Origin of the sequence: Zhongshania aliphaticivorans, assembly GCF_001586255.1 — a bacterium.
GTDB classification, from domain to species: Bacteria; Pseudomonadota; Gammaproteobacteria; order Pseudomonadales; family Spongiibacteraceae; genus Spongiibacter; species Spongiibacter aliphaticivorans.
Genome location: NZ_CP014544.1, coordinates 3,029,017 through 3,086,687, shown reverse-complemented (window position 1 = coordinate 3,086,687; position 57,671 = coordinate 3,029,017). Strand labels below are relative to the sequence as shown.

Sequence of the window (57,671 nt, the reverse complement as noted above, 5' to 3'; positions counted from 1 at the left end):
GGCAGATCACTATAACCAGCTAGTTCGTTACCACAAACAGTTACAGGTTTCTGCGAAGTAAATTTTTACCCACCCTTTAGGTCTTTTTTGGGCGTATTGCTGTAATGGCGGTACGCCTTTTTTATGTCTGCGAGAAACCCTTGTTCAGGGTTTAATGACTTGCCGGGCTGCGCAAAAAATCTGCAGCGTAATTTATTACATGAAATATCAAGCTCTGCTCGTTACTGCCACTAACAAGCGCGGCGCCTGGGCCACGGGCGTAAATGGCCACATCTTCGCCAGAGTGGGTTTCGGCAGAAAGGGGGATTAGGGCTTCTTGGTGAAAGCCGCTGGTTTCGGTGTCGATATCCTCTAGGTTGTGGCGGCCAGCCTGTATTTCTTGTTGGTATGCGGTATCAGCATTGTTGTCGGTGCCTAGGTTTTGAAATCCCCGGCCATTGCTATAGCTCAATGTGGTGTAGGGCATGCCATCGGCGGCCAGCGTCGGAGTATCACTGCCAACGCCTACCACTTTCCCTAAAATAGGGTTGCCACGCTTGGGGTAACCACTAAAGCTGAAGACGTGACCGTGGTCTGCGGTCACTATAATTAAAGTGTCGTCGGAATTGCTAAATGTCATGGCAGTCGCGACGGCATCTGCGAAGGCAATGGTTTCATTTAAGGCGTTATAGGCATTGCCAGCGTGGTGGGCATGATCGATGCGACCGCCCTCGACCATAAGAAAATACCCGCTGGGGTTCTGGCTTAGTCGCGTTATTGCGGCGGCGGTCATTGCTTGTAGCGAGGGTTCACCGCCGTTGCTGGTGTCGCGGTTTGACTCATACTGCATATGCGTTGGATTAAACAAACCCAAAATCTTGCCTGTTGCGTTTGGTTTAATTGCCTGTAAATCAGCTGCATTTTGGAGGTAGTTGCCATCGCGGTACTGCCGTTGCCACTCCTGGATTAAATTGCGGCCATCCTGCCGATGACCTTCGCCACTGGCGTCGGTTTTATCGATAAACGCACGTCGACCACCGCCCATTACCACCTCAATGCCGTCGACGTCGGCGCCGGGAATACGGGCTTCTAGATTTTTTTCAAAATCGATTAATTGGCTGGCGATATCTTTACAGCCCGCCGCTTTTGCGGCGTCAGGTAGGTCACTGTCGGCCTCCCAGTCGCGATCAGCTGTTTTGGCATAGGTTGCGGCGGGGGTGGCGTGGGTAATTCTGGCGGTGGAGATAATACCCGTCGCTTTACCGGCTAGCTCAGCTAACTCCAAGGCGCTGATCACTTCATTTCCCGCAAGGCTTTGGCAGTTGCCGGGAATGACGTTTTCATCGACACCGAGCACCCCGGCATCGGTTTTTAGGCCCGATACAATGGCGGTCATGGTGCCAGCGGAATCGGGGGTCTGTGAATCGACATTGTAGGTTTTAGCTAAACCGGTGTAGGGGAACGACTCAAAACTCAGCGCGTATTCCTCGCCGCTTTGACCTAAGCGCTGTCCGGCGAGAATTCGCGCGGCGGTGATCGTGGCGATACTCATACCGTCGCCTAAAAATAAAATAATATTACGCGCCTTGCCGCGCTCAGCTTCGCCTAGGGGTTTGCTGGCAACGGTGCTTGCGGCGTCAAGATACCATTGGTTTTGTAGAGTATTGGCAATTAATGGCGCGCTGCTTTGGTGTGTGAGCAGCGCTGTACTTTGGGCTTTACTTGGTGTGACGGACGGCGATATTTTGCCGTCGCTGCAAGCTGCTAGCATGAGTGTGGCTACGCTCGCTGCTAGCGCTATTGTTAATGTGTTGTATTTGCGCGTCATTGTTGCCCCTGAGTTCTGTGCAGTCATTGGCCACTATCTAATTATTTTGTACTTAACGGAAGCGCTGTGTTCTTTATTTTTTCCTCGTTTGTCCATTGCAAGCGAATGTCCCACTGCACGGCTTTATCTCCTGGAAGTACTGGCGTCGTTTCGGGATCAATTTCCTTATGCACATTTGTTACCGGCTTTAAATTGGCGTCACGACCATGAATAAAATCTTGGTCGGCAACAATGCTCATATAAGCCTTATTCAAATCTAGCGCGCGGCGTAGCGACGGCGTAATAAGCTGGTACACATCCAGTCCCTGTACCGCTGTAGTATTAAGGCTGCCATCAGCATTAAAAAAGCGTTGGCGAATTTCATTGTTTTCTCTAAATTCATTACCGCCGCCGACGGTACGCAAATAATGGGCAATTTCGCCTTCATTCGCATTTGGGGTGTCTACATTTGGGGCGTCGGGCATGCCGACTAAGTCGATATAGGACCAACCCTCGGCGCCAGTCACCTTGCGAGCAAAGGCAAAGGTTTGATCGATAGTCGAGCCGATAGTGGTATGGCAGCCCATACAAAACAATTGCTCCTCATCGCTTTGTTTGCGCAGCTGACCTTGTTGGTTTTCAATAAATCCCAATAACATCCAGCCAAAACTATTATCGGTGCCTTGGTCGCCACGATGAATAAATTGCGGTAGCAGGCCTTCGACTTTCTCTTGATATTCGTTGCCGTATTTGGACACCAAGTGATTTGGATTGTAGTAGTCATATTTGCGCATATAGCGCAGTTCTTTCATGCGCGGGGGTAGGCCAATGGCGCCGCTCTTATCGATGCCGACGTACCGCACCGAGTGTAAAAATTCGGTGCCAAGAGGGTAGAGCATGGGGCTAAGGACTTCGTCAGCGGCACCGCCAATATAGTGGCTTGGGCGGTGCAACGTTTGGATGATACCTAATTTTCCGTCGGCATTTAGGTCCTGACACACTGCGTTTTCATCAATATCGGGTAGCGAAATTTGATCGAGATCTTTAATCGCCATTTCTAAAATCGAGAGATTGGCCAGATAGGCGTCTCGGGATTCTGGGCTGTTTTGACAGGACGATTGCCGGAATTTAGCCGGTAGGCGAATCATCACATCGTCGGTAGAACCATTGGTGGGCCAAAAAGTACTGGGTAGTGGTTTGTAATTAAAGGCAACCCAGTGACTGCCGTCTTTGGCGATGCCGTGGTGGTCGAAGGCCGCCGCGCCTAGGTGCAAATTTTTAATCTCGGGAATGGGGCCCTGCCAATCCGTCGTGTTTTTTAGTTGATCAATTAATGGGCTGTAATTGTCGGTGTAAAGATAATCGATAACCTGTTGGTCGCTGATCTCAGCCATTGTTTGCCGACGATCTTCAAATAAATTTTGCCAATGGTTGCTTAGGCCCAAATCAGAAAAGGCATACACGCTTTGCAAATTGCTGTCGTTCATAGTGTTGGGGCGGCTGCGGTAGGGGTAGCTCTGGTGGCAGGTCATGCAGGGGTTGTATTGCCCTTCGTGCTTGGTATAGCACTGGGGGGGAATCACTGCCTCGGCATTGTAGAGGGTGTCGCTCGGTGGTAGGCGTAATATCCCCTGACTACCGGCCGCAATTGTTCGGGGAAATTTGAGCTGTGTTAGCACGCTAGCATCTGTTGCCACTGGTTCGTGCTGTACTGCATTTAGCTTGTCTTTAGGCGATGCGTCACAGGCGGCTAAAATGAAAAGAAAAATAAGAATGAGCGCTTTCATGGATTCCTTACCAATAAAAAAAGAGGGCGGATAAATCCGCCCTCTAAACTGCTGTAACACGCGGGTTTTACAGAGCGGGGTCTTCAAACAACCAAATAATATTGTTTTGGTGATTACCGGTGTCTTCACCGATTAATACTCGGCCATCGTCGAGAACCACCAGATTATCGGGGTTGGATATGTTATTTATGTTACAGCGGTTGGTGCTGCGGCTGCCGTCGTAGGGGCCGCCAACAATCGCCGGTGAGAGGGTCTTGATATCGACTAAGCCTGCACTGTTTTTGACCAGTTTCATTCGGTAAACCGCGCCACATTTGCCGTGAGTGCCGTCTAGCTGAATTGCGCCGCTGCTATCTGACATGGTGCTCGTGGTGTCGGACATGGCCATATACATATAGGCTTGTTTGCCATCGGCGGCGCCGTTATTCCACCAACTATCGGCAAGACCGAAGTTGATATTAACGCCTTCCATTTTATTGAACTCGGCAGTTGCACCCATTGCTGCGGCTGCTTTGCGGCTCTCAAGAAAACCAATACGGTCGTCAGTAAACGGATTGCTGGCCACCGTGCCGCTAGTGTCGAGGTCGGCGTTCAATTTTGACTCGGCGTAGTCATTGATTTGCTGTGTGGTAATTTGCTTGGCATCGGCTAAAGTGCCGTTAAAGCTAGCGATAGCCGCTTCGATGGTGGCTTCATTACCCGTGGCGATATTAATCCACTCAATGGCGAAAGCGGCTTCAGCAGGGTCCTTAACACCGGCAGATTGCGTAGCTTTAGCTGCGTAGAGTGAACCTGAGCTCATGTCGCTGGGGTTGTCTGCTACAAACTTAAACAATACGGTGCCGCTGCCGTCATCGCTTAAGAACACAGTGCGTAAATCTGGCATGACTACCGCGTTCTCGTGGGAGAAGCGGCCCATGAGTTCTAGCTTGTTCATGGTGACATTGGCCACGTCAGCAGCGGCAACAGTGCCGCCGGTGCCAATTTCTACGATATAACCGTAGTCGTAGGGATTGCCCCAGTTACCACTGCCGTCGGTTGGGAAACCGCGATATTCGGCAATGGATTTGGCTTCGTTGTTGGTGGCGCTATACCAGTTGGCGGTGTTGTCAAAATACAGCTCTTCAGATGTTAATGGCGTGCCCCAGGGGCTCAATGTGCCAAAGCAGTTAACCCACGTGCCTTTAACAGACGAGAAATCTAACATTCCCTCCTGAGTAACCGCATAGGTACTGCTCAGTTTGATGCGGCTCATGCCGCCGGGTCGATCTTCCCAGTTGGAATACAGAAAGTAACCGGTGCCGCCATCAGAAACCGCCGCGTTAAAGTCGGGGTCGTTAGAGCTTTTTAATACCGTGCTGCCATCTGCCGCAACGATGTCGCCCATTTGTTTGCCGCTGGCGAGGTCATCGTTTTGCTGCGCCAGTACCATGTAGGTACCGGCGGCGCTGAGTACTCGCTCTTTATCGGCGGTGGTAATAGGGAAGTCCATGGCGGCGACATTGCCGAGATTATTTACATCGACATTCATAAATGCGCCGATGGTGCCCTTATCAATAGTCTTGCCGTCGACATCCATGGTGGTGTTGGAGCCGCTTGGGTGCTGGATGTTGCTGAACAACACGCCGTCGCTATTAACGAACAAGCCGGTAAACTCCGCACCCAATGGCGCTGAGGCAAAACGCTTTAGGGCTGCACCTTCTAGGCCGTCCTTGCCATCATTTCCATTTGCGCCGGGTGCACCAGCTGATCCTGGCGCGCCAGCCGAACCTGGGTTGCCAGCGGCGCCGTCTACACCGGCGGGGCCGCGGTCACCATCGTCACCGCCACAAGCGCTCAGGCCCGCTGCGAGAATGCTCGCTATAGAGAGTTGTAATAATGCCCTTTTCATAATTATTCCCGTCGTTGGTGGGTAGGAGATATTTAAAACCGCATCAGTGTAGGTGGGGGCTGTTACAGAATAGGGACGATAAAATGTCAGTATTAGTGCGTTTTTATGACAAGGCGCTCAGCCAAAACATGAGCGACTCAATATGGTGCGTCCATCCTTATTTGGTGCACTAATTTGCACTTATTGGATGCCTTATTTGCCTTTAAATTACCGTTAATGTATTAATAATGGGCCATTACGGTGTTTGGCATGTAATGTGTATAGTGTTTTGTGTCCGCACTCTTGGTGGCATTGGACACGACACAAAAAATGGAAAGCTAGGGTTCCGGTTGCGACTATTTCTATAGGTAAAGCAACGACTGGTCCGAGAGCTTTCGACCTTCAGAGTACGTGGCTAGGCTGCAAGAAGGTTACACGGCGGGACAAAAGCCCGGGAGACGAACGGCGATATGCGCCAGGAGTGCTCTATGAAACCGTGTGAAACCTCTGGAGGTTCAACGATGAAGCGACTTTCCGCTTTACTGCTTACACTCACATTTTCTTCGTTTTCTGCTGCAGCTACCGATAGCTTTAAGGTGTGTTGGTCAATTTATGTGGGTTGGATGCCTTGGGGCTATGCCGCCGAGCAGAAGATCATGGATAAGTGGGCTAAAAAGTACGACCTCGATATCGAAGTGGTACAAATCAACGATTACATCGAATCCATTAACCAATACACCACGGGCGAATTTGCCGCCTGCGCCATGACCAATATGGATGCCCTCACCATTCCTGCTGCTGGCGGCGTCGATAGCACGGCCCTGATTGTTGGCGACTTCTCTAACGGCAATGACGGTGTGGTCTTAAAAGGCTCCGACAAACTCAAAGACATTAAAGGTCAGCGCGTAAATTTGGTTGAGCTGAGCGTTTCTCACTACCTGCTCGCTCGCGGTTTAGAGAGCGTGGGCATGAGCGAGTCAGACGTTACCGTGGTAAACACCTCCGACGCTGATATGGTCGCGGTATTCCCCACCGACGGGGTTACGTCGGTGGCAACGTGGAATCCACTGCTTAGCGAAATTACCAGCATGCCAGGAGCGAATAAGGTTTTTGATTCCTCGCAAATTCCAGGTGAAATAATCGACTTAATGGTTATTAACACCGAGGTCTTGAAAGCCAATCCGAAATTGGGCAAAGCATTGACCGGCGCATGGTATGAAATCATGGCCACCATGAGCGCCAAGGATAAAACCGGAATTGCAGCGCGCACTACCATGGGTGTGGCATCGGGCACCGATTTAGCCGGTTACGAAGCCCAGTTGGCGAGTACCCAAATGTTTTACACGCCCGCAGAAGCAGTTGCCTTTACCAAGAGTGCGGCCTTAAAAACCACCATGAAGAATGTGGCGGAATTTTCCTTTGCCCACGGCTTGCTAGGTGACGGTGCACCCGACGCTGGCTTTATCGGCATTGAAACCCCATCTGGTGTTTATGGTAACAAAGCCAATATCAAACTCCGTTTTGACCCCAGCTATATGCAAATGGCGGCAGACGGCAAACTGTAAATCTCGCGTTTGACGAGATCACCCTCCAACAACAGGGAGGGAGACTAAGCCTGTAGATTACGGGTAACAACAATCAGGCGCAGGGATGCGCCTACCTTCAACCACCTTTCGCTTTGCCAACAGCGTATGCACTCGGGTTTAGCAAATTTATGAAACGACTGATCAATGTACGACCCAGTCGAGTATGGCGGATTGGTCTAGCCCTACTGCCTTTTGCAGTGATTTTACTGCTGTATATCTCGGCATCTGACGCGCGGCTTGCTGAAAACCCCCAAGACAAATTACTGCCGAGCTTCACCCAAATGGGCGATGCTATTAATCGCTTGGCCTTTGAGCCGAGCAAGCGCAGTGGCGACTATTTATTTTGGCAAGACACCCTAAGCAGTTTGCGTCGTTTGGGCATTGGTATGGCGATAGCCGCGTCTCTGGGTATGTTATTCGGTTTGCTGACCGGCGCCTTGCCGGTCGTCAATGCCAGCTTTGCGCCGCTGCTTACCGTGGTGTCGCTGGTGCCGCCAATGGCCTTGTTGCCAGTATTGTTTATTGTGTTCGGCTTGGGCGAGGTGTCTAAAGTTGCCTTGATCGCCATTGGTATTACCCCGTTTATCGCCCGCGATATTCAAAAGCGCAGTTTAGAAATTCCTCGCGAGCAACTCGTCAAAGCCCAAACCTTGGGTGCCAATAGCTGGCAAATTATTGTGCGGGTGTTAATTCCGCAATTGCTGCCGCGCTTGATAGATGCAGTGCGCTTGTCCTTGGGCTCGGCGTGGTTATTCCTAATTGCTGCTGAGGCCATCGCTTCGACTGACGGCTTGGGCTACCGCGTGTTTTTAGTTCGGCGCTATTTGTCTATGGATGTGATCCTGCCCTATGTGGCGTGGATCGCCCTGCTGGCCTTTATTATCGATTACGCCCTCGCCAAACTCAGCGCCGTTGCCTTCCCTTGGCATGCCCAGCAGGAGGGCAAGTCATGATTGAAATTCGCAATGTTTGGAAACGCTTCGACGACAACATTATTTTGGAAAATATTTCGGCCACGGTAAAAGAAGGTGAGTTCGTTACCCTGGTTGGTGCCTCTGGCTGCGGTAAAAGCACTTTCTTGCGAATGCTACTGGGCACTGATTCGCCGTCGCAAGGTAGTATTTTGCTGGACGGCAAAGCAATACCGAACGAACCCGATTCGGGTCGCGGTGTGGTATTTCAGCAGTACTCGGTTTTTCCGCACTTAACAGTATTAGAAAACGTGGCGATTGCCCGCGCTTTTGAACGCAGTAAATTAGGTTTTTTATGGGGCGCAGGGAAGAAAGCCGCGCGGGAAGAGGCGGCAGACTTACTCAATATTGTTGGCTTAAGTCACATGTTGCATCGCTACCCAGATGAACTGTCTGGGGGCATGCGTCAGCGCTTGGCGATTGCTCAAGCCCTTATTTTAAAACCGCGCATTTTATTATTAGACGAACCCTTTGGTGCCCTCGACCCCGGTATTCGCGCCGATATGCACGAGCTGGTTTTAAATTTGTGGCGCAAACACAAACTCACCGTGTTTATGGTCACCCACGATCTAAAAGAAGGCTTTCACCTTGGCACCCGTCTGTGGGTATTCGACAAACTGCGGGTCGACCCACAGGCCCCCAATGCCTATGGCGCAGGTATTACCTACGACCTGCCGGTCGGCGCCTGCGAACCAGAATTACTTGAAGAAATAGACGGGAGTCTGTCTGCCAATAAGCAGGCGGAGGAAATATAGCAATGCAAAATTACACAACAGAATTAGCGCCAGGTGGCCACTGGTCACTGGAGCTGCGGCGGGGTACGCAACTGACCCTGCGGGATTTAAGCGGTGCTAGCAATGTCGGAATGTTGTTTTACAACCCCCGCAATTTACTGGAGCGCTATAACGCACCCGACACACTCAAGTGCCAGCACACCTTTAAATTAACTCAGGGCCATTGCCTGTACTCGGATATGGGCCGAATTTTTGCATCAATTACCTCAGACAGTTTTGGCTGGCACGACACGGTATGTGGCAATAGCCACGCCAGTCATATTGCCGAGAAATGGGGCGCGCGGGACTACCAAACTGACCGCAACGACTGGCACCAAAATGGCTACGATGCCTTTCTGGTCGAGCTGGCCAAATACGGTTTAGGCGCGGCAGACATGGCGGCTAATCTCAATTGGTTTAGCAAAGTGATGACCGACGCCGAGGGCAATATGGCCTTGGCGCCGTCGGGCAGCAATATTGGCGACACGGTCACGCTGCGCTTTGAAATGGATACCTTGGTCCTACTGCATAGCTGCCCCCATCCCTATAGCAAGGCAGAGACATATCCAAAACACCGCATTGGTATCGAGCTTGATTTGGCCGCCGCCGTTGCCGAGGATGACGAATGCCTAAACCACTGCCCAGAAAATGCGCGGGGTTTTGCCAATAACGCCCTGTATTACTTGGGCGCCTAAGGCGGAGGATTGAAGATGATTAAAGCAAGTCAATTACAGGCCGACACCGCCGTGTTTTCGATGACCGTCGGCGCGGGCGATTATTACCTCGGCAAAGTTGATGCGGGGCAAACCTTTCGGATTTTAGATTTAGAAGGTAACCAAGCTGCAGACACCTTGTTTTATAGCGCGGCGAATCCCAGTGAGCGCTATAGCGCGACCGATACCATTCGCGAACAGGGCAATGTCTACCTCACTGCCGGTTCCATTTTGCGCAGCAATGAAAATCGCGCCATGCTCGAAATTGTCGCCGACACCTGCGGGCGCCACGACACCTTGGGCGGCGCCTGCGCCACCGAGAGCAATACCGTGCGCTACGATTTAGAAAAGCGCTGCATGCACGCCTGCCGTGACAGCTGGATGCTCGCCATTGCCGAAAAGCCCGAGTACGGTCTGAGCAAACGCGACATCAGTCATAACATTAATTTCTTTATGAATGTGCCGGTAACCGAAGCGGGCGGCCTGAGTTTTGCCGACGGTATTTCTGCGCCAGGTAAATACGTGGAGCTAAAAGCACTGATGGATATCTATGTGCTGATCTCCAACTGCCCGCAATTAAACAACCCCTGCAACGCCTATAACCCAACGCCAATTGAATACCTCGTTTGGAATACTTAAGCACAAGGTCCGACGCCCGACGTACGACATCTGACTTTTTAAATCACTTCAGTGGACGGCCACTGTCGTAAAGTGCCACGGGACGGCCCGTAAAGGATTGCTATGTTCACTAAAGTCTTGATTGCCAATCGCGGCGCGATTGCCACACGGATTATTCGCAGCCTTAAAGAGCTCGATGTTATTGCGGTGGCGGTGTATGCCGAAGCCGATGCGCGCAGCATGCATGTGCGCAATGCCGATGAAGCCTATAGCCTTGGCGAGGGTGGCGCCGCCGAAACGTATCTCGATGCCGCTAAAATTTTAGCCATTGCCAAAGCCTGTGGCGCCGAGGCTATTCATCCTGGCTACGGATTTCTCAGCGAAAACGCCGGTTTTGTCGCGGCCTGCGAAGCTGCCAATATCGCCTTTATTGGCCCAACTGCCGAGCAAATGCAAAGCTTTGGCCTAAAGCACCGCGCGCGGGATATTGCCGAAGGCGTGGGTGTACCACTACCGCCAGGCACCGGCTTATTGGCCGATCTTGAAACGGCAGTTAGCGAAGCGGCGGCCATTGGCTACCCCATTATTCTTAAGAGCACCGCAGGCGGCGGCGGTATTGGTATGCAGATCTGCCATAGCGAAGCCGAGCTGCGCGGCAGTTTTGATAAAGTAAAAAAACTCGGCAGCAATAATTTTGCCGACGACAGTGTGTTTCTAGAGAAATTTATTGCCCGCGCGCGGCATATCGAAGTGCAGGTTTTTGGCGACGGCGAAGGTCAGGTGGTGGCCATCGGCGAGCGGGATTGCTCTGCCCAGCGCCGCAACCAAAAAGTGGTAGAAGAATGCCCCGCGCCGAATTTACCCGACAGCGTGCGTCAGCGCCTGTATTCACTTTCCGAAAAATTATTGGCCGCGGTGAACTACCGCAATGCGGGCACCGTAGAATTTATTTACGACCCCGACACCGAGCAATTTTATTTTTTAGAAGTGAATACCCGCCTGCAAGTAGAGCACGGGGTGACCGAAGCGGTGTGGGGCGTAGACTTAGTTAAGTGGATGCTGATGCAAGCCAGCGGCGATTTACCCGAGTTAGATCAGCTGCGGAGCGGCTTATCTGCCAAGGGCCACGCCGTGCAAGTGCGGGTGTATGCAGAAGACCCTTACAAGCAGTTTCAACCTTGCGCAGGGCTGCTGAGCAAAGTCGCGTTTCCGGTGGCTGACGGTTTGCGTATTGACCATTGGCTAGACAGCGGCTTAGAGGTGTCGCCGTATTTTGACCCCATGCTGGCTAAAGTTATTTTCCATGGCGACAACCGCGAAGCGGCGCTTGCGGGCTTGCGCACCGCGCTGGCCGACACCGAACTCTACGGCATTGTCACTAACCGCGATTATTTGCGCGCCTTGCTCAACGACAGCGTGCTAATCAGCGGCCAGCTCACTACTCGCTATTTAAATGATTTTAGCTGGCAGCCACGGCGTATAGATGTGGTGCAAGCGGGCACCCAAACCACCGTGCAGGACTACCCCGCAAGGCTGGGCTACTGGAATGTGGGTGTGCCGCCGTCTGGCCCCTTCGACAGCTATTCCTTCCGTATGGCCAATTGTGTCTTGGGCAATGATCCTCGCGCAGCGGGTTTGGAAATCACCCTGCAGGGCCCAAGCTTATTATTTAGTGTGGATACTCAGGTGGTGATTGGCGGCGCCGAAATTCCGGTAACAATTGATGGTCAGCCCCTTAGCTGCCAGCATTTTTGTGCAGATACCCACGTCATAGATCCTAAGGGCGAATCAGCCTCGGCGCTGTGGCAAGTTATTAATATTAAAGCGGGGCAAACCTTGGCCTTGGGTCGCATTGTGGCCGGTGCGCGCGCCTATTTGGCGGTGGCGGGGGGAATTCAATGCCCCGAGTATTTGGGCTCGCGGTCTACCTTCACCTTGGGTCAGTTTGGTGGTCACAGTGGTCGCGCACTGCGGGTTGGCGATGTGTTATCGCTGTGTGAAGCGGCGCCAAACAATAGCGTTGCGCCGCGGCCATTGCCAAATGTTCTTAAACCAGCGATTGGTAACGACTGGGAATTGCGGGTGATTTACGGCCCCCACGGCGCGCCAGACTTTTTTACCGATGGCGATATTAGCGAATTTTTTGCGGCGAGCTGGGAAGTGCACTACAACTCGAGTCGCACCGGCGTGCGTTTGATCGGCCCCAAGCCAAGCTGGGCGCGGAGCAGTGGCGGCGAAGCCGGTATGCACCCATCGAATATTCACGACAATGCCTATGCCTTTGGCACCGTCGATTTTACCGGCGATATGCCGGTTATTCTCGGCCCCGACGGCCCCTCACTGGGGGGCTTTGTTTGCCCCGCCACGGTAATTACTGCCGATCTCTGGAAGCTCGGCCAGCTCCGCGCTGGTGACAAAATCCGTTTTGTGGCGGTGAGTGTGAACGACGCGGTGGCCGCCGAGAAGTTTCAACGCCTGACCTTAAGCGATATGTCGCCACCTGGCCCCGAGGCCTACCCCTTGACGACCTTGCCATCGCCTATAGTGCGGCAGCTAAGTGCCGACGAGGTCGGCGATGATGTGGTTTATCGCGTTGCTGGTGATCATTTCTTGCTGGTGGAATACGGCGCCCAAGAACTGGATGTTCGCCTGCGCTTTCGCGCCCACGCCTTAATGCAGTATTTGCAGCAAAACCCGATTGCCGGCGTAATCGAACTCACACCTGGCATACGCTCGCTGCAACTGCACTACGATTCCATGAAAATTAGCTTGGCCGCCGTGCTAGATAAATTAGTGGCGGCAGAAGCGTATTTGTCTAAGCAACTGGAACACCTCAATGTGCCGTCGCGCACCGTGTATTTACCGCTGAGCTGGGACGATGCCGCCTGCCAATTGGCCATTGAAAAATACCAGCAATCGGTGCGTGAAAATGCACCGTGGTGCCCAAGCAATTTAGAGTTTATTCGTCGCATAAATGGCCTCGACGATATCGCAGCGGTGAAGGATATTGTCTTTAACGCGGCGTATTTGGTGATGGGCTTGGGCGATGTGTATTTAGGCGCGCCAGTGGCAACACCGGTTGATCCGCGCCATCGTCTGGTTACCACCAAATACAATCCAGCGCGCACCTGGACCGCCGAAAACTCGGTGGGTATCGGCGGTTCTTATCTCTGTGTATACGGTATGGAAGGTCCTGGCGGCTACCAATTTATTGGCCGTACCCTGCAAATGTGGAATCGCTACCGGCGCACCGCCGAATTTACCGAACCGTATTTGCTGCGCTTCTTTGATCAAATTCGTTTTTACGAGGTTGAGCAAGACGAGCTGCTGCAAATCCGTAATGACTTCCCGCTGGGTAAATACCCCCTGCGGATTGAAGAGGGTGAATTCTCGCTTGCTGACTATCAAACCATGTTGCAAGAAAATGGCGATGAGATTGCCAGTCACAACGCGAAGCGCGAGCAGGCCTTTGCCGAGGAGTTAGCGCGCTGGCATGCCGATGGCGAATTTCATTACCAAGCGCCGGAGATTGTCGACAATGTTGATATTGTCACTTTGGCCGAGGGCGAAATTCCCGTCGACAGCTCAGTGGCGGGCAGTGTCTGGCAGCTGTTGGTAGCAGAGGGCGATATTGTTAAAGAAGGGCAGCCGCTGCTGCTCTTGGAATCCATGAAAATGGAAATTGCGATACTTGCTCCCGAGGCCGGTCGTGTTAAAAAACAATTATTGCGTGAAGGTGCCCGCGTAAGTGCTGGCCAATCTCTGCTGATTTTGGAGGCATTATCATGAGTATCACTTGTTCTTTAAGTTTGACGGATCTCCGCGCGCAATATTTGAGCGGCAGTCTGACGCCGCGCGAGGTATTTGCGACCATTGGCGAGCGCATCGAACAGTATCGCGAACACAATATTTGGATTCACGCCCTAACGGCGGCAGAGTTAGAAGCTTATTTTTTAAGGCTGGAACAAGCGGATATACACGCGCTGCCGCTATACGGAATTCCCTTTGCCATTAAAGATAATATCGATTTGGCGGGGGTGCCGACGACGGCAGCCTGCCCAGAATTTAGCTATATACCAGAACGCTCCGCCTTTGTGGTGCAGCGCTTAATTGACGCTGGCGCAATTCCGGTGGGCAAAAGTAACCTCGATCAATTTGCGACTGGCTTGGTTGGCGTGCGCTCGCCTTACGGCGCATGTAAAAACAGCTTTGATCCGAGCATGGTCAGCGGTGGCTCCAGTGCCGGTTCGGCGGTTTCGGTTGCCTTGGGCATGGCCAGTTTTTCATTGGGCACAGATACCGCTGGCTCAGGTCGAGTGCCCGCCTGCTTCAATAATTTAGTTGGCGTCAAACCCAGTATTGGTTTGCTGTCGGCCAGCGGCATGTTGCCCGCTTGCCGCTCCTTGGACTGCATCACCATTTTTGCGCTGCACTGCGACGATGCCAATACACTGTTGGCGGTTGCCGAGGGCGAAGACGCCAGCGATGCCTATAGCCGCGTAAATCCTTTTGCCAACCAGGCGCGGCATTACGGCGCGTGGCAGGGGATGCTGCGAATCGGCGTATTGCCAGAGAATCAGCTCGCCTTTTTTGGCCACAGCGATTATCAAGCTAGCTACGAGGAAACGATCACCGCCTTAAAAGAACAAGGTGTAGAAATTATCGAAGTGGATTTTGCGCCCTTTATAGAAGCGGCGCGGCTACTCTACGAAGGGCCGTGGGTCGCAGAGCGCTATATTGCGACCACGCCGCTGATTCAAGATAATCCTCAGGCCATGCTGCCAGTTATTCAAACCATTATCGGCGGCGGCGCTAAGAGTTCGGCGGTAGACGCCTTCCAAGCCCAGTACCGTTTAAAAGCCCTGCGCAAAGCCGCGACCTCAGTGTTAGCGTCGGTAGATTGTTTATTAAGCCCAACCGCAGGTCGGCCCTATAGCATCGACGCCGTAAACGCCGACCCCATTAAGTTAAATAGCAATCTTGGCTACTACACCAATTACATGAACCTCTTCGATCTGGCGGGGGTGGCAGTGCCGACCGGTTTCACAGCGAGTGCCTTCCCCTTTGGCGTGACCTTAATTGGTGAGGCCTTTACCGATCGCCGCCTGCTGTCGATCGCCAATCGCATGCAACAGTATTTCCAATTGCCGCTGGGCAAAGATCAAGGCGCCTTCCAGCCGACTGCGGCGAGCCCTGTTGCTAACCAGCAGCGCATAGCCGTGGCAGTGTGCGGCGCTCACTTACAAGGTCAGCCACTAAATTGGCAGCTCACCGAGCGCGGAGGCTACCTGCTTGAAAAAACCACATCGGCGCCAAATTACAAACTCTATGCGCTGGCTGGTGGCCCGCCATTTAGGCCAGGTATGGTGATTGCGCCAGCGGGAGAAGGCCAAGCAATTGAAGTAGAAGTGTGGTCGCTACCCGCCAGCGAATTCGGCAGCTTTGTCGCGGGCATTCCTGCGCCTTTGGGAATCGGTAAAGTCACGCTGGCAGATGGCAGCCAGGTGAGTGGCTTTATCTGCGAAGCCTCCGGTTTGGCGGGAGCAGAAGACATTAGCCATTTCGGCGGGTGGCGGGGGTATCTCGGGAAAGGAAGTTAACTCAATTATTTTCAGGTTTGAAATATGGATCGCTATTAAGTCTGTAGATCGCTTAATAGCCGATTCCGGACTATGCAAATTGTGCCTCCCTCGTTATTAAATTCATATTACCCATGCTAGTACGGAAATCAGTAGCTACTCACCATGTTTTATCAGTGTTAGTTTTCGATGAGATAAATCTTGTGAGGCACCCATGGTGTTTCACGCATTTACTGATAATACGTATGTTTGCTGAATGTAATTTTAATTAAACATTTTTAGTAGACACGAGAACTAGTTTCAAGGAGGCGTTATTTTCCTGGATACAAATAATAAATATGTAGGGTCTATAATAATGTTGATAATAAGAAGGCGTAGCTTGCTCGTAGGATTTATTGGTCTTTTTGGGTTTTTAGTACGTCGAATTGGTTACCGCGATGCTGAAACACATCGACATTATTAATTTCTGACAACAACTTTACGCTGTCAGCAGCGATTGCGGCGATTTATAAGGACCAATGGAAAGTGGAGTAGTTCTTAAAGGCGATCAAGCAAATCCTTAAGATTAAAGTCTTTGTCGGCAGCTCAAAGAATACAGTTTTAACGCAGATATGGATTGCTCTGGCTGCGTGTACTTACTGGTGGCATTTGGACGTTCCAGTGCGAAAAAAGGGTGGACCGTTCAACGCATGCTGAGAGCGTTACAACTGGATCTGTTTGAGAGGAAAGCGCTGGTAGAGATATTTAATCCAGGTCCGCCGCCGCTCATAAGACCAACCTCAAATGAGGGTGGTCTTATGACTGTCAAACTGTGGGGCAGCAGTGGCCTAGCGCGCCTTTTTTAAGGCTCAAAATCCTTATGCCATTTGCACGCTAAGCAATTGCAAACGTTTGCGCTGCATTTTTAATGCGTATTCCAGTTCTTTCAGGCGCGTACGCAGGGTTGCGTGCTCCCACGCGTGGTTGAAGTTGAGTTGCAGTTGCTCTTTCTTGCCGACGAAATTTTCTTGTAAGGCTTCTTTTTGAGCGCTGATGAGCCCGCGTTTAGCTTCCATCCAAGATTGGCTTACCGTACTCCAGTCATTGAGATATTCGCAAAACTGTTGGTATTCCTGCTCAAGAAACGCGCCAAAGTGTTTAGCATCGGCACCCTTGCTCTGGCGTAATGCGCTTTCTGCCTTTTTAAACTGCATGGTGAGTATGGCGCGCTGAATTTTGAAATCGGGTACTTTGCGTAAGTCCCAAGTGAGGCCAAGCCATGAGGCGGCTTTAATGAGCCATTTGGTGGGGTCGTATTGCCACCAGCGAATACCATTGCGGTAGTCATTTTGGAAAATATGGTGGTAGTTGTGATAGCCCTCGCCGTAGGTGAGTAGCGCAAGAAAATCATTGTCGCGGGCAGTGTTTTCGTCGGTGTAAGGACGGCGGCCCCAGTAGTGAGCGAGAGAATTAATAAAAAAGGTGGTGTGGTGGCTAACTACCAGACGCAGAACCCCCGCAAGCAGGATGTTTTCCAGCATATTGCCGGTGATAAAGCCGAGGATTACCGCAGGTGCAATATTCATAATAAGCACCAAGGCGAGATAGTTGTTGTGTTGCCACATAACTATTTTATCGCGTTGTAGGTCGCGGGCATTACTGAAGTCGTCGCTGCTCGCTTCGTAATCTCTTAGCATCCAGCCAATATGGGAATACCACAGGCCTTTCTTTGCTGAATAGGGGTCGTTATCAATATCGTCGACATGACGGTGGTGGCGGCGGTGGCCCGAAGCCCAGATTAAAATACTGTTTTGGGTCGCTGCAGCTCCCCAAAGGGCGAACATGATTTTCAGTAGAGGGTGTGCTTTATAGCTATTGTGGGCCCACAAGCGGTGGTAACCGGCAGTGATTGACATACCGTTGGCGCCAAGTATGACAATAAAAGCGAGCCAGCCGCCCCAGGTGAAGCCTTGGCTGAATCCATACCATGGCACGCCAATGGCTGCGATGAGGAGAGTGCTAGAAAATAAAATGCTCTGCATCCACAGCAGTGGCGGCTTTTGCTCTGACACAGGACAATCGGGCTGTTGCGCTTCAGACATTGGAGGGGGGCCTCGTCGATAAATAAATGTATATATTGGTTCATTTTATAGAAAGCAATCCGTCTTTGACAGTTACGACTTGATGACAATGTGCGTTTGTGACGTAGACGGACTTGTTATGCGAGTAAAAGCGTAAATTACCGGTTAGTTGGATGCCATCGGGAATTGTCCGGATGTGTAAAAGCCGCAGGTTTGAAGCCTCGCTGGTGGCAAGCTTATGGTATTGTTGGCGGCATATACGCAGGTGCCGCAGTGGCAATGCATTTTTGGGGAGTGAACCGCGTAGCATGTTAACAATGACCACAAATCGGGGCCGCACCCTAGGGACGAGAAGTGCCCGCGATAACATAGGTTCGCGTCGGCAAAAGTTACTAGTCTTGCTTTTTGTGTCGACGCTTTATAGCAATGCTAGCTTTGCGAGCGGTCAGTTGCGTTTAGAGGAGGTGCTGGTTAGTGCGCGCAAGAAAGTAGAGTCTCTACAGGACACCCCAATATCACTGACGGTGTTTAGCGAAGAGCGCCTGCAGATTGAAGGTGTTAGCGGCTTAGCAGATATTGCCAGTAAAGTGCCCGGTTTGACGATAGAGCCATTTCCGATCAATGGCGCTAGCCTGCGCATTTATATTCGCGGCATTGGTTTGGGTGATGTGCAAGTGACCCAAGACACACCTGTGGCCTTGTATTTGGACGGTGTTTATATTGCACGCTCCAGTGGCACGGCCATGGATGTGGCTGAATTAACCCGAATGGAAATATTGCGGGGCCCGCAGGGGACTTTATATGGCCGCAATACCACCGGTGGCGCAATTAACTTGCTAACCCGGCGGCCGCACTCAGAAAAGCTGGAATTCAATCAGACAATTGGTGTCGGTGACCGGGCGCTATTTCGTAGTAAATCAAGCGTAAACCTACCGATAACGGATTCCCTCGCCGTTAAACTGGCCTATTTAACGGAACGCCGTGATGGTTTTATAGAAAATACCGGGCCTGGGGGCGATTTTGGTGACCGGGAGGTGCAGGGTGCACGTTTTGATCTGAGCTGGGATATAAACACTGATTTGCGCCTGGATTACAGTTATGACCGTTCGGATATGGAGTCTTATAACTATATGTTTCAGGCTATCAATCCCCCAGCGGAGGACGGCAATAAAGGCCAGGCGGATGCCATTAAACGCAGTGCACAGGCGCGCAGTAAATTTGGCCAACATCGCTTTAGCAGCATGGCAACCACCGCGCCGTTGGAGTCGTCAGTTAGCGAGATCGAAGGCCACGCCTTGATTGTTAGCGCGAGTACAGATGTGGGGGAGTTTAAATATATTGGGGCCTATCGCGAGTTATTTGACTCCGCTTATACTGATTTGGGGGGTGGTCTCGGCTCCCCTGATTACCGTCTTGATTCTCATCGCTACGACGGGCCAGCTGCGGAATCGGCCAATGGTGGACCAACGCCGCTAGTTAAGCCGACAATCACCCAGAGCCAGCAATCCCACGAATTTCAATATACCGGCGAATTTAAGGATATTGGCCTTGAATACTTGCTGGGGGCATACTATTTCACTGAAACGGCGGTAGAAGACAATAGCCCGTTACACCTGCAACTCTATTCGCTGGTGGATGGCGCCGACGATGTATATATCGTGAATTTTGTTAGCCAGAAATACGACGTTGATAATACGGCGGCGGCGGTCTTTGGTCAGTTGCGATGGACGCCACCCATTCTTGGTGATGCTCTGCATATTACAGTAGGTGCTCGCCACTCTCGGGATCGCCGCGAAGCACTGAAAAACCAGCGCGACGAAGTTTACTTTGAGTACACGCCTGATGCAGGGAATCCCCAAGTGTTTTCCTTAACCACATTTGCCGAAAATGCGGTGCTCGGCCCTTTGATTACGCCTATTTTGAATCGGGGTGGTTTGCCCGCGGATCGGCGTTTTGACAATGTGTTTGGACAGCGTCGATTTAAAGACGACTCCTTTAGCGCGATGGTGGAGTATGAGTTACAAGAAAATATTAATCTCTATGCCAAAGGCGTTGAAGCCTATAAAAGCGGCGGTTTTAATACCCGTGACCCGCAGTTGGACGGCAATCAAGGCGCCGCGTCTGACAGTATTGATTATGGCGTTGGCTTTGCGGATGGCTTTGGCGAAGAGAAGGCATTTAGCACGGAGCTGGGTGTGAAAAGTGAGTGGTTGCAGGGGCGTTTGCGCCTTAATGCCAACGTATTTCAGACCCATTTTGACGACATGCAAATGAACTTTTTACTCAATGGCACGGTAGCGGATACCAAGGTGTTGAACGCCGGAAGTGCAAGTATGCAGGGCTTTGAGTTTGATGTGAGTGCGTTACTGAGCGGCGCCTTAGTGATGAGCATGGAATACGCCTATCTCGATGCTGAAATCACCGAGGTGAGGGACAGCTTTGGTAACGATGTGACTCAGCGTTATGCATTTTCCGCCGCGCCAGAAAATAGCTATACTGCGAGTCTTGACTGGCATGTTTGGCAGGGCGCAAGTGCCAAATTACATTTGAATGTAAATACCAGTTTTATGGATACTCGGCTAGGTGGGGGCGATGTTCAAAATGCGCTCACTATTATGCCGTCTTATCAATTATGGAATGCGCGCTTAAGCCTTCAGCAGATAGCGTTTGCCCACGGCGAATTGGGTATAGCGCTGTGGGGTAAGAATCTCCTCGATAAAGAGTATGAAATATACGCTATAGATAATTTGCCCCAAGCAGACCGAGCGGTAGTGTGGGGTGAACCTCGTAGTTATGGCTTGGAATTGAGCTACCATTATTAATGGCAGCGGTGTTTTTATTGCAAATAAATTAAATAATAACGTGCAAAAATGAGGCTTAGATGGCATTGCGCATAGGTATAGTTGGGGCGGGTAGCATTGGCTGCTATATTGGCGCGGCTCTGCAAATGGGGGGTGCGGAGGTCTGTTTGTTGGGGCGTCCGCGTATGGCAGACGAACTCGCCGAACACGGCTTACATATCAGTGATCTTCGTGGTCTCAAGTATTCGGTCGATGCGCAAAAGGTGCGTTTTTATACTGAACTTAGTGCTTTGCCCGAGCAAGATGTCGTTATTGTTACGGTTAAATCGGGTGACACTGCCGCGGTAGCTGAACAAATGGCGCCGGTGATGGGGCGGAATACCACCATTATTAGTCTGCAAAATGGCGTCGCTAATGCGGCGATACTGCGTCAAGCCATGCCAAATTCCAAGGTGTTGGCCGGCATGATTGCGTTTAATGTACTGCAGATGGGCAAGGGGTGTTTTCACGCGGGCACCGATGGCGCCGTGATGGTAGAAGCCGCTGCTGAAGTGACCGAGCTTGGCGCCGCATTGGCCGTTAGTGGAACGCCCTTTGAAGCCCAAACTGATATGCGTTCGGTACTGTGGTCAAAGTTATTATTAAATCTCAATAATCCCATCAATGCCCTGTCGGGTTTGCCGCTAAAAGCTGAGTTGTCGCAACGGGCGTATCGGCGCTGTCTCGGCTTATTGCAACGCGAGGCCTTAGCCGCAATTACCGCAGCAGAGATACCCTTACAACGCTTAACTGCTGTTCCCGCGTCGGTGCTACCCTTTATTCTTGCGCTACCTGATTTTTTGTTTACGCGGCTAGCTCAGCCTATGTTAGCAATAGATCCAATGGCGCGGTCATCTATGTGGGAAGATCTGGAGCGGGGTCGTAAGACGGAAGTTGAATGGCTTAACGGCGAAGTCTTAAGTTTGGCGCTGAATCACGGTCTTACCGCACCAGCCAATGCGCGTTTGAAGGCCTTGATACACAGCGCCGAAGAGGGCGGGCGGCGCGATTTTAGCGGCCCAGAATTGTGGGCGCTAATAAGCCAAGCATGAGTTGCGTTTACTCCGCTAAGTTGGCTACGCGACGCTTACCGCTGGGGTAGCTGACTACTAAGCGTCCACCCATTAGGCGGTAGTTAAAATGCAATTGCCAGTCCTCACCGGCGGCAGTATAAATCTTACCATCGACCGCCTTCCAGCGTTGTGATGCTGGTTGCGAACAGGGATCTTGGTGGTTTTTTTGCGTGCGCGTGTCGACGAGATAAAGGGATTCACAGAGTTCGCCATTGGCACCAAAACGAATAGCCCACTCCTCGCCAAGATAAGGATTGCTGGCGCTGGCGCCGGGCTCGGCAACGGAATACCACGTACCCAGAATAGCGGTATCAATTGGGTTCTTGTGATTGTCTGCGCTCATTGTAATTTTGCTGAAATTTTCTCCAAGGGCATTGCTTAAGCTAAGCTCTACTTGGTTTTTATCTAGGCGACGTAATTCAAAGCGCAGTTCCTCAGACGAGTGGCTAATACCTATAGGCTTTTGGTAACTGCCTGTAATACGGTCACCACGAATATTGCCTATTAATAAATAGCGCTCTCGGGTATTGCCCATCTGCAATTTTGCGGTAACTCGGTGTTGAAAGGTATGGCTGGAATCAATGTGTAGGGCCCAGGTGCTGCCGTCGACTTCGGCAAAATAGCGGTCTTGAAAATCATCAATATTCGCAAAGCCACTAAGCGGCGTGATACAAGCCCAGCAACTCAACAGCCAGAAAAAATATCTGGTGGCATTTATTCGGATCATTATTATTCCCCTGTTTTTGAGACCTTGGGGTGGTTTTTCCGTGTTAGCGCCACATCATAGTATATTTTTCCGGCAATATCGAAGTTAAGCCCCTGGGGCTAAAGTGGTATGCGGCCGAGCAAAAGGTCTTTTGCCAATACCCAGTCGCCAATAAAACTGTAAAGCGGGTGTTTAAAAGTGGCGGGCTTATTTTTTTCAAAGAAAAAATGGCCGACCCACGCAAAGCCATAGCCGATAACAGGGAGCAGCCACAGCAAGCCCCACTGTTGATTAAATAGCGCAGTGCATAGTACCGACAGTACCAGTAGGCTGCCGATAAGGTGCAGGCGGCGGCAGGTTTTGTTGCTGTGCTCGGCCAAATAGTAGGGATAAAATTCAGCAAAGCTGGTGAAAACTTTTAAGTCGTTTGTGTCAGTAGGCATGAGGTGCTCCTGTTGTTGCGTTTATTATTCGGCATAGCCGGGATTTTGGCGGTCAATTTTACGCAAAAGTCCTGGCCAGGCGAGTCCGCCGAATAAACCGCCAGTGACAATTTTGGCCGCTTCCTTAACACCGTCGACAATGGCCGGATCGATAGGAATTAAATCGCGATTACCCGCCAATGCCTTTACCTGAATCATGCAAGTGGCTTCAAAAATATACATCGATAGGAATGCATCAGCAGGATTGGCGCCGACGGTAAGTAAGCCATGATTACGTAACATTAAAAAGGTGTTGTCAGCTAAATTGGCAACCAACCTCGGCTTTTCCTCTTCGTTGAGGGCAATGCCCTCATAGTCATGATAGCCAAGACTCGCCAATACCAAAGTAGCTTGCTGCGACAGAGGCAAAATTCCTTCGCGCTGGGCGGATATCGCCACGCCGTTTAATGAATGGGTGTGCATAACACACTGGGCGTCTTCCCGGGCTTGGTGAATGGCACTGTGAATGGTGAAGCCAGCGGGATTTACAGGGTAGGGAGAGTCGGCTACCTTTTCGCCATTGAGGTCAATTTTTACCAGCGACGACGCGGTGATCTCCTCGAACATCATGCCGTAGGGGTTGATCAAAAAGTGGTGTTCCGGGCCGGGAATACGCGCAGAGATGTGAGTGAACACTAGGTCGTCCCAACCGAACATGGCCACAAGGCGATAGGCGGCGGCAAGATCGACTCGCAATTGCCATTCTGCTTCGGAAACCTGATCCTTTAGTGATATTGTCATAGTTATTTATCCTCGGCTCTTATTAAGGCTTGTTTAAGCTATAGCGCATTTTGACGCTGTTTGACGGGGTAAATCTGTCAACTAGGCGACAGTGTTGATGTATTTAAGTTAATCGGGGTTTATTGGTGAGGGAATATGTAGGTGATTGATAAACGGCAAATACTCAGAGCCAACCCGTTGCTGTCGGGTTTGCCAGCCGATGTTGTTGAGCAGCTAATGGTGGTGAGCACGGTGCGAACGCTTGCCGACGGCGAGTGCCTGTATAGTCAGGGCGATGAAGGGGATGGCTTATTTGGCGTAATTCAGGGACGAGTGCGCTTGAGTAATACCAGTAAGGACGGCAAGGAATTACTGGTTATGTTAGTTGAGCCGGGTGATTGGATTGGCGAAATTTCTCTGCTAGATGGCCTGCCGCGCAGTCACGATGCATTCGCTGTGGGGGAAGGCGCGGTACTATTTTTGCCCCGCGCCAAATTCGATTCGCTGCTGACAGCACGCCCTGAACTGTATCAACATTTTATTCCCATGCTCTGCCGCAAACTGCGGTTGGCATTAAGCTACGTGGAAGGCGCTGCGCTATTTTCCCTAACCGAGCGTTTGGCTCAGCGAATTTTAGAATTGCTGACTTTTTATGGCGTTGACGATGGCGGCATTGGTCGCCTAATTGACGTGCATTTGCCTCAGGAGGATCTAGCAAAAATGCTGGGCGTGTCTCGTCAGGCCATAAGCCGAGAGTTAAAGCGTCTCGAAACGGAGGGCGTTATAGAATTGAGTTACGGGAAGTTGCGGGTACTCGATAAGGCGGCGTTGGAGCGGGAACGTGCATAACAGCGTGAATAGCGCGGCGCCGCCGCGCTATAGAACTTAGAAGTTATAGACCAGAGTGACCGCTGTTTCACGATCCATGTGCACAGTGCCGGTAGGCACGGTTTCGTTGTAGGTCAGGGTGTAGCTGAGTTTGAGGCCCAGTCCGCCGACGATTTTTGTCTTTAACGAGGTTACGGATTTGGTGACGGTATTCTCGTCGCCCGCTTCTGCACTCAGTTTTTGTACAAAGGTGGCGGTTTCCGATACGGCGGCTTTAAATTCGGTGGACAGGTGTAAAATGGCTTCAGATACCTGCCCGTCACCCGCTGCACTGCCATTTTCAAATTCACTTACCCTGAAACCAGGACCGATTTCTGCGTCCCACGTCATTTTAGGGGTTTTTAACAGTCGTCTACCGTAACCACCGGCGATGGTTGCCTGATACACATAGCCGCTAAAGCGATCTTTGGTGGCCGACGCATAGCCAAAACTGTAATTAAACTCACTGAAGTCATAGGCCAGCCGGTTGCTCAGTGCATATTTTTCTGCTGAACGCACGCCAGCGGCTTCGCTATTTTGTGCCTCGGCAGCAATATCGTAGGTCCACTGGCCATTGACTCGCTTGGCGTCGGTCTTAGCGATAACGCTCGACTCTTCACTATTACCCTCGAGCTGGAAGTAGCCGAATTCGACATCGCCGTTCCAGAAGTCTGTTTGGTTGGTTTGAGCAAATGCTGTACTGGTGCCTAGCAAGGCAGCCAGTGCGGCCACCTTACTTGTCTTTATATTGGTCATTGTTGTCCTTACTTGAAATGTAAAATTAAGACTCTTTGTGGAAGTGAACATCCATCTGCGGGTAGGGAATGCCGATGCCAGCAGTGTCAAAGGCATTTTTGAGATCTTCTACTAGTTTCCAGCGTGTGGGCCAGTAATCAGCGGTGGCTACCCAGGGGCGACAGAGCAGGTTCACCGACGAGTCACCTAACTCCGACACGACAATTGTGGCCGCGGGGTCTTTAAGAATACGGGTGTCCGCCTCAACCAGTTTTTGTAGAATTTCCTTGGCTAGACGCATATCGGCGTCATAGGAGATACCCACCACAAGATCGATACGGCGCCGGGGCATCACGCTGTAGTTGGTGATCGCATCCGACATTACTTTTGAATTGGGAATCACTATTCGCTTGTAGTCGCCGGTGAGCAAAATAGTAGAGAACAAACTGATACTTTCAACGGTGCCTGAACAACCGCCGGCATCGACCCAGTCGCCCACTTTACAAGGCCGAAAGGCAATAAGCAGCACACCTGCGGCAAAGTTAGCCAGAGAACCCTGCAGGGCTAAACCAACGGCTAGGCCTGCGGCACCCAGTGCAGCAATCACGGAGGCGGTTTGAATTCCGGCGTGAGCTAAAGCTGGAATGGCGCCCAGTGCAAAGAGTATGAAAAAAACCAGTTTGCCAATAAAGTTGGTCAGGGTTAAGTCAATGTTGCGCTTCGCCATAGCGGCTTTAATGACGCTTGATACAAACTTGGCTATCCAATAGCCAATGAGGATCATGGCTAAGGCGCCAGCAACCTGTAAGCCTATTGCTGCAGCGTCGGGACCGTATTCTTCAATAAGTAGCTGAATTTCTTTAGAGTCCATACATCTCCAGTTGATCTCTAGTGAATTTAACCCTAATTATAAACATGGACGGGAACCCTACCACAATGGCCATGCCGCGAATCAGCGTGAGGGCAACGGTCATATTTATGCTGGACTCAGTTTAAAAGGGCCAGGTTGTTGACTCGGCACCACCGTCGACTTCAATTATTTTACCGCTTATCCAACGCGCGGCGGGAGAGGCTAAGAACAGGGCTGCAGCAGCAATATCTTGCGGTTGCCCCAAGCTCTTGAGTGGCGTGAGGGCGGTCATTTTTTCTTGGATTTCGGTATTGAGAAATTGGCCGAGGGCTTCGGTGAGTATGGTGCCAGGGGCAACGGCATTGACGCGAATGTCTGGGGCGAAATCGGCCGCCAATAGTTTTGTCATTTGGGTCAGTGCAGCTTTGGCCGTGCCATAGCTGCTGAAACCGGCTTGACAATAGCGTGCTACAGCAGAGGTAATGTTAATAACATTGCCTCTGCTGGCCAAAAGTGAAGGCTGGCAAAGCTGGGTAAGAGTGAATGCACTGGTTACATTAAAATTAAAGTCGCGATTAAACGCTTTAGCGTCGGTTTTTAATGGATCGTTAGGATAGGCGCCCCCCGCGTTATTGACCAAGATACTGATTTTGCCAAACTGTTCGAGACTGCTCTGTACCAGCTTGGCTAAATCGTCCTCGCTGCTTACGTCGCAGCTAATGGCGAGGGCTTTGCCACCCGCCTGGCGGCATTGCGCGGCGGTATCGTCAATATCAGCTTGGGTGCGCGCGGCGCACACGACAGATGCGCCTGCTTGAGCAAAAGCAATTGCAATGGCGCGACCAATACCGCGGCCCGCGCCGGTAATAATCGCGACCTCGCCCTGGAGAGAAAACAAATCTTGTATAGCCATGTTCTTATCCTTTTACGGTAACCATTTGTGTGTGCAGCCCATGAGCACGAGGGCTTCTGCTGGCCATAGCCTCGCGATTGCCTCCCGGTGGGTCAATGGTAATTTCGCTCAGCTAGCTGACGTTTTTACTCCGCTTGCATTTAGCTGTTTAAATGATAATGATTATCATTTAGTATTGAGCTTGATCGATTAATGGAGAGTGATGATGGCAATGCGATTTTTATGTGAGTCTCACCGTCAGCAACTGCTGCGCAATCAGGCGGTCGCGGAGATCCGCTGGGATGAATGGATGGAGGCCGGCCGGGAGGCCTTTAGCAATAAAGAATGGTTGGTGGCCCTGAGGTATTTAGGGCCTAGCTATGAATTGAGTGACTTATTGCTTAAGCGCGCGTGGGCACCGGACCTACCTTGTTTAGATCGCTTTATGCTGTCGGGGCATTTTTTAGCGGAGTGCTTGCGTCACTGCGGCGAAACTCAGTTGCAGCGGCACTGTTTATTGGAGGTACATCATCGCCTTTTGGCTATTTTACGTAGCGCGCAAGGGGCTGAATTGCCATTGCATCGGAATATTGAGATATCTTTGCAAATGCTGTCTCGTCATTATGAGGCGGTTGGGGAGGCGGACTTACTTGTCGCTTGTGAGCAGGAGACTCGACGCCTACTGTGCAGGTGCGTACATTAATGACGAGTGCCTATTTTGTTAGTGGCCCTATCTGTGTATTAAATACTGTGTTCGCAAATAATAATAAAATCAGCTAGATATGTGTGTTGTAGTGCCTGTAAGGTAGCTATTAGCGCCGTCCCCTTAATCGAGCTCCCTGCGACTGCCATCTTGAATTGCAAATTGCGAATACTTTTGCGAGTTAACGCCAAATTAACCGTCTATTATTATTTGGTATTTCCCGCTTAGCCGTGCTGAATTTCTAAGATGTTGAAATATAATAAAAAATATTACTTATTCGCAGTTTGGGAATAATGGCTCGTTTTCTGCAAATAACCTTGTATCAAATTAAAGTTTGCTGGCATGACGTCGGTTCAGGCGATACAGGTAGAGAGCGATGAAAATAGTAGCAGTAGTATTAGTGGGTTTAATCACCGGGTGCAGTGAATTTCATGCCGTTAATCACAGTGACGTTCATTATAGCTATGGTCAGCAGTCTGAGTATGGGGCAGCGAATGCCTATTTAGACAGCGATGGCGACGGTGTATTAGATTTTGGTGATTTGTGTCCCAAAACGCCCCGAGGTAGCAGCGTAAGCACTGAGGGCTGCCCCACTGCTTATCAGATTAACGGCGATTTCATTACCGCCAAAAAATGTGCAGAACCGGTTTTTTAAGTGAATTACATCTCGTTTGCTCAATTAAGTGACAAAAATTGAACTATAAATTGAGAGCGACCAAGAAGTCTCATCGGTTTTTACCTTGTGACAACAATCAATCACCACAGGGTAATTTGGAGGATAAGGGAATGAAGTTTAAGTGGAATGCAGTTGTTATTGCACTGCTACTTGCAGTGGCCGCGCCAGTCAGTGCGCTGCCTGAAAACGGACTGAAGTTTGTTGAAACCGCAGACGGTCGTCAGTCTGCCCGCACTCGCGAGCTAGTGCAGTGGACTCATTCTCGTCTAGTGTTTGAAAAGACATTGAAGCGAGTAGCGGTTGGCCAAGAGTCCACTATGCAGGTCGAGGTACTTGGTGCTAACGAAGTTTTGGCACTGGCTAAAAAAGTAGGTCGAACCAGTATTATGGTTTGGTATACCGACGGTAGCAGCGAAACCTTTCTGTTTAGTGTCGTAGAGGATCTTTCGGTACTTCGCAGTGCCTTGAGCGATATCCATCGCAATATTCGCATCCAGTTGGCGCCAGACCGTGCAGCGTTGGTGTTGCGCGGCAAAGTGCCCACTGTCGATTTTCGGATGGCGGCTGAAAGCGCAGCACGTAATTATTTAGATGTGGGTTTAGGTGGCAGCCGCGGTAACGTCGACGTGCTAATGCAATCTTCTGGCTTGGGTGCAGCGGTTCAAGATTCTAATTTCCGCGTGCAGTCTGCGGCGAATAAGTCGCCACGTAATGCCATTCGCGGTGGCGCGACCGTAATTAACTTAATTCAAGTTGAAACCCTGCCCTTAAATATAACTGAAAAGCTGAAAAGCGCTATCGCGGGTATCGGTGGTGAGGACGTGACTATTCGCCGGATTCAGCGCGGAGACCTGCAAGATAATTTGGAAGATACCCTTATCCTTGCAGGTTCTGTTGAGAATCAAGTTGTACTCACTCGGGTTTTGAATATTGCCTCTCGCTTATTTACGGGGCAAGACGCCGAGAGTGATATGCGTGCAATCACCAATGAGTCTGGTGGATTAACTGGCGGCCGGAGCAGTAGTGGCAACAATAGCTTTGGCGGTGGTAATGGTCAAAGTGGCGGCAATAGCCTGGGTGGCGGCGGTGGCCTTGGTAATGAACTGAGTAAAAACATTGGTCGCTCAACCTTGGTTTCGGTTGGCGGTGGTCGAATCTTGTCAATGATCGACGTCCGCGACCTGCCTCAGGTACGCGTCTCGGTGCAAATGCATGAAATTAGTCGCAGCCGTCTTAAAAGCTGGCGTCCAGATTTGACCGCGGTCAGCAATGGCTACGACAACAGTACGGTATTTGGTTTAAATGGCTCTTCGCAGCGAGCCACTGGCGCATCTCAAGTAGAAACGGCGCTTCAGGTTTTAGGCGGCACCTTACTTGGAAATATCCAGGTAGGTGGCAGTGATATGGCCTTCGACCTTTTATTCTCGCTCTTAGAAGAAGAGGGTATTTCACGCACCTTGTCACGTCCAACCTTGACTGTGCTTGCCGGTGAAACCGCAACCTTCCGCGCCGGTGGCGAAGTGCCAGTGCCCCGTGCCTTTGCTCCCTCAGGTTTGTCGGGTGACGACAGCGTGGGCAGTAATGCCGCCGGTGTGTTTAGCGGTACCGATTTTAAATCCTTTGGTGTTGAGCTAGAGGTGCGTGCCATGGTGGGTGAAAACGACAAAATCACCTTAGATTTGCGCCCCACCATCTCTATGCCTGATACCAAGTTGACTCAGGATATTGCTGGCAGTACGGGGTCAACGCTGAATAGTACCGCCTTTAATGTGCGGACAATTAATACCTCTACTCGCTTGATTGACGGTCAGCCTTTGATTATCGGTGGCTTGGTAAGCCGTGACGTATCAGATAATGAAAGTCACACACCGGGTTTGAGTAGCGTGCCAGTGCTTGGCAACTTGGCTAAATCATCGAGCAAAAATGACAGTGATCGCGAACTCATTATTGTGGTTACCCCCACGATTGTTCGTGAACCAAAACATGAAGTGGCCCTGTGGCAATTCCCTGCAAATACCGAATTGTTACTGCGTAGCCTAGTTGTGCCGCCTAAAGGAACGCGCAACTACAGCAATGGACGGGAGAAATAAAATGACATTACTTAACAACAGCGTACGCACTTTGTTGCTTGCCACCGCGTTTATTATGACGGGCTGTGTGTCGATGGATCAGCACCGAGATGCGCATCCTGATCCAGATACTCGCTTAAACCAAATGTTGGCGATGTATGAAAAAACAGACGACTTCGGTAATTCCTGCAATGAATTATGGAATGCCTATAGTGCGACCACAGATTGCGAACGGATTCAGCGTGAGGTGGAGCGCCTGGGTATTGAGTTTCCGAACCATCCGCGGATTATGATGGCTAATGCCACCATGCAATATCAGGCTGGACGCCCAGACAAGGCACAATTTACCCTAGACCAGTTGTTGGCTGATCGAGGTCCACACCCTGAAGCGGCAATACTACGGACTAAAATTGCGTTGGAAGAGGGTAATACCGCGCGCGCTAGAGCGGTGCTGCAAAAGCAGATTATTATCAGCCCATCAAACTTTGAGCTGCGCGAAGCATTGGCCTCAACCTATTATATAGAAGGCAAATACGACGAAGCCGCTAAGGCACTGAGTGCGGCAGGTAGATTAGGTGCGCCGGGCTGGCGTCTCTCCTATCACCAAGGCTTGATTCGCGAGGCGCGTAAAGATTGGAAAGGCGCCTGTAGTTTGTATTTGATGTCCATAGAGCAGCGGCCAGACTTCCAAGCACCGTCGGCACGGTTGATCGGTCTCACCGAGCATGAGAGCTGTCGCGCGCTAGCCGATGGTCGAGGCTATAACGTAAGAAGGTGATCATTGTTGTTGCCTTACTAGAAGGGCCAAGCTAAATGCTTGGCCCTTTTTTTTGATCTTCAAAAAGCAATTCCATTAATTTTACTTAAACCGCGTTGCAAAATGAAAACCACATTGGTTTAGGCGCTAATTTTCTTGTTCTGGTGTCACGCTGAATTTCATTGGGTAAAGGTTTTTAATTCAGTAAGCTGCTGTTTTATAACAATAAAAAATAAATTATCGCGATCACCTTCAGTCTGGCACGTCACCTGCAATCTATTAATCAGAAATTCAGAAACGGTCTGGTAGAGATCTACGAATTTCGCCAAACCATTAAATTAACGCTTAACTATTTTTAAATTATTAAAGGTGAACATTATGAAGATTCAAAGCAAATCAAGCATCCGCAACAAGAAGCAGGGCGGTTTTATCATGACCACTGAGTTGGTTCTGTTAACCACCACTATGGTTGTTGGCATGATCGTAGGCCTAGTATCAATGCGCGACTCAGTTAACGCCGAGATGGAAGATGTTGCCGAAGCAATTGGCGCCCTGGATCAAAGCTACGCCTTTGACGGCATCAAGAACAACCAGAACACCGCGGTTATTGCTGGTTCAGGCTTTGATGACGCGATTGACGCTCTGGCTGGCGACGACACTGGCTTCACCTTTGTAGTTGACTCAGACGAAGGCCCAGGTAGCACTAACACTGCTGACACTCAGGCTTCTAGCGCCGGTTTGCAGACTTCGCCTCTCTAAGGGCGGCTTCCTTAGCGCCTGGGGGCGCTAAGGCTTAAACGAACTCAAGCTCCAAACACTGACACGAAATTTTAAAACTACTCTTAAATAAACAGGTGAACATTATGAAGATTCAAAGCAAATCAAGCATCCGCAACAAGAAGCAGGGCGGTTTCATTATGACCACTGAGTTGGTTCTTCTGACCACGACTATGGTTGTCGGCATGATCGTAGGCCTCGTATCAATGCGCGACTCAGTTAACGCGGAGATGGAAGATGTTGCTGAAGCAATTGGCGCCTTGGATCAAAGCTACGCCTTTGACGGCATTAAGAACAACCAGAACACCGCTGTTATTGCTGGTTCAGGCTTTGATGACGCAGTTGATACTTTGGCTGGCGACGACACTGGCTTTACCTTCACTATCGATAATGACGAAGGCCCAACAGGTAACACTGCTGACACTCAGGCATCTAGCGCAGGCTTGCAGACCGCTCCTCTGTAAGGACGAGCACCTTAGCGCCTGAATCAGGTGCTAAAATTTCAATAAGCAATTGAAAAGCGATGGCGCCCAAGGGCGCCATCGCTTTTTTTGTTGGTTCGATGACGCGCTTAAGCGTGTTTATTTAGCCCAGGAGGCCGTAAAGGCCCTTCTACTGCCTTGTCTCACAAGCTTTGAATACATAAAGCCAGAAATCCTCTGCAGGCTGAGGTGGGCGTAACAAACAATTCTCATTAAACCGCTTCGCAAAATGAAAATCACATTGCTTTAGGTCGTAGTCTCCTCCCGCTGGTTCGCTTTTAGATTCTGTTAAGAATATGTTTTGTTTTACATAAGCTGCTGTTTTTTAACAATAAAAAATAAATTATCGCTATTGTCTTCAGTCTGGCACGTCACCTGCAATCTATTAATCAGAAATTCAGAAACGGTCTGGTAGAGATCTACGAATTTCGCCAAACCATTAAATTAACGCTTAACTATTTTTAAATTATTAAAGGTGAACATTATGAAGATTCAAAGCAAATCAAGCATCCGTAACAAGAAGCAGGGCGGTTTCATTATGACCACTGAGTTGGTTCTTCTGACCACGACTATGGTTGTCGGCATGATCGTAGGCCTCGTATCAATGCGCGACTCAGTTAACGCGGAGATGGAAGATGTTGCTGAAGCAATTGGCGCCTTGGATCAAAGCTACGCCTTTGACGGCATCAAGAACAACCAGAACACTGCGGTTATTGCTGGTTCAGGCTTTGATGATGCAGTTGATGCACTGGCTGGCGACGACACTGGCTTCACCTTCACTATCGATAATGACGAAGGCCCAACAGGTGACACTGCTGATGCCCAGGCTTCTAGCGCCGGCTTGCAGACTTCGCCTCTCTAAGGGCGGCCTCCTTAGCGCCTGAGGGCGCTAAGGCTTAAACGAATTCAAGCTCCAAACACTGACACGAAATTTTAAAACTACTTTTAAATACACAGGTGAACATTATGAAGATTCAAAGCAAATCAAGCATCCGTAACAAGAAGCAGGGCGGTTTCATCATGACCACTGAGTTGGTTCTTCTGACCACGACTATGGTTGTCGGCATGATCGTAGGCCTAGTATCCATGCGCGATTCTGTTAACGCCGAAATGGAAGATGTCGCCGAAGCAATTGGCGCCCTAGATCAAAGCTACGCCTTTGACGGCATCAAGAACAACCAGAACACCGCGGTTATCGCTGGTTCAGGCTTTGATGACGCGATTGACGCACTGGCTGGCGACGACACCGGCTTCACCTTCACTATCGATAATGACGAAGGCCCAACAGGTGACACTGCTGACACTCAGGCATCTAGCGCTGGTCTGCAGGCTTCACCTTTGTAAGGTTTAGTACTAAAGCCCCGGCCTTAGGACTGGGGCTTAACAAGCAATTAAAAAGCAATTAAAAAGCGATGCAGCCTTTGGCCGCATCGCTTTTTTGCTGTTGGTTTGGGATGAATATCAAGCGGCTAGCCTCACTCCTTGGCTCGAACGTCGCTGTTTAGGTGCGCCTCTTAGACTTGCTTTCTGTCTTCGCTGCGAAATTTACACGCGAACATTTATACCGCTTCGCAAAATGAAAATCATATTCGTTTAGGCGCTAATTTCCTTGTTCTGGTGCCGCTCTGAATTTCATTTGGCAAAGGTCTATGTTTCAGTAAGCTATTGTTTTTTAACAATAAAAAATAAATTATCGCTATTGTCTTCAGTCTGGCACGTCACCTGCAGTCTATTAATCAGAAATTCAGAAACGGTCTGGTAGAGATCTACGAATTTCGCCAAACCATTAAATTAACGCTTAACTATTTTTAAATTATTAAAGGTGAACATTATGAAGATTCAAAGCAAATCAAGCATCCGTAACAAGAAGCAGGGCGGTTTCATCATGACCACTGAGTTGGTTCTGTTAACCACGACTATGGTTGTTGGCATGATCGTAGGCCTAGTATCGATGCGCGATTCTGTTAACGCCGAGATGGAAGATGTTGCCGAAGCGATTGGCGCCCTGGATCAAAGCTACGCCTTTGACGGCATCAAGAACAACCAGAACACTGCGGTTATTGCTGGTTCAGGCTTTGATGATGCAGTTGATGCACTGGCTGGCGACGACACTGGCTTCACCTTTGTAGTTGACTCAGACGAAGGCCCAGGTAGCACTAACACTGCTGACACTCAGGCATCTAGCGCTGGTCTGCAGACTTCACCTTTGTAAGGTTTAGTACTAAAGCCCCGGCCTTAGGACTGGGGCTTAACAAGCAATTAAAAAGCAATTAAAAAGCGATGCAGCCTTTGGCCGCATCGCTTTTTTGCTGTTGGTTTGGGATAAATATCAAGCGGCTAGCCTCACTCCTTGGCTCGAACGTCGCTGTTTAGGTGCGCCTCTTAGACTTGCTTTCTGTCTTCGCTGCGAAATTTACAAGCGAATAATTAAACCGCTTTGCAAAATGCAATTCACCCTGCTTTAGGCGCGAATTATTCGTGATTGATGAGCTAATGTATTCGACTTTTCTGTGTTTTGGTTTGTCGTAAGATACTGATTTGTAAAAATAAAAAATAAATTATCGCGATCTCATTCAGTCTGGCACGTCACCTGCAATCTATTAATCAGAAATTCAGAAACGGTCTGGTAGAGATCTACGAATTTCGCCAAACCATTAAATTAACGCTTAACTATTTCTACATTATTAAAGGTGAACATTATGAAAATTCAAAGCAAATCAAGCATCCGTAACAAGAAGCAGGGCGGTTTCATCATGACCACTGAGTTGGTTCTTCTGACCACGACTATGGTTGTTGGCATGATCGTAGGCCTAGTATCAATGCGCGACTCAGTTAACGCCGAGATGGAAGATGTTGCCGAAGCAATTGGCGCCCTGGATCAAAGCTACGCCTTTGACGGCATCAAGAACAACCAGAACACTGCGGTTATTGCTGGTTCAGGCTTTGATGATGCAGTTGATGCACTGGCTGGCGACGACACTGGCTTCACCTTCACTATCGATAATGACGAAGGCCCAACAGGTGACACTGCTGATGCCCAGGCTTCTAGCGCCGGCTTGCAGACTTCGCCTCTCTAAGGGCGGCCTCCTTAGCGCCTGAGGGCGCTAAGGCTTAAACGAATTCAAGCTCCAAACACTGATACGAAATTTTAAAACTACTCTTAAATAAACAGGTGAACATTATGAAGATTCAAAGCAAATCAAGCATCCGTAACAAGAAGCAGGGCGGTTTCATCATGACCACTGAGTTGGTTCTTCTGACCACGACTATGGTTGTCGGCATGATCGTAGGCCTAGTATCCATGCGCGATTCTGTTAACGCCGAAATGGAAGATGTTGCCGAAGCGATTGGCGCCCTGGATCAAAGCTACGCCTTTGACGGCATTAAGAACAACCAGAACACTGCGGTTATTGCTGGTTCAGGTTTTGATGACGCAGTTGATACTTTGGCTGGCGACGACACTGGCTTCACCTTCACTATTGACAATGACGAAGGCCCAACAGGTGACACTGCTGATGCCCAGGCTTCTAGCGCCGGTTTGCAGACTTCGCCTTTGTAAGGTTTAGTTCCTAAATACCTTGGCCTTAGTGCTAGGGTTTTAATTCATAAAAGCAATGGTGCCTTAGGCGCCATTGCTTTTTATTTTGAGGAGCCCTAAGGGTGAGGCTGAAGTCTGTTGATTAATTTGATTTTCATTTTGCAATTCATGATTGAGAAAGTTTATTTCAGAGCAGCAGGTCCTCGTTAAATGTTCTTTAAGCTACTGATATTTAACTATTTATAGTTACGTTCTCTGTTGGCTAGAAAATTGCTTTACCTGTATTAGAAGCGACGATTAATGTGTCGAAAAATTATTAGTACATGAAATAAATTAATGAGGTTTAACATGAAACGCAAACTAACAGGCAGCGCAACAGCATCATTGGTATTGTTTTTTGCATCTAGCATGTTGGCGTCGGTACTGGGCCTTCGTCAGGTTGACAGGATGACCACTGAGCCAGGTTGGGTAGCGGGAGGCGATATTGCCGCGGGCGCGGTGATAATGCCCAATATGCTTAAAGAGGCGAGAATTAGTGACGGCGCTAATGTTATGTCCGATCCGCGCTCTTTGTTTGGTAAGCGCCTTAAAATTGCTAAAAAAGAGGGTGACACGTTTAAGCCCGACGATATTGCTCCAGCGCCAGCCCGCAAAACCCTGGCACAAGCGATTCCCGAGGGACGGGTGCTATACACCCTGATCCCCAATGCTGGCGGTATTCCGCACTCACAATTGACCGGTGGTGATCGTCTGGATGTACTGGTGACGGGCCGTGGTGGTGTAAGAACCGTGGCGAGGGATGTTCGCCTCATTGGGGTGATGGACGGTAGCGCAAAGTCACAGGCTGCGGCTGACGGCGGCCCGATTAGTATGCTTAAGCAAAAGCCCAAGAATAAGTCTGGAAGTAGAACCGGCGTGTCGTTGGTGGTTGCGGTCTACCCAGATGATGTTTACCCGCTTGCCAGCATTGGCAGCAACGATAAGGTGAGCTTGGTACTGCACGGCAGCCGTGACCTGGCGGATGGCCAGCCGCTTCGAGTAAGAGCGGTACCAACTCATCGTTCGGTAGAAGTGGTATCGGGTTTGAGTCGCAGCAAGGTGCATATCCGTCTATGATAACGACATAGGCGAGTTGAATGGCGCTGCGTGTTCCATTTTTGCGAACCATATAAGTACCTTAAGCGAATTAAGGTGCTGAAGCTGGGGAGAGTATTCTGGAATGCATTGCAAAATGCGAAAAATCCGGTCGAATAGAAAAATAATTGCAAAATGCAAAAGCAATTCCCCTAAGCTTGTTGTTTATGTCCTCTTAACTTATTGAAATTTATAAAGATAATATATTGTCAGGCCGTTTTCTGAAGCTGGCACGTTGGCTGCAATACATACTGTAATAGGAAAGTTGATACGACTTTCACACCGCATACAGTAAATGCCAGACTACAGAATCGGAGAAATACCATGAAACGCAAACTAACAGGCAGCGCAACAGCATCATTAATTCTGTTCTTTGCATCAAGCATGTTGGCGTCGGTACTGGGCCTTCGTCAGGTTGACAGGATGACCACTGAGCCAGGTTGGGTAGCGGGAGGCGATATTGCCGCGGGCGCGGTGATAATGCCCAATATGCTTAAAGAGGCGAGAATTAGTGACGGCGCTAATGTTATGTCCGATCCGCGCTCTTTGTTTGGTAAGCGCCTTAAAATTGCTAAAAAAGAGGGTGACACGTTTAAGCCCGACGATATTGCTCCAGCGCCAGCCCGCAAAACCCTGGCACAAGCGATTCCCGAGGGACGGGTGCTATACACCCTGATCCCCAATGCTGGCGGTATTCCGCACTCACAATTGACCGGTGGTGATCGTCTGGATGTACTGGTGACGGGCCGTGGTGGTGTAAGAACCGTGGCGAGGGATGTTCGCCTCATTGGGGTGATGGACGGCAGCGCAAAGTCACAGGCTGCGGCTGACGGCGGCCCGATTAGTATGCTTAAGCAAAAGCCCAAGAATAAGTCTGGAAGTAGAACCGGCGTGTCGTTGGTGGTTGCGGTCTACCCAGATGATGTTTACCCGCTTGCCAGCATTGGCAGCAACGATAAGGTGAGCTTGGTACTGCACGGCAGTCATGACCTGGCGGATGGCCAGCCGCTTCGAGTAAGAGCGGTGCCAACCCACCGTTCAATAGAAGTAGTATCGGGTTTGAGTCGCAGCAGAGTGAATATTCGACTGTAAGTTTAGTGAAAAATAGCTTGATCCTTAGTGAATTTGAAGTGGAGATAGACTTGTGAATATTTTGGGCGATGAGAACAAGGACAAAGGTGGCGCAGATTATTTTCGACGCCTAAGGGGCATGGTTCATCGCCGCTTAATCGATACGCTAGACAGTGATGGCGCTAAATCACTCGGCGACACCAGCCAGGTAAAAGAGAAACTAGAATGGATTGTTAATGATTTAAGCCGCAGCCGCGGTGTAGAAATATCACAAGCAGAACGTAATCAACTTGAGCGCGAAATTCTTGAAGAGTTAAGCGGCATGGGCCCATTGGCGCCCTTTATGCTTGAAGATGATATTACCGACATTCTAGTCAATGGTGCCCACGAAATTTGGATTGATCGCGCCGGCCGCCTCCAAAAAACGGACGCGCGCTTTGACGACGAAGCCCATTTGCGGCGATTCTTAGATCGTATTATTGGCGTTCAAGGCCGACACCTTGATGCGAGTACACCAATGGTAGATGCAAAATTAGCCGATGGCAGTCGCTTGCATGCAGTGATACCGCCGCTTTGTTCAAAGGGCGCGGTTGTCTCAATCCGGCGTTTCCGTAAAGAAAGAATAGAACCTGCGGACCTTGTGACAGGCGGATTTATCAGTCAGCCGATGCTTGATCTTCTGCAAATGGCCGTGGAGGCAGGTGTGAATGTTATTGTGGCAGGAAGTGCGGCGGCGGGTAAAACCACCTTGTTAAATGTGCTTTCTAAATCGATTCCGGATCATGAACGCATTATCACTATAGAAGAAACTTCTGAGCTGCGCTTGGATCACCCCCACGTCATTCCCCTTGAGTCCCGACCTGGTAACTTAGAAGGTATTGGTAGCGTTAATCTTCGTGAGCTAGTTCGAACCGCATTGCGGATGCGCGCAGATCGCATCATAGTTGGTGAGGTGCGCGGCGGCGAAGTTATGGATATGCTACAGGCCATGAATGTAGGACATGATGGCAGTTTAACCACTGTTCACGCCAATAGCCTAGCTGACGTGCTACGCCGCTTAGAGTCCCTAGCACTAATGAGTGACTCTGGTGTGCCCCGCGATTCGGTTAAGGAAATGATCGCCTCTGCCATTCAGGTGGTCGTGCACGTAATGCGTTTTCGTGACGGTTCGCGCCGTGTGGTGAGCCTTGGTGAAGTGGTGCGTGACGGCGGTGAATTGTCCGTCAAAGAATTGTTCCGGTTTAAAACCGAGGGCCTCAATGATGAGGGGCGTATTCAGGGTAAACACTGGTACACCGGTGAGAAGGTAGACTTTTTGGAGCGCGTAGAGGCTCAGGGCTTTTCTGTTGATATTGATCTCGGGCCCGCTCTGGACGTAAGGAGTGCGGTGTCGTGATAGATATACTGTTGGTTGCACTGTGTGTTTGTGTCGCCTTGTATTCAGCTTATTTTTTCTGGAGTAATCGTACCGCGAGTTCCGCGACAAGTACCCCAGTGGATGTATTGTTTGAAGACAAACCTATACGAGTCCGTAAGCCGTCGAAATTGCGCGGTAGCTTACGAACCTTAAATTTACAAGTTGAACCCATACTGGTCATCGCCATTATTGGTATACTTGGCGCCTGTGTGTACTTTCTGTTTATTGAGTTATTTCCAGATATGGGCCGGTTTGCGCTTCTCGCTGCCGCCGGCTTTACCTGCATGGCATTTTTTATAATCAATGATATGAGCTTGTGGCGCCGTCGTAAGTTTGAAGAGCGTCTCGTTGATTCTCTCGATTTAATTCAGGCCGCGATTCAAGGCGGGGTGACGGCAAGACACGCCTTACTGGTGGCGGCAGATGCATCTGACGGCGCAATAAAGAAAGAGCTAACGGAAATCGTTGAACGCCTCGATTACGGTTTAACCATTGAAGTTGCCGTTGATCGCATGCAAAAGCGCTATGACACCGAAGGGGTGCGTTTATTTTCGCAGGCGCTAATCTCCAAGTGGCATTCAGGTAGTGATTTTGGCTTGTTGTTAAAGTCCATTAGTGAACTTATTCGCGATCAATTGCGGTTGCGGATGCTGATTACGGGTCAATTGTCTGGGGTTCGCTATTCCGCCGTATTTACGGGTGCGCTGCCATATTTGTTGGTGCCGCTATTTTTGTGGCGTGAACCCCATTGGTTTGACCCCTTAAAAAATAATCCCGACGGCGCGACATACGTATTAGGCGCTATATTACTACAAGTGTTTGGTTACCTTTGGTTGCGTCGCCTGTTGAGGACAGAACTATGAACGAGAGCTGGTGGTTTGACCTGGGTGTACTCGTACTGTTGATGTTTATTGGCGCTATCGCGCTAAAGATGCGGTCTGGCGGTATTGAACAGGTTACTGAGAAGGAGTTTGACGGATTTGACTTCGACGATGACAAACGGCGATTTTCAGTTTATCCCCGCAAGTTGATTCGGCAAAGTGGCTATTCTCCTGAGAAACTTTTTTGGGTTTACTGGATTAGTAAGGTGGTGTTAGCTGTTTTAGTACCGATGGTATTACTCGAGATATTTCAAGAGGGTTTGCTATTATGGGCTGTGCTGCTTATTGGTGTTGTTAGTTTTGTAATTATTGACCTCTGGTTTCTGTTGGCGCGGAAAAGTCGGCGCTCGTCGATAGAGCGATCACTCTCATTTTTTGCTAATTTGATGGTGGTCTACTTAAAATCAGGATTGAGCTTAACCCGCGCTTTTGATAGCGCAGCGCAATACGGTTTGAGTCGTAAAAATCCGCTCTCGCAAGAAGTGAGTCTCTTGCTGCGTGAAATTGACGCTGGCCGCGCTCGTGACGAAGCCTTTACTCGGCTTGCCAAACGAACCGGAGTACAAGATTTACGCCGTCTCGCGGCAGTGCTGAACGTTGGCTTTAAAGTGGGTTCACCAGTGGCCGATACTTTAGAGGCGCAAGCGCAGTTATTACGTGCGAGACAGGCGCAGCAGGGAACCGCATTAGTAAACCGTAAGACGATGGAAGCAATGCTACCCATGCTGATGGTGTGTTTTCCCATGTTCATCGTGCTGATATTTTACCCTGCTGGAGCTCAAGTCATTGAGGTCATGGCAGCATTAAAAGACTTATTTTAAACGCGGCGGCAATGGGTCGTGAAAAATGATTGGCGGGAGCCTGTATTTACATGAATGATCTTGTTAAAAAATCGAATTTCTCAGGAACTAAGCCTCAACGTGTTCGGCAGAAAGGTTTTATTATCACGATTGAACTGATACTCATCAGCACAGTTTTGGTCATTGGTACGTTTGTCGGTATTGTCGCAATACGTGATGCTTTGTTTAAGCAATACGTGCAGAAGCAGTCCCGTGAAGTGACGGTTTACGATGCCAATGGCTTGATCTTGGGTAAGGCCGTAGATTACGACGAGCATGAAGCGCCGCGGATTCCCTATATTGACCGCACAGTTGCGCCACTGTCGCCAGACCCAGAACATCGTAATTATCGCGCGCTGATCAGTATTCGTGACGACCGATTTACATCTCGGGAAGCTGTTTACTATGACGGCGCAGATTGCACCGGAACGCCTTGTATTAAAGCCTCTAGCGACGAAGCAGCAGACAATGTTGGTATAGAGAATTTGTCGGCTACCGGTGCGGTGAGTTATCTCTATAAGTTGCAAGACGGTCCTACCTACGCCATTGGTCGATCACCCGACGGTATTAAAGGTTTTTTATTCCGCGAAACAGCGAGCGCCTGCGCGATACAGCCAGAGGCAATAAAATCCCGCTATATGTCGCAAAAGGTGGTGACGGGCAGCCCCTGTGAACCTGTTAGCACTGGCAGCGGAACCACCACGACTACCACTACGACTACAACCGCAACGACGGGCGAAGTTTATGTCGCCGATGCCTATACTGATTGCTTGCTAGGTACGCCGACAACCTTGGGTGTTGTTGATGCTTGCGCCTGCCCGGCCAATTACGAGCAGCAAAATGATGTAGTGACAGCAGCAGCAACCGAAATTGACGCCTCATTATTGGTTGGCCTCGATTCGATTCGCGGCTTTGCCAGAGAGGTGGTTGATGTTGTTGAGTCGGTGGGTGTGCAGCTTGGCACTGTATGCTGCCCGGTGGGTTCGGTGTTGAGCAGTACCAATCTTGCCGACACCGTGGCCTATGCAATTGTTCGGGATGCCGCTGAGGCAACCTTGACGGATGCTAGAAAGTTGGCTCGAACACTCGAGACCATTGACACCAATCTTACGCCGGGAACCATCGTTTGTATTGAAGAGACTCAGACGACTACACCGGTGCAAGAAGAGGGTGGCCTACCTCGAACATTAGTCTTGAAAGAGGCTGTCCAGGTATACGCACCGGATACTGCCGAAAATGCTTTAGCACCGTTCACCGCGCCATTTAAGGTGAATTTACCGGCGGATGTGGGTGACGATGCTTGGGTCTATACTCTGCCAGGACAAGAAGGCCGTAATAATTAATCCCTGTTCAACGTCATTCCTCTGCAGCGGGATTGTCGGGGCTTAGATGGAAGGACGTTGTACGCTGACGCTGTGTAAATTAATTTTAGCGATTTTACAGGGGTAATATTTCCGACAGGAATTACCATGCAGATACCACCGCCAATTGCTGATGAGCCGAAGCGACTTGCTGCACTTCATAATCTAGGTTTGTTAGATACGCCAGCAGAGGAGCGCTTTGATCGTATTACCCGTCTGGCGCAGCAGTATTTTGGTGTAAAAATTGCTCTTATTTGTTTAGTTGATTCTGACCGGCAATGGTTTAAATCTAAGCAAGGCATTGAGGCGAACGAGACTCCCCGCGATATATCATTTTGCGGTCACGCTATTCAGACCAGCGACGTTTTTGTTGTTGAAGATACCTTATTAGACCCGCGATTTGCAGATAGCCCGCTTGTTGTCGGTAAACCCAATATCCGATTCTATGCGGGCTACGCTCTATCATCTGAGGATGGCCATAAAGTTGCCACACTCTGCGTGATGGACGAGCGGCCCCGGGTTTTTTCCAATGATGAATTACAAGTACTTAGGGACTTAGGCCGGTTGGCAGAGTTGGAAGTGCAGCATGGCAATACCGTGCATTTCTCGGCGGCGCCATCTTACTTCCAGCGACTTCGGGGATTAATTAAATCCGTTGCAGCGCCGCTAAGCAGTCGCGTTGGTGCGGCGATGACAGCGCTGATCGTATTCTTCGCCATACTTCTAGTTGCTTACAATGACGACTACCATCGGCAGCAAAGTGCGTTAGCGGAGATTGAACAGCAAACTCTGCAGGACCTGGCGTTGGTCCGCGGCAAGTTAGAGTCGGCCTTAAATGCCAAACTCTATCTTGTTCAGGGCTTGAGTGGCATTGTTCACGCGGCGCAAACCATTGATGAAGAGGCTTTCCAGTATTTTGCTGAGGAATTGGGCAATAATATTCGCGGCATCCGCAGTCTGCAATTAGCCCCAGAGGGGGTGGTGCGCCATGTCTGGCCGATAGCAAGTAATAAAGCGGCAATAGGTCATGACCTGATGGGCGACGCCAGTCGCAGACAGGCCGCGGAGATGGCAATTGCGAGCCGTAAACTATGGATCGCTGGCCCACTGACTCTCAAGCAGGGCGGGGTTGCGCTTATCGGCCGCCTACCAATATTTATTACGAAAGATCAGGGCGTGGGTGAACATTTCTGGGGCTTTGGAACCATCTTAGTCGATTTAGCAACGCTACTAGAGGAGACGGGTGTCGACGAGCTGCAGACACACTATGCGGTTGCGATTCGTGGTTCGGATTCCTTAGGTAGCAGCGGTTCGGTATTTCATGGTGACGCGAGTGTGTTTTCGCAGAAGCCAATCTTAAACAAAGTTAGCTTGCCGGCGGGGAGTTGGGAGCTTGGCGCAGTGCCGCGTGGTGGCTGGGTCAGTCAGCGGGCTGATCGCGGCTTGCGTATTGCAGCTAGTTTTGTTGTCGCTGGCTTTGTTGCCTATTTAATCTATGTCCTGTTACGCCTGCCAGCCCGGTTGCGATTAGCGATACGTCGGACAAATTCTGCACTGGAGCGCAGCGAAACGCGTTTCCGAGACGCGATCGACGCTCAGCCCGATGGCTTCGTTGTCTATGACGCAGATGACCGCCTGGCACTCAGTAATGAAAAAATGCGCGAGTTTTATCACGCCAGCCGCCACGCGCTGCAAAGCGGTCTGAGTTTTAAGCAGTTTCTTACCGCAGGTGTTGAGCAAGAGCAGTATTTACTGGCAGATAATGTCGACCCCGATGGCTTTGTCCTATCGGAGCTGGAGCGGCACCACAAGGCGGACGCTATGTCCGAAGTGCAGTTAGCTGATGGCCGCTGGATAGCTATTGTTGAGCGCAAAATGCGCGACGGCGGGCGAGTGGGTTTCCACCGTGACATTAGTAGCTTGAAGTTGAAAGAGGCGCAGCTAGTCGAGGCCAAAGTGGTGGCCGAGAGTGCTAATCAGGCTAAAAGTGATTTTCTCGCTACCATCAGCCATGAGTTACGCACCCCTTTAAATGGGGTGTTGGGCTTACTGGGCATGTTATGTGATGACAAAAGCCTAAGTGACGAGCAACAGCAATATGCCACTACGGCCAATGATTCGGCCCGGCAATTATTATCGATTCTGAATGAGTTACTTGATATTAGTAAAATGGAAGCGGGCAAGTTAGAACTTGATCGCGAATCTTTTTATCTGAACGACACCATTGCGAGTAGCTATGAACTGCTTAAGTCGCGTGCCGAGGCCAAAGACTTACACTTTACGATCGATGTTGATGAAGCCTTATGCGTGCCCCTGGTCGGGGATCAGGGTCGTATTCGCCAAGTATTATTAAATTTACTCAGTAATGCACTTAAATTTACCGACCGCGGCGGCGTGACATTGCGCGCCTATGTGTGCGCGACATCCGTTAAAGACGTCTCACTAAAAATTGAGGTTTCCGATACCGGTATCGGGTTTAAGGACTCGGATATTGAAAGCTTGTTCATGCCCTTTTCTCAGCTCGACGCGAGCGCCGACCGGCGATATTCGGGAACGGGGCTGGGCCTCGTTATCTGCAAGCGGTTAATTAATATGATGGGTGGCGATATCACGGCGACTGGTGTTGAGGGTAAAGGCGCAATATTCACCGTGAGTTTGACGCTACCGCGTGGTGAGGTGACTGCATCCGCGCCGGCGGCTATTGTTACTGATTCGCTACTTCCACGCGAGTTAGCGTGGCCAACCATTCGAGTATTGTTGGCCGAAGACGGGGTGACGAATCAATTAGTGATTCAGGCAATGTTAAAAAATACGGGATACACAGTCGATATTGCCCACGACGGCGAAGAGGCGATTAAAGCCGTGACTGACTTTTCGTATGATCTCATCTTAATGGATATTTATATGCCCAATGTCGACGGCATTGCGGCAACTGAAGGCATTCGTCGGCTACCTAAGGGCAAAGACCTAATTATTATTGCACTGACCGCTAACGCAATGGCGGGTGACAAAGAGCGGTTTATTGCCGCGGGCATGGACGATTATCTCGCTAAGCCGGTCGATAAAGTGACGATGTTGGCATGCATGCATAAATGGATTGTGAGAAAGCGGGAAGGCACATTCAATACCAAGTCGTAGTACAGCGTTTATGATTTGCAATATGAGAATGATTTTGCGTTGAATTCGCAAAATAGGACGCAAATTTTCTGTGTTTAGGTGTGTATTTTTTAACCTGTTGTTTTTATTATAATTTATTTCATTCTGTGTTGGCATCGTCCTTGCTCTATTTAGTTTATTAATGATTGATTTCCCTGGGCTCTTTTGCAAAGGGAGTAAACGAATGTAGAGGTAGGCGGATATGAGTATTACAGACGCAAAGAAACAAGATTTAGATACCCTGATGATTGCTAAACACACTGACCATATTTTTAAACAAGCTGATATCAGCCGCTATATGGGCGAAATAATTTCGGAGGCCATTAGCGAGAATCATTTTTACATGGTGTACCAACCACAGTTCGCCCTTGGCACCGGGAAGCTGTTGGGTTTTGAAGCCCTGGTTCGCTGCCAGTCACCTGAGTTCGGTTTGGTATCCCCAGCCGATTTTATTCCTTTTGCAGAAGATAATGGTGACATCGTTGAGATTGGTAAATGGATTTTTCGTCAAGCCTTGCTCGATTTAAAGGCTTTTCGGCAACAAGGGCTTGATGATATTTATATGTCAGTAAATTTGTCGCCCGCGCAATTTGTGGCTGGGGATATTTTTGAACAAGTGATGTTCCTGCTAATGGAGCTAGATATACCTGCAACTGCATTGAAACTGGAGCTGACAGAAACGGCCTTGATACGCAATGCAGATGTAGCCGCTCGCACATTCCGTGCTTTTCAAAGTGAAGGCGTTGAAATTTGGTTAGATGATTTTGGGACTGGTTTTGCCTCTATTAATTTGTTGCGCGAATTTAAAATTGACGGGCTTAAAATCGACAAGAGTTTTGTTGATGGCATTCACCTGAAAGACGATGACTTTACGATATGCAGCGCGATTATTGCGATGGCACAACGTTTGGGGTTACATATTGTCGCCGAGGGCATTGAGGACGAAATACAAATGCAGATTCTTGGGCAACTTGGTTGCGATAGCGCCCAGGGATTTTTACTTGCCAAGCCCCAGCGTGTCGAAGAATGTATCGTGAAATGGACACCTAAGCGCAATTAATCAATATACCGGTGTGGCCTTGCTTGTTATAGGTCGAGAATGATTGTAATTTAACGCTTAGCATTGGCTCAGGCACTGTCTGCAAGGTGCCAGATACTAATAATTGCGGAGCCAGCGATGAGTGACGTCAAACGCACATTTTTAAAAAATTTAAGTTGGCTCGCCGCCGGTGAAATGATGGTTCGGGTATCACGTTTACTCACGACCTTAATTTTGGCGCGCTACCTAACCCTGAATGACTACGGTCTCGCCGCACTTGCAATTGCGAGTGCGGAAATAATCCGCATACTGGCCAGTAATGGTGTCGGTAATTTAATTGTTAAAGCTGATGACGCGCACTTGCGTAGCGTATCAATTACCGTCTTTTGGCTAAATCTAGCGATTGGCCTTGTCATGTTCTTGCTACAGTATTTTTTGGCACCGGCCATTGCGAGCTTATATGGCGCGCCAATACTCGAAGATCTATTGCAAACATTAGCCTTCACGCACCTCATTTACCCCTTCGCGATGGTGCAATTCAACCTCTTGCAACGCAGTAGTCGCATGAAAGAAGCGGGGCTGATTATGGGCTTAACCGTTACCGCTGATAATTTGCTGTCGGCGGTATTGGCGTTAATGGGCTTTGGTGTCTGGTCGGTCATTTGGCCGAAATTACTCGCGGCCTCGCTGTGGGTGGTGATTATCAATACCCGGGTATTCTGGCGGCCAAGCCTTGAATTCGCGTGGTCTGAATTGCGCAGTATGCGTCGCTATTCCGGCGGGGTCCTGCTTGCGGAAGGCTTAAAGAATGTGCGTAATCAGTTTGATATGTTTATTTTGGGCAAAGTTCTGTCTCCGGAGGTTTTTGGCTTGTATGCCTTCGCTAAAAACGCGGGCCTAGGAATTAGCCTGTCTTTAACAGCGGGTTTTAACACCGCCCTGCTTCCTCGGTTGTGTGATGCCTATCGCGACGGAGAAAATGTCGCAAAGAGCTATTTTAGCGCTTTGAAAACCGCGCTTATGGTGATTGCGCCGCTTATTTTGTGCCAGGCACTCTTGGCGCCGATATATGTGCCAATCGTGTTTGGCGAGCAGTGGGAGCCAGCTACTATGCTGGTGACTTGCCTGTGTCTTTCGGCAATACCACGCATGATATTTGACTCTGGCAGTATGTATTTCCGGGCTTTAGATAGGCTTCGCGCGGAAAATGTAATTGCAATCAGTTTCACGGCCGTGTTTGCGGCGTCCATTTTCTTCTTGGCAGATATGGGTGGTGTTGCCGTGGCGCTGGGTATGATTGGGCTTTATAGCGTCGTGAGTACAGTTTTCCTAGTGTCTGTTTATCGGTCAATTATTCGCGGTGCTGTGCCTCTGGCGCGAGATGCGACGTAAGTTCGTTGCGCGTAAAGATACCCTTTACCGCGTTGCCTTTAGCCATGTCGCTATATCGTTTTGCGTTAGCGCTATTCTGGCGAAGTCGAGCGGCCGCTGACCTTTAGTGTATAACTACATTAGGATTCTCATTTTACGTTTTTATCCTGATGTGCTTTGCAAAATGCACATCACACTGTCCTGGATAAAGGGTCTAACTAGAGTGGATTTTGAAAAATATAATAAAAACATGGTGTTATAGGGGGTTCTAGGTTTGGCATAGCGGTTGCAATAGTAATAGCAAGTTTATCTATTACTAGGGTCACACAGCCATGCAAGCCATCAAACAGCAAATTAATACCTTCCTACCTTCGTTCCTTGTTGTTCTGTTCGCTCAGCTTCAGCGGTTTAATGACTGGTTGGTTCGCGACGCTTATAAGCGTGTCTACGATGTCACGTTGAGCGCTTTATTGATTCTGGCTTTGTCACCGCTACTACTGATGACTGGCTTGGCCATACTTTTAGAGAGTCGCGGTGGCGTATTCTTCCACCAGCAGCGTGTTGGTAAAGACGGCCAGATCTTTAAAATGATCAAATTCCGCTCGATGAGCACCGATGCAAAATTGCATGCCGAAGTTGCTGCCATGGAAAGCGACCGCGATGGCGTATGCAGAAAGTTTGTTAACGATCCCCGGGTAACGAAAGTCGGCAATATCATCCGCAAGCTGTCTATTGACGAGCTACCCCAGTTGATCAACGTCCTGCGCGGCGAAATGTCACTGATCGGTCCACGTCCAGCGTTGATATCAGAAGTTGAGCAATACACTGACTATGACCGTCAGCGTTTGAATGCACTGCCCGGTATTTCAGGTTTGTGGCAGGTATCTGGTCGCGCCGACCTGAGCTTTGAACAGCAGATTGATCTTGATTTACGTTATATCCGCGAGCGCACCTTGTTCACCGATATTGTGATCACTGTTAAGACTATCCCTGCTGTATTACTGGGTGCCGGCGCTTACTGAGCCAATTTAAACCAAACTTAAACCGGAATCGCCGCAAGGATAAAAAAATGCACATCGTAAATAATGTCATAGCTCCTAAAGACCAGCAGTTGGCCATGTTTTCTACACCCTTACTAAGCGTGATAGTGACCCTTGACGGTAATGCGCGCTTTCTCAGCCAATGCTTACAGTCAGTGATAGCCCAATCATTTACTGATTACGAAATAATAATTGTTGGGCCAGATGCGCTGAATCAAAGCACTAGCGTTAGCTCGTCTCTTAATATTCACCAGTCGTATGTCATTAAAAATTGCGGTGCTGGCGAGGCGAGGGCGAGAAACACAGGTATTGCGCACGCGAGAGGGGAGTTGATTGCTTTTATTAATGCTGGTGATGTTTGGACTACCGATAAACTCGAGAAGCATGTTTATCACCTGGCAGCAAATCCAGGCCTTGGGGTGAGTTACAGCGAGTCCGAGTGCATATCCTACTGTGATTTCAGCAAGGCCTACAGAAAATACCGTCCTGAAACGGCAGGCACACTTGAGAATATCTTGTGTGAAAATGCCATTGGTAATGCATCAGGGACTGTAATGCGCCGCGAAGTTCTAAAGGGCCTTCAAGAGATTAGCTACCGTGCTCAGGGTGTAGAGCAGGTCTATTTTGATGAGCAGCTGAATTATACAGATGATATCCATTTTTGGATGAGGGTTACTAGCGCGAGCGATTGGAGTATTGAGGGCCTTAATGAGGTCTTAACTTGGCGGCGTGTGCAGGCTGAGCTTGTGTCAAAGGAGTTAGTTCAACACTTTGAGCAATGGGATCAACTGATTCGACGTTGCCAAAGCCTTGATCCTATCGTCGTGAATGAGATTGGATCACTGGCTATCGCCTATCGCTGTGTTGAATTAGCGCAATATTACGCTTCGCAGGTAGCTGAGGAGCACACCGTTAAGGCTTTATTGAATCGTGCTTGCCAGTTAGATCGCAGAATATTAAATAAAACATTTGGCGGAAAATCGATTGATAATGTGATGGGGATAATTTGTCGGCGGCGGCTCGGCCAGGTTAATGAGAGTCCAGATAAACGGCGTGGTCTTAGTCGTGCGGCCTGATTTTAACGCTGCTTGAAATGACAGTATTGTCGGCAAGTGTTTCTCGTTTTAAATTTTGATCTTGATGTGATTTGCAAAATGCAAATCAAACTGGGTTAGACATAAGAGTTAAGTTAAAAGCTTTGTGTAAAAGTATAATAAAAACAGTGTGTTATATCGATTTTTAGGTTTGGCATAGCGGTTGCAGTAGTAATAGCAAGTTTATCTATTACTAGGGGCACACAGCCATGCAAGCCATCAAACAGCAAATTAATACCTTCCTACCTTCGTTCCTTGTTGTTCTGTTCGCTCAGCTTCAGCGGTTTAATGACTGGCTGGTTCGCGACGCTTATAAGCGTGTCTACGATGTCACGTTGAGCGCTTTATTGATTCTGGCTTTGTCACCGCTACTACTGATGACTGGCTTGGCCATACTTTTAGAGAGTCGCGGTGGCGTATTCTTCCACCAGCAGCGTGTTGGTAAAGACGGCCAGATCTTTAAAATGATCAAATTCCGCTCGATGAGCACCGATGCAAAATTGCATGCCGAAGTTGCTGCCATGGAAAGCGACCGCGATGGCGTATGCAGAAAGTTTGTTAACGATCCCCGGGTAACGAAAGTCGGCAATATCATCCGCAAGCTGTCTATTGACGAGCTACCCCAGTTGATCAACGTCCTGCGCGGCGAAATGTCACTGATCGGTCCACGTCCAGCGTTGATATCAGAAGTTGAGCAATACACTGACTATGACCGTCAGCGTTTGAATGCACTGCCCGGTATTTCAGGTTTGTGGCAGGTATCTGGTCGCGCCGACCTGAGCTTTGAACAGCAGATTGATCTTGATTTACGTTATATCCGCGAGCGCAACTTGTTCACCGATATTGTGATCACCGCCAAGACTATTCCGGCGGTATTGCTGGGTGCCGGTGCCTACTAACATTGCCACCGAGGGCCGGGCTGGTCCGAAAAATAGTGCAGCTGTGGCAGCACGAGAATTAAATTGCTTCGCAAAATGGGAGTAGACGCTAGGTGCGAAGTGCTACAAGTGATTTTTTAAATAAAAGTCTTTAATAATCAATTTGGTATATATGTATTGTTGGTGGCATAGGGCTTGCAAACAATATGGTATAGACCCGACTAACATACAAGGATTACTGAAAATGAGCTTCTTTGACACTGAGTACACATCAAGCAACAAAAATACTTTCGTAACTAAGCGTCCTAAAGTGAGCGTGGTGATTCCAATGTATAATGCGGCCGCTTATTTGCAGGAATGTCTGGATTCGGTGTTGGCACAAACCTTTCGCGATTTTGAAGTGATTTGTGTCGACGACGGTTCGCCTGATAACTGCGCCGAAATTATTCAAGCCTGCGACGACGAGCGCGTGACGCTAGTTCAGCAGCGTAATCGCGGCCTCGCTGGCGCGCGGAATACTGGCGTGTGTCGCTCGGTTGGCGAATACGTCGCGTTCTTGGATTCCGACGATCGTTGGGATCCGCGCAAATTAGAGCTCCATGTCGGGCATCTTAATGCAAACCCAGAGGTGGGCGTCAGCTACAGCGCGTCTCAGTTTATGGATGACGACGGTCAGGATATGAGTATCGGTCAGCATCCCAAGTGTGAAGATATTTCTGCTCAGGATATATTTTGCCGCAACCCTGTTGGCAATGGCTCGGCACCAGTTATCCGTCGCGCAACCCTGAATGATATCGAGTTTATCCGTCCGGAAATGGGGCATTACGGTTCAATGTATTTCGATGAAAGCTTTCGTCAGTCCGAAGATGTTGAGTGCTGGTTGCGTATTGCGCTGTCAACTAAGTGGAAATTCGCTGGTCTTTCCGAGGCGTTGACTTGGTACCGTGTAAACGGTGAAGGCTTGTCTGCTAACTGGCGTCGTCAGCTCGAGTCTTGGGAGCGCTCGGTTGAAAATAATCGCAAAATCGACCCCGCATTTATCGCTAAGTGGGAGGGGCTGGCACGCGCTTATCAATATCGCTACTTAGCCCGTCGCGCAGTGCAGTCTCGGGACTCGGAAAGTGCGACTACGCTGCTAGCCTTGGCGTATAAATCAGACAGCCGTATTTTGTTGAAAGAGTTTACTAAAACAGCAGTGACCACTGCCTGTACTTTACTTTTGGCTACATTACCAATGAATCAATACGACCGATTAGAGCGTAAGATGATGGCGATCGCTGCGTGATCCGATGAGCACTGGGACTGTTTTAGCTGAGGATTAATTGATGGTAGTGCCTTCGTTTGGCAAGTTAAGCATATCGCTGATAGTGACGTTATTGAGCTTAATGCTAGTCTTGTTAGGCAGTCGAGAGGCGGGCTTGAGCTTGGCCGATTTGACCGACGATCCTAGTTTGAGCCGCAGTCGTGCGTGGTTTGCGGGCGGTCTCTCGACCTTCGGTCTTATCCTCATGGCGATGGCGAGCGGGGTAGCCTTTTTCTCAGTAAGCTTGCGAAAATTTTTGGCAGTGGGGCGCCGCCGGACGAGTGCGTCTTTCTGGATAGGTGGATGCACTGCAATGCTATTGATCGATGACGCCTATATGCTCCACGATAGCTTTTTTCCATCTGTATTAAATGTGCCAGAAATTGTCCCGCAATTTCTTATCGGCGGCGTGGTGTTTGTGGTGTTATTTTTATTTCGCAAGGCTATTGGTGAGTCTTTTATATTCGCTATTCCGGCTGTTAGCTGTTGGACAATATCGGTGCTGATTGACGTTAGTATGGATGACACTGATGTGGTGGTTTTATTGCTGGAAGACGGCTTTAAAACATTGGGCATTTGTTTTTGGCTGCAATTCTGCTGGGATATGGCCAAACGTAGTGTTGAACAGGTGCTCAAGCAGAAAATGGCTAAATTGGGAGTCTAGGCTTCCAATTACCGTCCACTTTTCGTGTTCAGGAAAAAAGCAGTTTTAACTCCCATTTCAAACGGCGTTTTGGCAACATAAACGTTCTGGTATCTCGCAGTAAGCGCTTGCCCTCTACTTTTTTCCCCGCCAGAATATTTAACTGCGCGAGATGCAGTAGATGATTGGCCGTGACTCTAATCATATCCTTGCGGCGGCTGTCTTGGGTCATCTCAGCATACGCAAGGAGGCGACGACTAAATGGGCATTCTTCATCGGGCACATTGTTAATGCAGGCACGGTTTTCCGATTCCTGCAAATAATAAGTACATATAGTGCGCGAATACGCCATTTGCCATTGATAGGCGATGCGTATCCACAGGTCTTGATCTTCGCCAATGGGTTCTCCTTCAGGAAATCCCCCGACTTCATCTAATACCGCTTTGGGAATACAGCAGCTAGAGGGCATGATCGGCACTTCACCGCGACTGGCAACCGCAAAAAAATCGTATTCAAACTGCTCGTGGTTTTTTAGTTGATTTGGAAAATTCGGCAGAACAGGCGTATCTCGTCCGCTTTTAAAGCGATGTGAGTAGGCGGTAGAGTAGGCACCGACAGATGGAAAGCGCTCTATAAGCTCAGATATTTCGCTTAAGAAGTCGCGTTCCCAAAGGTCATCACCATCAAGGAAACACAGGTATTCACCTCTGGCGTGAGCGATTCCCGTGTTTCGTGCTTTGGATACCCCGCCATTGGTTTGTTTAATTAAGTGAATTCGTGGCTCCTGCTTGTGCATTTCTTCGACGAGACTCGCGCCATCGTCTTTTGATCCATCATCCACTACGATTATTTCAAAATCCGATACATGCTGCTGTATTACTGAATAGAGTGTGTCTACGATATGCGCCGCTTTATTGTATAGGGGAATGATAACGGAAAATTGACACTTACTCATAAGGGGTGATTCCAGTTCAGTTGCGCTTTGCGGCAGGCTTCTGCAACTTCGAGTGTTGGGGGAATATAATGTTTGCCACTAATGTCCAATAAACGCTGGTAAAGCCATTCAGGATCTATTTGACCGCTATCACTGGCGAATTCTGAGGCTTGGCCAATATCCCTGCACCAGTTGTGGCATTTAGGGTGATAGTTAAGCGCGAGACAGGGAGTGTCGCTTAAATACGCAAATATCGCCGCATGTAAGCGCATTGCCACGATGCCGCTTAGTTTGCTAATTTCATGGATGGCAGTATAGGGATTTGCCTGATAATCGATGATTTTGCAGGGTAAGTCGCCGAGCATGACTTTTAATTGCTCGTGAACGCTGTGGTCGCCGAGTTGGGGGTGGCCGTTAAAATCAATTAAGCGAATTTCGTGAGGCTGATCTGCACAGAACGTCCGCAGGCCTGTCGCTATGGATTTTAGTCTGGCGAGTTCTAGATCTTCTCGGCCGGCAAAGCGTTCAACTGGACATAAGGCGATGCCGATCGCTGGTTCACGTTGTTCTGCGAGTGACGAGATAAATTCTGGTTCGTAACGCATGCCCGGTGCCAAATCAAATGTTAAGGCGACATTGGCATTGGGAGCAATGCTGCGGGCGATGTCGTAGCTGTCGCGATCCCGTAGGCCGGTGAAGCTGCAGGCATTGAGGAATTGCGCACAAGCTTGCTCCGCCTTGTTGTCTGCAAAGGGGCCTATGCCAACGCCTGCTGCAATATGCTGCGTGGATTGCGCTAAGCTTAAATACTGGCGCTTTTGGTGAATATCTTTGGCGGTGTGTAACACCGAGCCGCCGCCAATAATAATATGTTTGCTGCGTTTTGCCGCCCAGTATTTGAGTAATCGGTCTTGTCCTTTAAATCGCTGCTGGCGACTTTGGGTATTGATTAAGCCTAGCCGTAATGGTGCCTCACTGTCTTTGGCTGCGGTCACCGAGATGCGTTCGGCCTTAAACTTTTGCCTGGCACCAGCGGCAGCGGCGGCCATCAACATATCGTCACCGGTATTGCGCATACCGTAGAAACCGACTAGCAGGGCGTCAAATTTTTCCATGAAATGATTTCTCAATTGTGTCAGATCGAAATGCAATGCCAATCAAAACAAGTGCCGGCCAAAAAAGATAGGCGAGAATTTCGAGATTTTCACCAAAACTAAACATAAAAATAATAAATGTACAGGACAGCGCTGCCTGCGCCGTTTTGCAGCTCTGGGCCCGTGCAATTAATAATATAAAAGTACATGCCATAGGAATCGCTAAGGCAATAAATCCGACAACGCCTTTTACAAACAATAGTCCATACCAGCTGTGGTGGGAACCAATGGGCATATATTCAACGAGGTGGGGGCCGCGTTCGACCACACCATGGCCCCATATTGGCGCTTCGTCTTCCCAGCGTTGAATTGCAATGCGCCCCAGCGCTGCTCGCACCCGACTCGAGCCTGCCCTAGCGCCTTTGAATTCATCTACCGAGGATTCGACAAAGGCCATTAACTCCGTTGCCAATACCGCCATTGCGGAAATGCCAACACCGCCAGAAATCCACAGTGCTGGGGACTTTAGCCTAGAGATAAAAAACACTGCCGGAGAGACAAATAGCATGGCCACTAAGCCGGCCCGCGACTGACACATCAGGCACATGGCAACACTGGCGGTAATGCCGATCCAGCGCCAGCGCACATTTTTTTCATGCAGAGCAAATATAAAGTAAAAGTTAGCAACTAAACCTGCCGCAGGTGCCCACGGTGTGAAAAAACGCCAGCGCGGGCCTAGTGACTCAGGGTTGATCCCGTACAACTGGAACTCAAAGAATTCTGGACCGGGCCCACCGATTACCTTGAGTGGCGAGATATAAATTGTGCCTGGAATTGGGGTATATGCCGCTAAGACAAATAGCGGAATAAGTATTAGGGTGTGCAGGCCGATGATACAGCATGCCCTATAGATAATTTCAGGGCGAATAGGCAAGGTTGCGCCAATCATAATAAAAATCGCCAATAAAGCCCAACCCTTGGCCCAACCAATACTCGATTTGATGATGGCGGGGATACCAAGATAAAAATCAAGATGGCCAAACACCAAGGCAATTTCCATCACAAACATGCCCAGCAGCCAAAGCATCACTAATGGGTGGGGCTCTACCTGGATACTTTTGGCCCGCATTTGCTTGGGGAGCCATAAATTATAAGCCCAATACCCCATTAGCAGCCATCCTAAGACTGGGGCGATGATATACACCGCACCGAGTACGTAGAAAGGGTAGGTGAGGATTAAAGCGTACCAAATCCACTTTTCGATAATATTGTTTGGATTAATTGTTTGCGCTTCCATAACAAAAACAGTCCGAATAAGGTCATACCGCTGCCCATGATGCCGCCAATAATTGCCAGTATTTTATTTGGCGAGGCGGGTTTGATCGGCAGCGAAGGAGACGCAAGTAGCTGAACCAAAGGGTAAGAGCCAAAAATATCGGTTTTGCTGGTGTCGATCTGAGTGACTGCGGAAGTGTACACAGCTTCAGCGACTTGGTAGTTACGTTCTAGTTCATCCAATGTCGCCGCTTCTTCAGCAAATTTTTTCAAGTTATTGCTGTGGTGGATAATGGCTTCATCTAACTGCCTAATTTTACTAATTTGCCCTTCGATTTTAGCAAAGGAAACTAGCATATCCTGAAATAAGGCGCCGTTTTGATTGGCCTCACTGAGACTGATTAGCTTAATGGTATTCATGTCTTTGTGGCCAACCAATACAAAACTGCGATCTTGCAGGGCATCAAGGGTGGCATCTTGCTTCGCGTCTTCTTTTACAACGGCCGGGTGAAATTCCCCCCATTTCGAACGATATACCGCCAAGGTTGCAGTAGCGCTTTGGTAATTGTTTAAGTGCTCCCGAAACTGTTGGTCTGCGTTCAGAATAAACGCACTGGCGGCGAGCTGCGGGGTAATACCCATGCTGCGGGATAATTGATCAACGTAGCCGCTGACCTCGTCGCGACTTGCTAAACTGTTTACGCGTGTTTCTTTTAAACGCTCTAGTCGTAAACTAAGCTCTTCGTATTGACGCCCGGATACATATTCAGAGGTTTGTTTATGCAAAATGAGGGCGAGCTGCGCTTCTTTGAGTCGAGTCCGGTAAATAGAAAGTGCCTGACTAATACCATCTTCACGGGCTTTGAGCTCATCCTCGCGAAGGGCTTTAATTCTTTGGTTGAACGCGTCAGCTAGAGCGCTAGAGCGCTTTTGCGCATCTTCTGGGCTGCCCGCCTTGGTAGAAACTTGAATTATCGCGGTTTCATCGACGAGCTTAACTTGGGGCTTGCCAAAATCAGCATACTCAATTCCAAGCTCACGCGCAGCCGTGCCGATAACGGTGTCGCTAAGTAGCATTTCCTTATAATTTACCCGTGGGTTTATGCCGCGCGTCGCAAAGGGCGAGCTACTGCTGCTGCTCGCTTCGCCAATATTCTCAAGATTAACTTTGGAGCTGCCGGTTTTGCCGGGTAGGACAAAAGCGAATTTGCTGACGTATTTCGGTGGTGAC

The 57,671-nt window shown here is 49.5% G+C and carries 50 protein-coding genes, 1 pseudogene and 1 riboswitch (2 of these 52 only partly in view); of the genes and pseudogenes, 37 read left to right on the top strand and 14 right to left on the bottom strand.

Annotated elements, in window-relative coordinates; translation table 11 throughout:
- Positions 1-61, top strand: partial view of a hypothetical protein gene (locus tag AZF00_RS13660; RefSeq protein WP_008248468.1) — the 3' end only. The gene continues 257 nt to the left of window position 1, outside the view; 61 of the gene's 318 nt are visible here — the last part of the coding sequence; the start codon falls outside the window, past its left edge; it ends in the stop codon at positions 59-61.
- Positions 62-151: 90 nt separating this feature from the next.
- Here the strand turns inward: AZF00_RS13660 and AZF00_RS13655 are convergent, their stop codons facing one another.
- The 3 genes from AZF00_RS13655 to AZF00_RS13645 all read right to left on the bottom strand — a co-directional run bounded on the left by AZF00_RS13655 (position 152) and on the right by AZF00_RS13645 (position 5,464).
- Positions 152-1,807, bottom strand: a complete 1,656-nt coding sequence (locus tag AZF00_RS13655) for an alkaline phosphatase family protein (RefSeq protein ID WP_082793679.1) — start codon at positions 1,805-1,807, stop codon at positions 152-154.
- A gap of 41 nt (positions 1,808-1,848) precedes the next feature.
- A complete protein-coding gene (locus AZF00_RS13650) occupies positions 1,849-3,573 on the bottom strand; it encodes an Aq_1262 family (lipo)protein (RefSeq protein WP_008248471.1) in 1,725 nt (574 codons plus the stop codon).
- 67 nt (positions 3,574-3,640) lie between these two features.
- Complete coding sequence (locus tag AZF00_RS13645; protein WP_008248475.1) at positions 3,641-5,464, bottom strand: alkaline phosphatase PhoX; 1,824 nt, start codon at positions 5,462-5,464, stop codon at positions 3,641-3,643.
- Positions 5,465-5,770: 306 nt separating this feature from the next.
- Positions 5,771-5,903, top strand: a riboswitch (guanidine-I (ykkC/yxkD leader).
- A 61-nt stretch (positions 5,904-5,964) separates the two neighbouring features.
- Here AZF00_RS13645 and AZF00_RS13640 point away from each other — a divergent pair.
- The 8 genes and pseudogenes from AZF00_RS13640 to AZF00_RS19635 all read left to right on the top strand — a co-directional run.
- Positions 5,965-7,008: a putative urea ABC transporter substrate-binding protein gene (locus tag AZF00_RS13640; RefSeq protein ID WP_008248476.1), complete on the top strand. Its 1,044-nt coding sequence runs from the start codon at positions 5,965-5,967 to the stop codon at positions 7,006-7,008.
- A 149-nt stretch (positions 7,009-7,157) separates the two neighbouring features.
- Positions 7,158-7,982 (top strand): ABC transporter permease, encoded by an 825-nt coding sequence (locus tag AZF00_RS13635; protein ID WP_008248478.1) that lies wholly within the window; start codon positions 7,158-7,160, stop codon positions 7,980-7,982.
- Entirely contained in the window at positions 7,979-8,755 is a 777-nt protein-coding gene (locus AZF00_RS13630; RefSeq protein WP_062384024.1) for an ABC transporter ATP-binding protein, read from the top strand. The genes AZF00_RS13635 and AZF00_RS13630 overlap by 4 nt, the downstream gene beginning before the upstream one ends.
- Positions 8,756-8,757: 2 nt before the next feature.
- Positions 8,758-9,468 (top strand): urea amidolyase associated protein UAAP1, encoded by a 711-nt coding sequence (locus tag AZF00_RS13625; protein WP_062384021.1) that lies wholly within the window; start codon positions 8,758-8,760, stop codon positions 9,466-9,468.
- Positions 9,469-9,483: 15 nt separating this feature from the next.
- Positions 9,484-10,125 (top strand): urea amidolyase associated protein UAAP2, encoded by a 642-nt coding sequence (locus AZF00_RS13620; protein WP_008248484.1) that lies wholly within the window; start codon positions 9,484-9,486, stop codon positions 10,123-10,125.
- Positions 10,126-10,227: 102 nt separating this feature from the next.
- The gene (gene uca / locus AZF00_RS13615) at positions 10,228-13,893 is read left to right on the top strand and encodes an urea carboxylase (protein ID WP_062384018.1); all 3,666 of its coding nucleotides are present in this window, start codon (positions 10,228-10,230) and stop codon (positions 13,891-13,893) included.
- Entirely contained in the window at positions 13,890-15,704 is a 1,815-nt protein-coding gene (atzF, locus tag AZF00_RS13610) for an allophanate hydrolase (protein WP_062384016.1), read from the top strand. Before uca ends, atzF begins: the two co-directional genes overlap by 4 nt.
- 394 nt (positions 15,705-16,098) lie before the next feature.
- A pseudogene (locus tag AZF00_RS19635) lies at positions 16,099-16,484 on the top strand (IS4 family transposase); the annotation flags it as partial.
- 56 nt (positions 16,485-16,540) lie between these two features.
- Here AZF00_RS19635 and AZF00_RS13605 read toward each other — a convergent pair.
- Positions 16,541-17,764 (bottom strand): acyl-CoA desaturase, encoded by a 1,224-nt coding sequence (locus AZF00_RS13605; protein WP_050985195.1) that lies wholly within the window; start codon positions 17,762-17,764, stop codon positions 16,541-16,543.
- A gap of 296 nt (positions 17,765-18,060) precedes the next feature.
- Between AZF00_RS13605 and AZF00_RS13600 the strand changes: the two genes are divergently transcribed.
- Together AZF00_RS13600 and AZF00_RS13595 are read left to right on the top strand one after the other, a co-directional pair.
- A complete protein-coding gene (locus tag AZF00_RS13600; protein WP_231856159.1) occupies positions 18,061-20,565 on the top strand; it encodes a TonB-dependent receptor in 2,505 nt (834 codons plus the stop codon).
- 59 nt (positions 20,566-20,624) lie between these two features.
- Positions 20,625-21,635, top strand: coding sequence for a 2-dehydropantoate 2-reductase (locus AZF00_RS13595; protein WP_062384011.1), 1,011 nt, complete (start codon positions 20,625-20,627; stop codon positions 21,633-21,635).
- Between the two features lie 7 nt (positions 21,636-21,642).
- Here AZF00_RS13595 and AZF00_RS13590 read toward each other — a convergent pair whose 3' ends face one another.
- The 3 genes from AZF00_RS13590 to AZF00_RS13580 form a co-directional block, all read right to left on the bottom strand.
- Positions 21,643-22,383 (bottom strand): hypothetical protein, encoded by a 741-nt coding sequence (locus AZF00_RS13590; protein WP_062384008.1) that lies wholly within the window; start codon positions 22,381-22,383, stop codon positions 21,643-21,645.
- A 98-nt stretch (positions 22,384-22,481) separates the two neighbouring features.
- Positions 22,482-22,805 carry an Mpo1-like protein gene (locus AZF00_RS13585; RefSeq protein WP_062384005.1) on the bottom strand — a complete coding sequence of 108 codons (324 nt, stop codon included), beginning with the start codon at positions 22,803-22,805 and terminating at the stop codon, positions 22,482-22,484.
- Between the two features lie 24 nt (positions 22,806-22,829).
- Complete coding sequence (locus AZF00_RS13580; RefSeq protein WP_197465659.1) at positions 22,830-23,585, bottom strand: class II aldolase/adducin family protein; 756 nt, start codon at positions 23,583-23,585, stop codon at positions 22,830-22,832.
- A gap of 141 nt (positions 23,586-23,726) precedes the next feature.
- On the opposite strand from AZF00_RS13580, the gene AZF00_RS13575 reads away from it, so the two are divergent.
- Positions 23,727-24,413, top strand: a complete 687-nt coding sequence (locus AZF00_RS13575) for a Crp/Fnr family transcriptional regulator (protein WP_062383999.1) — start codon at positions 23,727-23,729, stop codon at positions 24,411-24,413.
- Positions 24,414-24,449: 36 nt separating this feature from the next.
- Here the strand turns inward: AZF00_RS13575 and AZF00_RS13570 are convergent, their stop codons facing one another.
- The 3 genes from AZF00_RS13570 to AZF00_RS13560 form a co-directional block, all read right to left on the bottom strand.
- Positions 24,450-25,187 (bottom strand): DUF481 domain-containing protein, encoded by a 738-nt coding sequence (locus AZF00_RS13570; protein ID WP_062383996.1) that lies wholly within the window; start codon positions 25,185-25,187, stop codon positions 24,450-24,452.
- 25 nt (positions 25,188-25,212) lie between these two features.
- Entirely contained in the window at positions 25,213-26,037 is an 825-nt protein-coding gene (locus tag AZF00_RS13565; protein WP_062383993.1) for a mechanosensitive ion channel family protein, read from the bottom strand.
- A gap of 121 nt (positions 26,038-26,158) precedes the next feature.
- The gene (locus tag AZF00_RS13560; RefSeq protein ID WP_062383990.1) at positions 26,159-26,929 is read right to left on the bottom strand and encodes a glucose 1-dehydrogenase; all 771 of its coding nucleotides are present in this window, start codon (positions 26,927-26,929) and stop codon (positions 26,159-26,161) included.
- A 202-nt stretch (positions 26,930-27,131) separates the two neighbouring features.
- On the opposite strand from AZF00_RS13560, the gene AZF00_RS13550 reads away from it, so the two are divergent.
- The 25 genes from AZF00_RS13550 (at position 27,132) to AZF00_RS13430 (ending at position 53,158) form a co-directional block, all read left to right on the top strand.
- On the top strand, positions 27,132-27,611 hold the full coding sequence (locus AZF00_RS13550) for a hypothetical protein (protein WP_156474866.1): 480 nt from the start codon (positions 27,132-27,134) through the stop codon (positions 27,609-27,611).
- Between the two features lie 376 nt (positions 27,612-27,987).
- Entirely contained in the window at positions 27,988-28,266 is a 279-nt protein-coding gene (locus tag AZF00_RS13545) for an excalibur calcium-binding domain-containing protein (protein ID WP_062383985.1), read from the top strand.
- Between the two features lie 131 nt (positions 28,267-28,397).
- A complete protein-coding gene (locus AZF00_RS13540; RefSeq protein ID WP_062383983.1) occupies positions 28,398-30,377 on the top strand; it encodes a secretin GspD/PilQ domain-containing protein in 1,980 nt (659 codons plus the stop codon).
- Position 30,378: 1 nt separating this feature from the next.
- Entirely contained in the window at positions 30,379-31,134 is a 756-nt protein-coding gene (locus AZF00_RS13535) for a tetratricopeptide repeat protein (protein WP_008248515.1), read from the top strand.
- A gap of 357 nt (positions 31,135-31,491) precedes the next feature.
- On the top strand, positions 31,492-31,872 hold the full coding sequence (locus tag AZF00_RS13530) for a hypothetical protein (RefSeq protein ID WP_008248517.1): 381 nt from the start codon (positions 31,492-31,494) through the stop codon (positions 31,870-31,872).
- 104 nt (positions 31,873-31,976) lie between these two features.
- Positions 31,977-32,354 (top strand): hypothetical protein, encoded by a 378-nt coding sequence (locus AZF00_RS13525; protein ID WP_008248519.1) that lies wholly within the window; start codon positions 31,977-31,979, stop codon positions 32,352-32,354.
- A 502-nt stretch (positions 32,355-32,856) separates the two neighbouring features.
- Positions 32,857-33,234 carry a hypothetical protein gene (locus AZF00_RS13520; protein WP_008248521.1) on the top strand — a complete coding sequence of 126 codons (378 nt, stop codon included), beginning with the start codon at positions 32,857-32,859 and terminating at the stop codon, positions 33,232-33,234.
- 104 nt (positions 33,235-33,338) lie between these two features.
- Complete coding sequence (locus AZF00_RS13515; RefSeq protein WP_062383981.1) at positions 33,339-33,716, top strand: hypothetical protein; 378 nt, start codon at positions 33,339-33,341, stop codon at positions 33,714-33,716.
- Between the two features lie 487 nt (positions 33,717-34,203).
- Positions 34,204-34,584 (top strand): hypothetical protein, encoded by a 381-nt coding sequence (locus AZF00_RS13510; RefSeq protein ID WP_008248525.1) that lies wholly within the window; start codon positions 34,204-34,206, stop codon positions 34,582-34,584.
- A gap of 487 nt (positions 34,585-35,071) precedes the next feature.
- Positions 35,072-35,449: a hypothetical protein gene (locus AZF00_RS13505; RefSeq protein WP_008248521.1), complete on the top strand. Its 378-nt coding sequence runs from the start codon at positions 35,072-35,074 to the stop codon at positions 35,447-35,449.
- Between the two features lie 104 nt (positions 35,450-35,553).
- Entirely contained in the window at positions 35,554-35,931 is a 378-nt protein-coding gene (locus AZF00_RS13500; protein ID WP_062383978.1) for a hypothetical protein, read from the top strand.
- A 327-nt stretch (positions 35,932-36,258) separates the two neighbouring features.
- Positions 36,259-37,026 (top strand): CpaB family protein, encoded by a 768-nt coding sequence (locus AZF00_RS13495; RefSeq protein WP_062383975.1) that lies wholly within the window; start codon positions 36,259-36,261, stop codon positions 37,024-37,026.
- A 342-nt stretch (positions 37,027-37,368) separates the two neighbouring features.
- The gene (locus AZF00_RS13490; RefSeq protein WP_062383973.1) at positions 37,369-38,136 is read left to right on the top strand and encodes a CpaB family protein; all 768 of its coding nucleotides are present in this window, start codon (positions 37,369-37,371) and stop codon (positions 38,134-38,136) included.
- A 52-nt stretch (positions 38,137-38,188) separates the two neighbouring features.
- A complete protein-coding gene (locus tag AZF00_RS13485) occupies positions 38,189-39,511 on the top strand; it encodes a TadA family conjugal transfer-associated ATPase (RefSeq protein ID WP_062383970.1) in 1,323 nt (440 codons plus the stop codon).
- Positions 39,508-40,395: a type II secretion system F family protein gene (locus AZF00_RS13480; protein WP_008248536.1), complete on the top strand. Its 888-nt coding sequence runs from the start codon at positions 39,508-39,510 to the stop codon at positions 40,393-40,395. Before AZF00_RS13485 ends, AZF00_RS13480 begins: the two co-directional genes overlap by 4 nt.
- A complete protein-coding gene (locus AZF00_RS13475; protein WP_062383968.1) occupies positions 40,392-41,234 on the top strand; it encodes a type II secretion system F family protein in 843 nt (280 codons plus the stop codon). The genes AZF00_RS13480 and AZF00_RS13475 overlap by 4 nt, the downstream gene beginning before the upstream one ends.
- Positions 41,235-41,284: 50 nt before the next feature.
- Positions 41,285-42,595, top strand: a complete 1,311-nt coding sequence (locus AZF00_RS13470; protein ID WP_062383965.1) for a hypothetical protein — start codon at positions 41,285-41,287, stop codon at positions 42,593-42,595.
- Between the two features lie 126 nt (positions 42,596-42,721).
- Entirely contained in the window at positions 42,722-45,751 is a 3,030-nt protein-coding gene (locus AZF00_RS13465; RefSeq protein WP_062383961.1) for an ATP-binding protein, read from the top strand.
- 220 nt (positions 45,752-45,971) lie between these two features.
- Positions 45,972-46,829, top strand: coding sequence for a putative bifunctional diguanylate cyclase/phosphodiesterase (locus tag AZF00_RS13460; protein ID WP_082793677.1), 858 nt, complete (start codon positions 45,972-45,974; stop codon positions 46,827-46,829).
- A gap of 117 nt (positions 46,830-46,946) precedes the next feature.
- Positions 46,947-48,200, top strand: a complete 1,254-nt coding sequence (locus tag AZF00_RS13455) for an oligosaccharide flippase family protein (RefSeq protein WP_062383958.1) — start codon at positions 46,947-46,949, stop codon at positions 48,198-48,200.
- Between the two features lie 311 nt (positions 48,201-48,511).
- Positions 48,512-49,201: a sugar transferase gene (locus AZF00_RS13450; RefSeq protein WP_062383954.1), complete on the top strand. Its 690-nt coding sequence runs from the start codon at positions 48,512-48,514 to the stop codon at positions 49,199-49,201.
- Between the two features lie 47 nt (positions 49,202-49,248).
- On the top strand, positions 49,249-50,295 hold the full coding sequence (locus AZF00_RS13445) for a glycosyltransferase family 2 protein (RefSeq protein WP_062383951.1): 1,047 nt from the start codon (positions 49,249-49,251) through the stop codon (positions 50,293-50,295).
- Between the two features lie 227 nt (positions 50,296-50,522).
- Complete coding sequence (locus AZF00_RS13440; RefSeq protein ID WP_062383948.1) at positions 50,523-51,212, top strand: sugar transferase; 690 nt, start codon at positions 50,523-50,525, stop codon at positions 51,210-51,212.
- Between the two features lie 307 nt (positions 51,213-51,519).
- Positions 51,520-52,476: a glycosyltransferase family 2 protein gene (locus tag AZF00_RS13435; RefSeq protein WP_062384872.1), complete on the top strand. Its 957-nt coding sequence runs from the start codon at positions 51,520-51,522 to the stop codon at positions 52,474-52,476.
- Positions 52,477-52,516: 40 nt separating this feature from the next.
- Positions 52,517-53,158: a DUF8692 domain-containing protein gene (locus tag AZF00_RS13430; RefSeq protein WP_156474865.1), complete on the top strand. Its 642-nt coding sequence runs from the start codon at positions 52,517-52,519 to the stop codon at positions 53,156-53,158.
- A gap of 28 nt (positions 53,159-53,186) precedes the next feature.
- Here the strand turns inward: AZF00_RS13430 and AZF00_RS13425 are convergent, their stop codons facing one another.
- The 4 genes in view from AZF00_RS13425 to AZF00_RS13410 are tightly spaced (each overlapping or abutting the next) and all read right to left on the bottom strand, a layout consistent with a single transcriptional unit that may run on beyond the window.
- Positions 53,187-54,092 (bottom strand): glycosyltransferase family 2 protein, encoded by a 906-nt coding sequence (locus tag AZF00_RS13425; protein WP_062383942.1) that lies wholly within the window; start codon positions 54,090-54,092, stop codon positions 53,187-53,189.
- A complete protein-coding gene (locus AZF00_RS13420) occupies positions 54,089-55,186 on the bottom strand; it encodes a polysaccharide pyruvyl transferase family protein (RefSeq protein ID WP_062383939.1) in 1,098 nt (365 codons plus the stop codon). Before AZF00_RS13420 ends, AZF00_RS13425 begins: the two co-directional genes overlap by 4 nt.
- Positions 55,173-56,462, bottom strand: coding sequence for an O-antigen ligase family protein (locus AZF00_RS13415; RefSeq protein ID WP_062383936.1), 1,290 nt, complete (start codon positions 56,460-56,462; stop codon positions 55,173-55,175). Before AZF00_RS13415 ends, AZF00_RS13420 begins: the two co-directional genes overlap by 14 nt.
- On the bottom strand, positions 56,402-57,671 hold the 3' portion of the coding sequence (locus tag AZF00_RS13410; protein WP_062383933.1) for a GumC family protein. It continues 137 nt past the right edge of the window; 1,270 of the gene's 1,407 nt are visible here — the last part of the coding sequence; its start codon lies beyond the right edge, outside the window; its stop codon occupies positions 56,402-56,404. The genes AZF00_RS13415 and AZF00_RS13410 overlap by 61 nt, the downstream gene beginning before the upstream one ends.

Bases quoted from the DNA above. Each gene is read 5' to 3' on its own strand.
- AZF00_RS13630 (WP_062384024.1), top strand. From the start codon at position 7,979: ATGATTGAAATTCGCAATGTTTGGAAACGCTTCGACGACAACATTATT.
- AZF00_RS13540 (WP_062383983.1), top strand. From the start codon at position 28,398: ATGAAGTTTAAGTGGAATGCAGTTGTTATTGCACTGCTACTTGCAGTG.
- AZF00_RS13500 (WP_062383978.1), top strand. From the start codon at position 35,554: ATGAAGATTCAAAGCAAATCAAGCATCCGTAACAAGAAGCAGGGCGGT.
- AZF00_RS13425 (WP_062383942.1), bottom strand. From the start codon at position 54,092: ATGAGTAAGTGTCAATTTTCCGTTATCATTCCCCTATACAATAAAGCG.
- AZF00_RS13420 (WP_062383939.1), bottom strand. From the start codon at position 55,186: ATGGAAAAATTTGACGCCCTGCTAGTCGGTTTCTACGGTATGCGCAAT.
- AZF00_RS13455 (WP_062383958.1), top strand. From the start codon at position 46,947: ATGAGTGACGTCAAACGCACATTTTTAAAAAATTTAAGTTGGCTCGCC.
- AZF00_RS13640 (WP_008248476.1), top strand. From the start codon at position 5,965: ATGAAGCGACTTTCCGCTTTACTGCTTACACTCACATTTTCTTCGTTT.
- AZF00_RS13580 (WP_197465659.1), bottom strand. From the start codon at position 23,585: ATGACAATATCACTAAAGGATCAGGTTTCCGAAGCAGAATGGCAATTG.
- AZF00_RS13505 (WP_008248521.1), top strand. From the start codon at position 35,072: ATGAAAATTCAAAGCAAATCAAGCATCCGTAACAAGAAGCAGGGCGGT.
- AZF00_RS13605 (WP_050985195.1), bottom strand. From the start codon at position 17,764: ATGTCTGAAGCGCAACAGCCCGATTGTCCTGTGTCAGAGCAAAAGCCG.
- AZF00_RS13565 (WP_062383993.1), bottom strand. From the start codon at position 26,037: ATGGACTCTAAAGAAATTCAGCTACTTATTGAAGAATACGGTCCCGAC.
- AZF00_RS13510 (WP_008248525.1), top strand. From the start codon at position 34,204: ATGAAGATTCAAAGCAAATCAAGCATCCGTAACAAGAAGCAGGGCGGT.
- AZF00_RS13535 (WP_008248515.1), top strand. From the start codon at position 30,379: ATGACATTACTTAACAACAGCGTACGCACTTTGTTGCTTGCCACCGCG.
- AZF00_RS13585 (WP_062384005.1), bottom strand. From the start codon at position 22,805: ATGCCTACTGACACAAACGACTTAAAAGTTTTCACCAGCTTTGCTGAA.
- AZF00_RS13440 (WP_062383948.1), top strand. From the start codon at position 50,523: ATGCAAGCCATCAAACAGCAAATTAATACCTTCCTACCTTCGTTCCTT.
- AZF00_RS13435 (WP_062384872.1), top strand. From the start codon at position 51,520: ATGTATAATGCGGCCGCTTATTTGCAGGAATGTCTGGATTCGGTGTTG.
- AZF00_RS13620 (WP_008248484.1), top strand. From the start codon at position 9,484: ATGATTAAAGCAAGTCAATTACAGGCCGACACCGCCGTGTTTTCGATG.
- AZF00_RS13560 (WP_062383990.1), bottom strand. From the start codon at position 26,929: ATGGCTATACAAGATTTGTTTTCTCTCCAGGGCGAGGTCGCGATTATT.
- AZF00_RS13635 (WP_008248478.1), top strand. From the start codon at position 7,158: ATGAAACGACTGATCAATGTACGACCCAGTCGAGTATGGCGGATTGGT.
- AZF00_RS13570 (WP_062383996.1), bottom strand. From the start codon at position 25,187: ATGACCAATATAAAGACAAGTAAGGTGGCCGCACTGGCTGCCTTGCTA.
- AZF00_RS13550 (WP_156474866.1), top strand. From the start codon at position 27,132: ATGATGGCAATGCGATTTTTATGTGAGTCTCACCGTCAGCAACTGCTG.
- AZF00_RS13490 (WP_062383973.1), top strand. From the start codon at position 37,369: ATGAAACGCAAACTAACAGGCAGCGCAACAGCATCATTAATTCTGTTC.
- AZF00_RS13460 (WP_082793677.1), top strand. From the start codon at position 45,972: ATGAGTATTACAGACGCAAAGAAACAAGATTTAGATACCCTGATGATT.
- AZF00_RS13475 (WP_062383968.1), top strand. From the start codon at position 40,392: ATGAACGAGAGCTGGTGGTTTGACCTGGGTGTACTCGTACTGTTGATG.
- AZF00_RS13625 (WP_062384021.1), top strand. From the start codon at position 8,758: ATGCAAAATTACACAACAGAATTAGCGCCAGGTGGCCACTGGTCACTG.
- AZF00_RS13450 (WP_062383954.1), top strand. From the start codon at position 48,512: ATGCAAGCCATCAAACAGCAAATTAATACCTTCCTACCTTCGTTCCTT.
- AZF00_RS13415 (WP_062383936.1), bottom strand. From the start codon at position 56,462: ATGGAAGCGCAAACAATTAATCCAAACAATATTATCGAAAAGTGGATT.
- uca (WP_062384018.1), top strand. From the start codon at position 10,228: ATGTTCACTAAAGTCTTGATTGCCAATCGCGGCGCGATTGCCACACGG.
- AZF00_RS13515 (WP_062383981.1), top strand. From the start codon at position 33,339: ATGAAGATTCAAAGCAAATCAAGCATCCGTAACAAGAAGCAGGGCGGT.
- AZF00_RS13495 (WP_062383975.1), top strand. From the start codon at position 36,259: ATGAAACGCAAACTAACAGGCAGCGCAACAGCATCATTGGTATTGTTT.
- AZF00_RS13650 (WP_008248471.1), bottom strand. From the start codon at position 3,573: ATGAAAGCGCTCATTCTTATTTTTCTTTTCATTTTAGCCGCCTGTGAC.
- AZF00_RS13525 (WP_008248519.1), top strand. From the start codon at position 31,977: ATGAAGATTCAAAGCAAATCAAGCATCCGCAACAAGAAGCAGGGCGGT.
- AZF00_RS13465 (WP_062383961.1), top strand. From the start codon at position 42,722: ATGCAGATACCACCGCCAATTGCTGATGAGCCGAAGCGACTTGCTGCA.
- AZF00_RS13595 (WP_062384011.1), top strand. From the start codon at position 20,625: ATGGCATTGCGCATAGGTATAGTTGGGGCGGGTAGCATTGGCTGCTAT.
- AZF00_RS13655 (WP_082793679.1), bottom strand. From the start codon at position 1,807: ATGACGCGCAAATACAACACATTAACAATAGCGCTAGCAGCGAGCGTA.
- AZF00_RS13545 (WP_062383985.1), top strand. From the start codon at position 27,988: ATGAAAATAGTAGCAGTAGTATTAGTGGGTTTAATCACCGGGTGCAGT.
- AZF00_RS13430 (WP_156474865.1), top strand. From the start codon at position 52,517: ATGGTAGTGCCTTCGTTTGGCAAGTTAAGCATATCGCTGATAGTGACG.
- AZF00_RS13520 (WP_008248521.1), top strand. From the start codon at position 32,857: ATGAAGATTCAAAGCAAATCAAGCATCCGTAACAAGAAGCAGGGCGGT.
- AZF00_RS13470 (WP_062383965.1), top strand. From the start codon at position 41,285: ATGAATGATCTTGTTAAAAAATCGAATTTCTCAGGAACTAAGCCTCAA.
- atzF (WP_062384016.1), top strand. From the start codon at position 13,890: ATGAGTATCACTTGTTCTTTAAGTTTGACGGATCTCCGCGCGCAATAT.
- AZF00_RS13600 (WP_231856159.1), top strand. From the start codon at position 18,061: ATGACCACAAATCGGGGCCGCACCCTAGGGACGAGAAGTGCCCGCGAT.
- AZF00_RS13445 (WP_062383951.1), top strand. From the start codon at position 49,249: ATGCACATCGTAAATAATGTCATAGCTCCTAAAGACCAGCAGTTGGCC.
- AZF00_RS13530 (WP_008248517.1), top strand. From the start codon at position 31,492: ATGAAGATTCAAAGCAAATCAAGCATCCGCAACAAGAAGCAGGGCGGT.
- AZF00_RS13645 (WP_008248475.1), bottom strand. From the start codon at position 5,464: ATGAAAAGGGCATTATTACAACTCTCTATAGCGAGCATTCTCGCAGCG.
- AZF00_RS13590 (WP_062384008.1), bottom strand. From the start codon at position 22,383: ATGATCCGAATAAATGCCACCAGATATTTTTTCTGGCTGTTGAGTTGC.